Here is a 56,551-nt window from a genome sequence, read left to right as displayed (position 1 = left end):
GCGGTTTCCTCCGCCGACAACCCGACGACCACCCGGAGAAGCAGGATTTCCCGCTGCTTCGCCGGGAGGACGCGAAGTAGTTGCGCCATCCTGCCCGAGAGCTCACCTTGCATCGCCCGCTGCTCCGGACCGGCTTCGGACTCCGGGGTATCCGGAACGTCCGCCACGGGTTCGGAGCGGTTGCGGGCCAACGCCCGGTGCGCATCAGCCACCTTGTGCGCGGCGATGCCGTACACGAACGCCAGGAACGGACGACCCTGGTCCTTGTAGGAGGGCAGCGCGGTCAACACCGCGAGGCACACCTCTTGGGCCACGTCGTCCGCCGAAGCGAACGACCTCTCGTTTCGTCCGACTCTGGCGCGGCAGTACCGCACCACCAAAGGACGGATTTCGGCCAGCAAGCGCTCGATCGACTGGCGATCGCCGTCGACGGCGGCGCTTACAAGAGCGTCCAGCCCGTCCCCCACGTTGGTCATCGCAGACAGCAGCCCTGGTGTTACGCGTTCAAGCGACTCGGATTTGCCCGGCGAACATCGCGTGCACCGCACGCTGCGCCGCGCTCACCGTACCGGCCGTTGGGCGCTCGTTGAACAGGGACTCGGGATCGAGGGCGGGCGTAGTCACGCATCAACATGTACCAGACGCCGAACCGAGCGGCGTTTCACCTGGTCATCGCGATCTTGCCCGGAAAGAGATACCGCGTGCGGAGCGATCGGGAGAGGGGCCGAGGTGGCATTTAGGGGCGTATCGCCGGTTTGCCGCCGAATACCGCTTCGGCCGTTATCCCCCGACTTCCGACAGGACTATGGCTCGCGTCACTCCGCCCGTCCGGGCGCGGTTCCGGACATCCGGGCGGTGACGCGAGCCACACTCACTTTCGTAACGTCAGCTCGCGCAGGGTCGGCGTTCTCGTCGACCGCCGGTGGCGGGTCAAGCGACGAGGCCGCGGCGGAAGCCGTGCGCCACGGCCTGCGCGCGGTCGCGCACGCCGAGCTTGCGGAACAGCCGGCGCGCGTGGGTCTTGACGGTGTCCTCCGAGAGGTAGAGCTCGCGGCCGATCTGGCCGTTGCTCTTGCCCTGGCTCATGCCCCGCAGCACCTGGAGCTCGCGCTCCGTCAGCTGCACACCGGGGTCGGACGGCTGTCGGGGAGCGGGCACCGAGGTGCTCGCGAGGGTGTGCGCCAGCGCCGCGACCAGTTCCGGGCGCGAGGCGTCCCAGCGGAGGTAACCGCGGGCACCACCGGCGATGGCGGCAGCGATGCTGGCCGCGTCGTCGGGGGCGCCGAAGACGATCACGTTCGCTTGCGGGTGGGCGGACACGAGCCGTCTGGTGGCTTCCACGCCGTTCGGGACCGCGCGCTGGGTACCGACCAGCACGACGTCCACGGCTTGCCGCGAGAAGCGGGCCAACAGCTCGTCGCCGTGGGCGACGCAATCGATTCGGCTCACTCCGGGGACAGCTGACATCACACGAGTGAGCCCTTCCCGGACGCTACGCCGGTCATCGCAGATCAGGACCGTCGTCACGGGAACTCCTTTCCTGCAGGCGGGTGACGTTCCACCTCCCCTATCGGACGCAGGGGCCAAAACCTTGACACGATCCGGTGCTTAATCCGTCAAGAAATTTCGCAGCCACCCCATCCGGGCCCCGTTCACCGGAACGGAGCAAGGAGGCGGGCAACTACCCCGTGCAGTCGCCCATCACCCGTCATACCTGCAGTATTCACCCGATTGCGGCCCGTTGTGACCGTGATTTCGCCCGTCCGCAGGAACCCAGCGGCACACCCTGACACGATTGATGTGAATTAGGTCACACTGAGCTCAGGTCAGCCCAGAACCGTCTCCGAAACACGCGTCACAGCGGTCTCCAACGAGCCGAGGAGTTCCGCGTGCGCGGGCAGCGCCTCGGGCGACCACCCAGCACCCGCCGCGAACGCGCGAGCGCGCTGCCGCGTGATCGGGATGTCCTCCAGCACCCGCGGAGCCGCGTAGTGCGGCTGGTCGGCCCACAGCACGACTGCGGCGGGCGCAGAGCGCCGGACGGCGGCGGCGAGGCCCTCACGGGGCAGTGCGGCGCCGAACAGGCGGTGCCCGACGCGGTTGGCGGCCAGCGCGGCGGCGAGCGCCACGAGCTCCAGCTCCTGCGCCTCGCCGGGCACCGGGGCGAGCACCACCGGGCGCGGGTTGAGCGGGGCCGGAGCGGACGCGATCACCGAGCGCAGCGCCGTGGAGGCGCAGTCGACCAGCAGCTGGAGGACCTCGACACCGGAGCCGGACCGCTGGCGGCGTTCGCTCACCGCGCGCAGGACGGGTTGCAGCATGCCCTGCCACACGGCCACGACGCCGTCGGACTCCATCGCCTCGATCAGCAGCCGCTGCACCGACCAGGAGTCCAGCGCGAGCGCGGCCCGCCCCAGCCCGCGCGCCTCGGGACCCGCGCCGGTGAGCTTGAGGCCGCGACCGCCGGTGTTGGAGCCGCTGACGAGCTTGATGTCGCCCTCGCCGTCCAGCACACCGGACAGCAGGACCGGACCGTCACCGCCGTCCTCCGGCTGCTCGGCGACCTCCGGGGAGCGCTGCGGCAGCGGCGCGGCGACGGTGCGCGCGTACCTGGCGGCCTCCATCGGCGAGGCGCCGCGCAGCAGGGCGCGCTGCATCTGCTCGAGGCGCGCGATGTCGGCCGGCCCGTAGCGGCGGTGCCGGCCGCTGGTGTGGTCGCTGGGGCCCAGCCCGTAGCGGCGGTCCCACGTGCGCAGGGTCGCGGGCGCGACGCCGAGCCTGCGGGCCACCGCCGCGACGCTGAGCCGCGGCTCGTCGTCCGGCTCAACACCGTCCGAGGTTCCCGACTCGTCGATCGGGACAGGGGTGTCCTCCCCGGGTGCAGGTTCCGGCCGCGTCGTCACGCGGGACATATTCCGGTTCCCGCCCGCGCAGGGCAAGCCGGTCGCGGAAACGATCACGTCTTCCGAAAAGATCACCCCAATGATGAACAAGTTTTGACGCGATAAGGGTTGAACAAGTTTTGGCGCGGTTCTACGGTTGGATCATGCGAGGCTGCGGCGGGCCCGTCGCAGCAGGGGAGGGGATCCACCGGTGGGAGGTGGTTGTCGCAATGGCAGACACTCGACGTCTTCCAGGACCGAACGCCGATATCTGGGATTGGCAGATACGAGGCTCCTGTCGAGGCATGGACAGCGCGTACTTCTTTCATCCGGACGGCGAGCGGGGCCCGGCGCGAGCTCGGCGCGAGGCGAAGGCAAAAGAGGTGTGCCAGCACTGCCCGGTGATCGCCCAATGCCGCGCCCACGCGCTGGCGGTGCAGGAGCCGTACGGCATCTGGGGCGGGCTGTCGGAGTCGGAGCGAGAAGTGATCATCAAGGCGCGCAAGCGCCAGCAGCTGGCGGTCGCGGCCAGCTGACCCGCTTGCGCTGATCGAGGCCCGCAGCGCCCGGTCCCGCCGGAGTCGAATGGCCACGAGGGGCGTCATTCGGCTCCGGGCAGGCGAGAACGAGATCGGGGCGGCACCCGTGCTGGGTACCGCCCCGATCTCGTCGTGCTCAGTTGTCAGCGGTCAGACCGCCGGGTGGAACGTCAGTGGCCGTGCCCGTGGCCGTGGCCGTGACCGGCGTCAGCGGCCTCTTCCTCGGGCTTCTCGACGACCGCGCTCTCGGTGGTGATCACCATGCGGGCGATGGAGGCCGCGTTGGCGACCGCGGAGCGGGTCACCTTCAGCGGGTCCACGATGCCCGCCTGGACCAGGTCGCCGAACTCGTCGGTGGCGGCGTTGTAGCCCGAGCCCCAGTCCAGGTCGCGGACCTTGGACACCACGACGGCGCCCTCCTGGCCCGCGTTGGCTGCGATCCAGTACAGCGGCGCCTCCAGCGCGCGGCGCACCAGCTGCACGCCGGTGGCCTCGTCACCGGAAAGCCCGAGGTCGTCGGAGAGCACCTTGGCGGCGTGGATCAGGCTCGACCCACCGCCGGGCACGCTGCCCTCCTCGGCCGCGGCCTTCGCAGCGGCGACCGCGTCCTCGATGCGGGACTTGCGCTCCTTGAGCTCGGTCTCGGTGGCCGCGCCGACCTTGATCACCGCGACGCCGCCGCCCAGCTTGGCCAGGCGCTCCTGCAGCTTCTCGCGGTCCCAGTCGGAGTCGGTGGCCTCGATCTCCTTGCGGATCTGGTCCACGCGCTCCTTGAGGGCCTCGGCGGTGCCGCGGCCGTCCACGATGGTCGTGGTGTCCTTGGTCACGGTGACCCGGCGAGCCGAGCCCAGCACCTCCGGACCGGCCTCGGACAGCTTCAGCCCGACCTCCGGCGCGATGACCTGGGCGCCGGTGGCGACCGCCAGGTCGTCCAGGAACGCCTTGCGGCGGTCGCCGAAGAACGGGGCCTTGACCGCGACGACCTTGAGGGTCTTGCGGATCGCGTTGACGGCCAGGGTGGACAGCGCCTCGCCCTCGACGTCCTCGGCGATGATCAGCAGCGGCTTGCCGTTCTGCGCGATCTTCTCCAGCAGCGGCAGCAGGTCCTGCAGGCCGGAGATCTTGTCCCGGTGCAGCAGGATCTGGGCGTCCTCCTGGACGACCTCCTGGCGCTCGGCGTCGGTGACGAAGTGCGGGGAGATGAAGCCCTTGTCGAACTGCAGGCCCTCGGTGATCTCCAGCTCGGTGGCCAGCGTCGAGGACTCCTCGATGCTGATCACGCCGTCCTCGCCGACCTTCTCCATCGCCTCGCCGATCAGCGCGCCGATGGCCTCGTCGCGGGAGGAGACGGTGGCGATCTGGGCGATGTTGTCGCGGCCCTTGACCGGGGTGGCCTTGGCCTTGAGGGCCTCCACCACGGCGTCGGTGGCCGCCTGCACACCATTGTTCAGCGAGGCCGGGTTGGCGCCCGCGGCCAGGTTGCGCAGGCCCTCGCGGACCAGCGACTGGGCCAGCACGGTGGCCGTGGTGGTGCCGTCGCCCGCGACGTCGTTGGTCTTGGTCGCGACGTTCTTGGCGAGCTGGGCGCCCAGGTTCTCGAACGGGTCGCTCAGCTCGATCTCGCGAGCGATGGTCACGCCGTCGTTGGTGACCTGCGGTCCGCCGAACTGCTTGTCCAGCACGACGTGCCGGCCGCGCGGTCCGAGGGTGACCTTGACCGCGTCGGCGAGCTGGTTGACGCCGCTCTCCAGCGCGCGCCGGGCCTGCTCGTCGAAGGTGATCTGCTTAGCCATGGTTGCAACAGCCCTTCACAGGTGCCTGATCTGGTCTTTCCGGTCCCGGGGCACGGCACCCCTGGACATGGGTCCGCCCCGGGGTCCCGCGGTCGGGACCGCCGGGGCGGCAATGCTCCACGCGTGGTGCGTCAGTTGACGACGGCCAGCACGTCGCGGGCGGAGAGGATCAGGTACTCCTCGCCGTTGTACTTGACCTCGGTGCCGCCGTACTTGGAGTAGATGACGACGTCACCCTCCTTGACATCCACCGGGATGCGGTTTCCCTTGTCGTCGACGCGACCCGGGCCGACGGCCAGAACCTTGCCCTCCTGGGGCTTTTCCTTGGCGGTGTCCGGGATCACGATGCCGGACGCAGTCGTCGTCTCGGCCTCGCTCGCCTGGACGACGATCTTGTCCTCAAGCGGCTTGATGCTCGCCACGGTGTGACCTCCACCTTCTGGGGCCTTCGAAGCGTTGTCTGGGTTAAGACGGCTCCGTGGCTCCCCGCCGTCGCGGGTGCCGGGGCGCTGCGGCGCCGTTCTGCTAGCACTCTACCGATGAGAGTGCCAACGCTCAACAACCACCCGCATCCCCCGATCGCAGGAGTGTCGCAAGCGGCCCTCCGCGGCCGGCGGGCCCGGCCACCGAGCGCGCACGACCCGGTTCGCAGCGCGACCGCGGCGGCCCGCGGTGCCGCCCACCTGGGATGTTGTGACAAGTGATCAGCTGTGCGTGATCTTCGCAGGTAGATCGGCATGCGGGATAAGTCACCAATACCGGAGGCAGTGCACGGATGTGGCGTTCGGTGCCCTATGTTGCCTGGCATGCCAGCCCTCTCCAAGCCAGCGAACCGGCCGTGGGAACGACGCCCCCGACCCGCGCGCCCACCCGGCCCGCCTGGTCCGCCGACTCGGGCCGGTTGGCGCCCGAAGTGACCCGGACCACCACCCGACCCCGAGCAAGCACAAGTCCCCGCTGACACCCGTGCCCAGCGCCTCGGCGCTGGGCACAGCGCTATGTCCGCCGAGGTGCCGCGGCGGGCCCGATCGACCACCGAGCCGCCGCACCCGCGACGGCGGGCTCAGCGAGCGTTGAGCCGGGTGGCGGAACCGGTGGCGAGTTCGTCAGGAATTCACCTGAAGCGGCCCTCATTCCGGTAGTTTCCGGCGTTCGACCGGAACGAACTGGAGGGCTTGCGATGACCGAATCCCCCGTCCCGTTATCCAGGCGGGTCAGCCGACGCGCCGTGCTCCTCGGCGGTGCCGCCGCGCTCGGGGCCACCGCGCTCGGTGGATCCGCGCTGGCCAACGCGCTGGCCATGCCCGGCGCAGGCGTCCGGCGACTCGCCGATCCGTTCACCCTCGGCATCGCCTCCGGCGATCCGCTGCCCGACGGCGTCGTGCTGTGGACCCGCCTCGCGCCGGAGCCGACCGCCGACGACGGCCTGGGCGGCATGCCCGACAAGGTCGTGCCGGTGCAGTGGGAAGTCGCCGAGGACGAGCAGTTCAGCAAGATCGTGCAGAGCGGTGAGGCGCAGGCCGCACCGGAGCTCGGGCACAGCGTGCACGTCGAGCTGGAGGGGCTGCGGCCCGGCGCGGAGTACTTCTACCGCTTCCGCGCCGAGGGCGAGATCTCGCCGGTGGGCCGCACCAGGACCGCTCCGGCGCCGGACGCGCTCGACGAGCTGACCATGTGCTTCGCCTCCTGCGCGCACTACGGCGAGGGCTACTTCACCGCCTACCGCCGGATGGCCGAGGACGACCCGCACCTGATCCTGCACCTCGGCGACTACCAGTACGAGTACCCGGCCAAGGCCGAGGACGTGCGCGAGGTGCTGGGGCCGGAGACCCGGACCCTGGCCAACTACCGGCAGCGGCACGGCCAGTACAAGACCGACCCCGACCTGCAGCTGGCGCACGCGACCGCGCCGTGGGTGGTGGTGTGGGACGACCACGAGGTCGAGAACAACTGGGCCGACGAGGTGCCGGAGAAGCCCGACGACGGGTTCCTGGACCGGCGCAAGGTGGCCTTCCAGGCCTACTACGAGAACATGCCGCTGCGCAGCACCGCCAAGCCCTCGGGCGTCGACCTGCAGCTCTACCGGCGCCTGCGGTGGGGATCGCTGGTCAACTTCCACATGCTCGACACCCGCCAGTACCGCGACGACCAGGCCTGCGGCGACGGCTGGCAGTCCGGCTGCACCGACCGGGAGGACCCGAACCGGTCGATCACCGGCGCCGAGCAGGAGAAGTGGCTGCTCGACGGGTTCCGCGACACCACCGCGCGCTGGGACGTGCTGGGCCAGCAGGTGTTCTTCTCCAGGCTCGACCGCGGGATCGGCGACGAGGAGAAGTACAGCATGGACTCCTGGGACGGCTACGTGGCCAACCGCGACCGGATCGCCGACGCGATGGCCGACAGCCCGGTCCGCAACGGCGTGGTGCTCACCGGCGACGTGCACCGGCACTGGGCCGCGGAGATCAAGCGCACCAACGACAAGCCGGACTCCCCCGCCGTCGGCACCGAGTTCGTGACGACCTCGGTGACCAGCGGCGGCGATGGCAACGACGACGGCAGCGAGGACGTGCTCAAGGAGAACCCGCACGTGAAGTTCTACGCCAACCGGCGGGGCTACGTGCGCACCAAGTTCACCGCGGCCGAGCTGCGCGCGGACTACCGCGTGCTGGCCAAGGTGTCCGAGAAGGACGCCCCGGCCGAGACCGCGAAGTCGTTCGTGGTCGAGGACGGCAAGCCGGTCCTGAACCCGGTGTGATCCTCCGCTGGCGGTGCCCCGTGAGTGCTTTGCGGTGCTGCAGCCCCACGAAGCGCTCACGGGCCCGCGCGGTGATCGCGGAGCGGCGACGGGTTCGGCCGCGATGGCACACTTGCCGGGTGCGCGGACTGTGGGTTGGCCTCCTGGGACTGGTCGGGCTCGGTGTGGTGACCGGATTGCCCTCGGCGTGGGCCTTCGCGCGCAGCGCGGGGCGCATCCGGTCGGCGACCGACGTGCCGGAGGCCGAGGTGGGCGTGGTGCTCGGCGCTGGGGTGCGCTGGGACGGCACGCCCAGCCTGATCCTGCAGGGGCGGCTGAACGTGGCCAAAGAGCTCTACGACGCCGGGAAGATCCGGCGGATCATCGTCAGCGGCAGCCCCGAATCGCGCGGCTTCAGCGAACCCGTGGTGATGCGCCACCACCTCGTGTCGCACGGCGTCCCCGCCGATGCGATCGCGCTCGACGAGTCCGGTGTGGACACTTGGCGCTCCTGCGTGCGCGCGGCGGGCGAATTCGGCCTGCGCGAGCTGACCGTGATCAGCACGGACTTCCACCTCCGCCGCGCGGTGGCGATGTGCCGCCGCCTCGGCGTGGACGCCCACGGCGTCGGCCACCACGCGGCGGCGGACTGGCGCCTCCAGCGCGTCGCAGCGCGCGGGGTCCGCCGCGAATTCCTCGCCACGGTCAAGGCCTTCTGGTTCAGCCACTGACCGCCGTCACCCGGGCCCTGGTCAATTTCGCGCGAAATTGACCGGCGTGTGGTGCGCGGGACGGCCTTTGCGCAGGTGGTGGTGGGTTGGGCTCGGATGCGGGGTCGTACCGGAAAGTGTTCGCCCGCGGTGGATCACTGGACGACGATGGTGCTGACCGGGAGGCCCGGGTTGGCAGGCATGTCCAGGGGCGACGGCTTCGCGCCCGAGGCCAGGACGTGCGCTCCCAGGGCCGCGATCATCGCTCCGTTGTCGGTGCACAGGCGCGGGCGCGGGACGCGGAGCGTGATGCCCGCCTCCGCGCAGCGCTGCGCCGCCAGCTCCGACAGCCGGGAGTTCGCCGCCACCCCGCCGGAGATCACCAGGGTGTCCACTTCCAGGTCGCGCGCCGCGCGCACCGCCTTCGCGGTCAGCACGTCGGCCACCGCTTCCTGGAAGGAGGCGCACACGTCCGGGACCGGGATCTCCCGGCCCTCGCGCTGCTCGGTCTCCACCCAGCGGGCGACCGCCGTCTTCAGGCCGGAGAACGAGAAGTCGTACTTCGCGTCGCGCGGTCCGGTGAGGCCGCGCGGGAACGCGATCGCCTTCGGGTCGCCGAGCTTGGCCTGCTCGTCGATCGGCGGACCGCCCGGGTAGGGCAGGTCGAGGATGCGGGCGACCTTGTCGTAGGCCTCGCCCGCCGCGTCGTCGATGGTGGTGCCGACCTCGGTGATCTTCTCGGCGATGCCCTCCACCAGCAGCAGCTGGGAGTGCCCGCCGGAGACCAGCATCGCCAGGCAGCGGTCCGGCAGCGGACCGTGCTCCAGGGTGTCCACGGCGACGTGCCCGCCGAGGTGGTTGACGCCGTACAGCGGCACGCCCAGCGCGGACGCGTAGGCCTTGGCCGCGGCGACGCCGACCATCAGCGCGCCCGCCAGGCCAGGCCCGGCGGTCACCGCGATTGCGTCTACATCGGACAGTTCGAGGCCGGATTCGTCCAGCGCGCGGCGCATCGTCGGCGCCATCGCGGCGAGGTGCGCGCGGCTGGCGATCTCCGGCACCACGCCGCCGAAGCGGGCGTGCTCGTCGACGCTGGAGGCCACCGCGTCGGCCAGCAGCTCGACCGTGCCGTCAGCGGCCAGCCGCACCAGGCCGACGCCGGTCTCGTCGCAGGAGCTCTCGATGCCGAGCACCACCCGGTCCGCAGTCATTCCCCGGTCTCCGTTCCCGCCGCGGGCCGGCGCATGGTGTGCGCGTCGGCCCCGGACGGCTGGTAGTAGCGCTTGCGCAGGCCGACGATCTCGAAGCCGTGCTTGCGGTACATCGCGATCGCGGTTTCGTTGTCGGTGCGCACTTCCAGGAACGTCGTCGCCCGCTGCTCGTCGGCCCGCGCCAGCAGCGCCCGCAGCAGCGCCTTGCCCACACCGGTTCCCTGGTGCCCGGGCTCGACGCCGATGGTGTGCACCTCGGCCTCGGCGTGCGGCGCGCTGCCGACCACGGCCAGCCCGGCGTAGCCGATCAGCCGCCCGTCGAGGTAGGCCCCGACGTAGTAGTGGCCCTGGTCGAGCTCGGAGGCGAACGCCTCCCACGACCACGGGTCGTCGCCGGGGAAGAGCACCCGCTCCAGCTCCGCGCAGCGCTTCAAGTCGGCGCGGCGGAGCTTGAGCACCTCCAGCGCGGTGGTGGTCACTTGGCACCCCTGGTCAGCACGGACTTCCGCTTGCTCGGCAGCTCCGCGTCCGGTCGCCGCAGGTAGAGCGGCACCAGCGGAGCCGGTTCGGCGTCCAGCGTCGCCGCCGCGACCAGCCCCAGCGGCGTGGGGTAGCGCGGCTCGACGACGGGCAGGTCGAACGCCTCGGCCAGCTCACCGGCGGCTGCGGTGCAGCCCTCGGTCGGCACGTCGGCGGGCCGCTGCACGTGCGGGCCGTCGATCCGGGTCCGCCCGGAGTAGGCGGCCCAGTAGGCCTCCTTGCGGCGCGCATCGGTGGCGACCAGCAGCTGCCCGGTGACGTCGGCCTGCGCGGCGATCGCGTCGAGGCTGCACACCGGGTGCACCGGGCGGCCGCACGCCTGGCCGAGCGCCGCGGCGGTGACCATGCCGACGCGCAAGCCGGTGAACGGGCCGGGCCCGGCGCCGACGACGATCGCATCGGCGTCGGCCAGCACGTGTCCGGCTTCGGTCATGACGTCGAGGAGCTGCGGCATCAGCAGCTCTCCGTGGGCGCGCGGGTTGATCGTGACGCGTTCGGCGAGCGTTCGGGGCCCACCGTCGTCCAGCGCGACCAGCCCGGCGGTGACCGCAGGGGTCGAGGTGTCCAGCGCAATGACGAGCACGGTTACTCAGCGTACGTCAGCGCTGGTGAGGTGGGGCTTGCCACCCCGGTGCCCGAACCGCCGACGGGCGGGGCCGCCGCTTGGCATGATCTTCGTTGACGCATATCCGGCGACCAGGGGTTTCAGATGTTCGGCAAGAAGCTAGAGACGCACATCATCGTGCTCAACGACCTCGACGACGGCCGGGAAGCGGTCCGGCGCGCGCTGGAGACGGCCGGTGCCGAGGACGTGCCGGGCCTGCAGAGCGCGCTGCGGATCCTCGACGAGGCGGCCTCCGCGGAGGACCCGAAGATCCGCTGGACCCGCGAGGTCCTGGCGAAGGCCGGGATCGACCCGCTGGAGCGCGAGGTCCACGCGGTCCGCGAGGTCCGCAAGGAGCTCCCGGGGCTGTCCCTGGTGGGCGCCGTGGACATGGTCCGCGCCCTGAACCCGGATGCGAAGGGCCGGTAGCTCCGTTTCCGCTGTTCAGTGCCCGTGAGTGCTTTGGGGTGCTATAGCCCCACAAAGCACTCACGGGTACCTGTGGCAACTCAGGGCAGCAGGGCGCGGAGCCTGCGGGCTTCTTTGGCGAAGCGGCTGGAGCCGCTTCGCGCGGCGGCCTCCGGCAGGCCGGGCACCGGTTCGGCGGAGCCGGTCCGGCCGACCACTTCGACGCCCAGGGCCAGCAGGTCGGCGAGGCCGGGCGCGGGGCGTTCGCCGTCGCTCGGCAGCTTGCGCTCGATCAGCGGCGCGATCAGCTCCCACGCGGGCCCGGCGAGCCCGGCCCGGAGGACGTCCCGCACGGACTGCGCCACCCGCCCCAGGACCACCTCACCGCGCGTTGCCAGGTCGGCGAGCGCACGTCCGACGTCAGCGGCCTGGAGCTCCTCCCGGCCGGTCAGCGTGATCACCGCGTCCACCGCGCAGGCGCGGTCCGCCGCTTCGCGGGCGTTGAGCGCCAGGGCCAGCACGGTGTTCATGCCGTCGCCGATCGGACCGTGGGCGTCGACCAGCGCGCTGAGCACCGCGGCGATGTCGCGCGCACCGTCGTCGAACAGCGCTGCTTGGTGCGCGGCGCTGATGTCGCGGTGATCGGGCAGGAACTCCGGTGCTGCCGTTCGCGCGAGATCAGCTGAGGAGTACGTGCCGGTCGCGGCGCTGTCGAAGGACTCGCGGAGCGGGCCCGCAGCGTCCGGGAAGGTGACCACCACGCGGGTCCGGTCCTCGTAGTCCGCCGCCCACGGGCCGATCCGCACCGGGACCACGGCGCGGCGGATCTCGGGATGTCCGAGGCCGCCGTCGTCGAGCCACTTCGCGACCTCCGCGCCCGCCGCGCCCGAGCCCCGGACCCGGTCCGCGATCGCGGCGTCGCGGGGCAGTCGGAGCAGCGCCAGCGCGAGATCGTGCGGCCACGGCTCGAATCCCAGCTCCGCCGCGCGTTCCAGGCGTTCGGCCAGCGCTTCGGGGTCGATCAGCCCGGAGCCCTCGGTCGGGGTGGACATCAGGAACGGCCGGGGAGCGTGGGCGAGCCCGATCGAGATCTCGTGCAGGCGGAGCATCGGCAACCTGCTGTGCTTCACGCGGCGTTCGAGGCGTTTCGCCCACTCCTGCTCGCCGGGGATCGCGGACGGGATAGGGCTGGTGAGACCGCCCTGGCAGTCGCCGGTCGCAGCGCGCACGACCGCCAGGAACTCCCCGCCCTCCCACGGTGCGTGGACCCGCATGCTGTCCCAGTCCGGGAGGCCCGGCTCGTACCAGGGGTTTCCCGGGTGCAGTGCGGTGAAGGCGGCGCGCAGGGCCGCTCGGTCGGTGAAGGCGAACTCGACGGTCGCGGCGAGGGCGCGCTCGGCCACCATCGGATCCTCCGGCGGCAGGCTGCGCGCGAAGATCGCCATCAGCTCGTCCACCGAGGTGATGGGCGGTGGCATCTCGCGGCGACCGGCGGCCACGGGCACGGGCAGCGGCTCGGGCTCGGCGGTGCCGAACACCTCGGCCGCGCGTTCCCGGAGGTCCGGCGGGAGCTCGACGGCGGCGATGTCGGCGCACGTCTGCGCGTCCAGCCGGCCGGCGTGGTCGAGCAGCCGCGTCAGAGCTCGTTCTTGCACGTCAGGAGCATCGTGGTGGAGAGCGTCGACGAAGGCGGGCAGCACCTCCGGCCGGGTGCCGACGACCTTGCCCAGCCACGCCAGCTGGGCGCGGACCAGCTTCTTCTCCTTGCGGAAGAACACCGCCCGGCTGCCGTCCAGCAGTGCGTCGGTCGTCAACCGGCCCGCACCGTCCAGGCGCTTGAGCTCCCGCTGCGCCAGCGCGGCCACCGTCGAGTAGCTGTCGGGCAGGAGCGCGATGTAGTCCTGGGTGCGGGCCGCCACCTCGTCGAGGCCCGGGGCGAGCTCGTCGTGCACGGTGATCAGCGTTTCCGCGCCGTCCCGCTTGACGCCGAGCTGCAGCGCGGCCAGCACCCCGTCCAGCAGCATCGACCGGTCGAGGACGCCGTCGGCGGCGAGCTTCACGAGCAGGCGCGGCCAGGTGCCCGCCCCTTCCCACAGCTCGTGCGGCATCTCGAACAGCCGCGGGACCAGGGCCAGGAAGCGTGGTTCCGCGACGTGGTTCCGGATGCCGAGCGGCCACCAGAAGACGTAGCCGTCGCTGTCCGGCAGCGTCTCGCCGGCGATCTCGGTGATGAGCCGCCAGAGATCGGTCGGCGGTGAGCCACCGGGACGGAGCCGTTGGGCGAGCTTGTCGGCCAGCTCCGGCAACCACGGCACGCCCCGGCGGCGCAGGACGGTCAGGACGTGGTCGAGTGCCGGGGTGCCGTAGTGCCTCAGCAGCCGGCGGTGGTCGGGGCGCATCGGCCGGTCGAGGCTGTTGCGGGACAGCCACGGCACGAGCGCCGACATCGGGAGCACTGCCGCGCCGACGACCGCGAGCGGTGCGGAATACCTTCGACTGGTGGGGAAATCCGCCTTCCGCACCGTGCGCTCGAACTCCGTCACCGGCTTGACGAGCGCGCGGCGCTCCTCCGGACCGGCGTCGTCGAATGCCGCTTCGATGGCCGCCAAGTCGCCTTGGTCGAGCAGTTCCTTCAGATCGTCCCAGTTCATCCGCGCACTCCGTTCCGCGCCACGTCCACGGCGAGCGCGTGCTTGCACTTCCCCCTGGTACCGCCGAATTCCGCCCACCACCGGCAGGTGCAGCCGCCTGCCCGCACCCGGTGCTCGCGCTCTCCGGCGGTCACCGTCGCGCTGTCGCCGTCGATGCGCACCGCGCCTGCCTCGACGAGCGCTCTCGCGTTGCGGAGGCGGGGGTTCATCGCGTCGACGGCCTTCGCGTCGTAGGGAAGTTCGCGGTGGAAGTGGGCCGCTTCGGCGAGGTCGTAGCCGATCCGGCCCGCGGTGCCGAGCTGGATCAGGGCGTCGCGGACCCGGGCCTGCGGCAGGCCGGAGCGCTCGGCGAGCAGGTCGGTCTCGACCCGCGGTTCGAAGGCCAGCAGCGCGCCGATCAGCTCCGCATCGGCCTCGGCGTCGTCGGAAGCCAGCGCGTCGAGCACCGCGCCTTCGCCGGAGAAGCCGCGGTCGCTGCCCGGTGAGAGGGCCAGCACCAGCCGCATCCCCGGCAGGTCGAGCTCCCAGGCGCTCGCGGTCGGCCGGTTGTCGGGCCGCGGTCCGTACACCCGCAGGGCCTTCGCGAAGCGCAGCAGCGGGACCAGGGATTCCAGCCGTTCCGGGCCCGCGATGCAGACGGCACCGGGAACCGGGGAACCGGTCAGCCGCAACGAGCGCCCGGCGGGCACCGCCCACAGCGCCCGGCGCGATCCGGACGGCAGCGACTTGAGCAGCCGCGCGGCATCGGCGGCGGACAGCTCGGCGCGCGGCTCGAAACCGGCTGTGATCACCTGCACCTCGGCGAACCCGCGCAACCACCGCTGCGGCAGCGGCACCTTCTTCTCCAGCACCGAACCGCCGAGCGCGGTCGCGGTCAGCTCGTCCGGCCCGACCGACAGGTGCAGCGGATCGCGGCCGCCGACCTTCGCCAGCATCCGGCGCAGCGGCTCGTTGACGTCGACGTTGGTGGTGCCCCGGTCGTGCACCTCGCCGTCCAGGCCCGCGGAGAGGACGTCCAGGCGCGCGTAGACCCCGCCGCAGCGCGAGAAGGACTCGAAGCGCAGCCGGCCCCCGTCGCAGGTGACCACCGGATCGCGGAACGCGGCGCGACCGGCCGCGTCCGGGTACTGGGACCGGGCGACCCGTGCGACGGCGAGCAGGCCCGATGCCGCGGGCGCGGCCTCGGTGAGGAACCCGGTGAAGAACCGGGGGTTGGCGCTCTGCCCGGTCCCGCCCGCGGTCTCCAGGCCGAGGTGCCGGTCGGCGAGCGCCGAAGGCCGCCGGTAGGCCAGGACCTGCTGCACGTCGCTCATGCGCAGGACGTTAACCGCTGTTCCCGACAGGCGGGCAGGTCATTTCCGCCGTCAGTCCTCTTCGGACCGACGGGCCGTGAGCGCGCGACTGCTGTGCGCTCACGGCCCCGGTGTCAGCGGGTGAGGAGGTTGCCCTGCGGACCGGTCGCCGCGTCGGGGCCGACGATCTGCGTGCCGCGGAGCCAGGTTTCGCGCACCACGCCCGCCAGCGGGCGACCGTGGTAGGGCGAGACCGGGTTGCGGTGGTGCAGCTGGTCGACGTCCACCACGAAGGCCGCGTCCGGGGCGAAGACGCAGAAGTCCGCGTCGTTGCCGACCGCGATGGAGCCCTTGCGGTGCACGCCGGCGAGCTCGGCGGGCTTGCGGGACATCCACTGCACCACCTCAGCCAGGCTGTGGCCGCGCACTCGCGCCTGCGTCCACACCGCGGGCAGGCCCAGCTGGAGGCTGGACACGCCGCCCCAGGCCACGCCGAAGTCGCCGATGTCGAAGCGCTTGAGCTCCGGGGTGCACGGCGAGTGGTCGCTGACCACGCAGTCGATGATCCCGTCGGCCAGGCCCTGCCAGAGCAGTTCCCGGTTGCGCGCCTCGCGGATCGGCGGGCAGCACTTGAACTGGGTCGCGCCGTCGGGGACCTCCTCGGCGCTGAAGCTCAGGTAGTGCGGGCAGGTCTCGACGGTGACCTTGACGCCGTCGGCGCGCGCCGAGGCGATCATCGGCAGCGCGTCGGAGGAGGACAGGTGCAGGATGTGCACCCGGCCGCCGATCCGCCGGGCCAGCTCGATGACCTGCGCGATCGCCACGTTCTCGGCGCCGCGCGGGCGGGAGTTGAGGAAGTCGCCGTAGGTCTCGCCGTGCGCGGTGGGCGCGTGCTCGATGGCGTCGGAGTCCTCGGCGTGCACGATCATCATCGCGTCGTAGCGGGCCAGTTCGCGCAGCGCCTCGTCGAGCTCGGCCGGGTTCAGCGGCGGGAACTCGTCGACGCCGGAGTGCAGCAGGAAGCACTTGAAGCCGAACACCCCGGCCTCGTGCAGGCCGCGCAGCTCGCCGAGGTTGCCGTGCACCGCGCCGCCCCAGAAGCCGACGTCGATGTGCGCCTTCTCGCGCGCGGTCTTGCGCTTGATCTCCAGCGCGCCGGTGTCGATGGTCGGCGGCAGGCTGTTCAGCGGCATGTCGAGGATGGTGGTGACGCCGCCGGCCGCCGCGGCGCGGGTGGCCGTGTCGAAGCCCTCCCACTCGGTGCGACCCGGGTCGTTGACGTGCACGTGGGTGTCGACCAGCCCCGGCAGCAGCACCTCGTCGGCGGCGAGCTCGATGGTGCGAGCCGCGTCGAGCTGGGCGTCGAAGGGCTCGACGGCGGCGATGCGGCCGTCGCGGACGCCGACGCTGCCGGACGTCTCCCCGTTCGGGCCGATGAGCCGACGTGCGCGGAACACGACGTCGAACGTCGCGGTGGCTGCCTCGGACAACTCGGTACCTCCTGGACTCAACTGTTCAACAAAGTGTTGAACCTTCGGCGGTTCCGGTCAAGCCCCCACGGCCGGAAAGCGCGAGATTCTTCCGCATTGTGAAGTATACTTACCGATTCATGAAATACTCCGGCAGAAGCCGGGCCGCGTCAAGAACCACCGACGGAGCATCGATTCAGCCCGCCCCCAGCATCCACCCAGGTCTTGACAGGTGCTGCGACGGCGCTGTTTGGTATACCGCATCCCGGATCGCGCAGCGCCTCCCGACGCCGGAGCCCGCGCGGGAGGAGTCGCCGTGCCCCGCATCGGAATGCTGACCCCTTCGTCGAACACCGTGCTCGAACCCGTCACCTACCGGCTGCTGTCCGGCGCGGAGGAGGTGACCGCGCACTTCAGCCGGTTGCCGGTCACCGCGATCTCGCTGGCCGACGAGCAGCGCGGCCAGTTCTCGGTGGCCCGGACGTCGGCCGCCGCCGAGCTGCTCCGGGACGCCGCGGTGGACGTCGTGGTGTGGAACGGGACCGCAGGCTCCTGGCTCGGCTTCGACTACGACCGGCAGGTCTGCGATGCGCTGTCGCAGGTGTGCGGCGTTCCGGCGACGACGTCGACGCTGGCGCTGCGCGAGGCCTTCCGCGCCTTCGGCGTGCGGCGGCTGGGCCTGGTCACGCCGTACACCGGCGACGTGACAGCGCGCATCGCGGAGACCTACGCGGCCGAGGGCGTCGAGGTGGTGGCCGACGAACGGCTGGAGATCACCGACAACTTCTCCTTCGGCGAAGTGCCCGAGCAGCGGCTGGTCGAGATGATCCGAGCCGCCGCGCCCGGCGCGCAGGCGGTGGCGCTGGTGTGCACGAACCTGCGCGGCGCCCTCGCGGCGGCCGAGCTGGAGCCGGATCTCGGAATCCCCGTGCTGGACAGCGTTTCCGTGACGTTGTGGCAGGCGCTCGACCTGCTCGGCGGCCGTCCCCTCGACCGCGGGAGCGTGCTGCTGTCCGGCTCGACGCGGGCAGCGCTGCGGGAGATCTGCGCCCTGCTCCGCGCGGCGACCGGCTCGGACCGGACGACGGTGCGCCTGGACCTGCCGTCGCAGCGCCTCGGCGTCGACCTGGCCGCGGCCGAGGACACCGGCCCCGGTGTGGCGGCCATCCAGCACGACGCGGGCCTCGACCAGCGCGCGCTGAACACCGTCCGGTGGCTGGAGGAGCACCGGAAGACGCTGGTGCAGCCGCACTTCCGCACCGGCCCGCGGCCTCCGCAGGCCCTCGTCGACACCTACGGCGTCCGGGCTCAAATGCTCACCCCGGTGGAGGTCGACGGCACGATGGTCGGGTGGCTCTCGGTCCACAGCCTCACCGAGCGCGACTGGTCCCCCACCGACACCCAAGCCGTCGAAGCCGCATCAACCCAGGTCAAGGCCCTCCTCGCGCAGAACGGCGTCAATTTCGCACGAAATTGACGTTCACCCGGGTGACGGTCAATTTCGTACGAAATTGACCGTCCCCTCGCACGACGGAGCCGCCCGGGATGTGCCGCGGCCAGCACCGGTCAGGGCTTCAGGTGGTCGGCGGCGATGCGCTCCGCGAGTTCGGGGAGGAGGGTCGCCGCTTCTCGGATGCAGCGCCGGGCGTCCGGTTCGACGTCGGAGAGGGCGTAGACCGCTTCGATGCCCGCTTCGCGGAGACGCTCCGGGGAGAGCTCCGAGCGACCGGCGATCGCCACCACCGGCACGCCCGCGGCGCGGGCTCGGGCGGCCACTCCGGCCGGGCCCTTGCCGTGCAGGGTCTGCTCGTCGATGGAGCCCTCGCCGATGATCACCAGGCCCGCTCCGGCCAGCTGGCGGTCGAAGTCGATCAGCTCCAGGACGACGTCCACGCCGGGCCGCATGCGGGCTCCGAGCACCGCCAGGGCGCCGTAGCCGACACCACCCGCCGCACCGGCGCCCGGCTGCTCCGCCACGTCGCGGCCGCCCGCCGCCAGCACCGCGCGCGACCAGTTCGCCAGGGCCTCGTCGAGGAAGCGCACCTGATCGGGGTCGGCGCCCTTCTGCGGGCCGTAGACGTGCGCCGCGCCGCGCTCGCCGAGCAGCGGGTTGTCCACATCGGACGCGAGGATCACCTCGGTCTCCGCCAGCCGCGGGTCGAGGCCGGAGAGGTCCACCGACGCCACGCGGGCCAGTGGTCCACCGCCTGGGGGCAACGGGTGCTCCGCAGCATCCAAAACCCGCGCCCCCAGGACGGTGAGCATTCCGGCGCCGCCGTCGGTGCACGCACTGCCACCGACGCCGAGCACCACGGTTCGCGCGCCCGCGTCGAGCGCTGCCAGGATCGCTTCGCCGGTGCCCTCGCTGGACGCCGCCAGCGGGGCGAGCTCGTCCGGGTCCAGCAGCGCCAGCCCGGAGGCCGATGCCAGCTCGACCACCGCCGTGTCGTCGAAGATCGCGATCTCGGTGTCCACCGGCTCGCCCACCGGGCCGGCCACGATGACCGGGACCGGTACGTACCCGGCGGCCACCGCCGCCTGGACGGTGCCGTCGCCGCCGTCGGCGACCGGCGCCGACCGGATCTCCACCTCGGGCCGGACCCGGCGCAGGCCGCTGGCCACCGCTGCGGCCACCTCCGGCGCGGTCAGCGAGCCCTTGAACTTGTCCGGTGCGATCAGGACGGGTCCAGGCAAAGCGAACTCCCGTTGTGCAAAGGGGTAGGTGCTCCCCGCCGTGACGCCCGGCACGTGCACGGCGGGGAACACCGAGGGTCGTCGGACATTCCACCCGACCACCCCGTCTGTGGGAAGTGGGGACGGCGTTCACCGGAACACCACCGCGCGTTCCGGTGAACGCTCCCCTCGCAGGGCTGCCCTGAAGCCCCGCACGGGGTGCGTGAGTGTGTGACAGGACCGTTCGGCCCGGTTCCCAACGGGCCGAACCGCTCCAACGCACCCCGAGTCCAACCGGATCAGGCGTTCGGCACCGGCTCCGGTTCGATCATGGCGTCGATGCGGATGCCTCGCGCCGTGTTCGCCTCGCGCTCGATCATGACCTCGACCAGGACCGGGCGGCTGGTGGCGACGGCCTCCTTGCGGGCCCACTCGATCGTGTCCGCCAGGTCGGCGGGCTCGAACACGCGGCGGCCCGAGCAGCCGTAGGCCTCCATGATCTTGACGTTGTCCGTGCCGTGGTCGTCGTAGTGGATGTCGACCTCGGTCTTCATGCCGAACGCGTCGCCCTCGGCCTGGCGGATCAGGCCCAGGTACTCGTTGTTCAGCATGATGATCACGAACGGGATGTCGTACTGGGCGGCCACCGCCAGCTCCTCGACCAGGAACTGGAAGCCGTAGTCGCCGACCACCGCGACGACCTCGGCGTCCGGCTTCGCCGACTTCACGCCGATCGCCGCCGGGATCTCCCAGCCGAGCGGACCGGCCTGGCCGCACACCTGGTAGTGCCGCGGCAGGTGCGCGGTCTGGAACTGGCCGCCCCAGATCTGGTAGAGCCCGATCGCGGTGACGAAGTACGCCTCCGGCGGGAAGATCTGGTTGATCTCCCGGTACACCCGCGGCGCCTTGATCGGCACCGTGTCGTAGTCGTCCGGGCGGGTCAGGGTCTGCTTGAGCACGCCGACCCTGGCCACCCACGCCGAGAAGTCCTTGCTCGCCTTGCGCTTGCGGGCCGCGTCGATCAGCGCGTCCAGGAACAGCCTGGTGTCCGAGACGATGCCCAGGTCCGGCCCGAAGACCTTGCCGATCTGGGTGGGCTCGATGTCGACGTGGATGAACTTGCGCTCACCGCGGTAGGTGTCCAGCGCACCGGTGTGCCGGTCGCCGAAGCGGGCGCCCAGCGCCAGCACCAGGTCGGCCTCCAGGAACGACTGGTTGCCGTAGCGCTGGCTGGTCTGGATGCCGGTCATGCCCGCGAACAGCTCGTGGTCCTCCGGGAAGGACCCCTTGCCCATCAGGGTGATCTGCACCGGGACGCCGAGCAGCTCGGCCAGTTCGCGCACCTGCTCGTGGGCGTCGCCGAGGATCACGCCGCCACCGGCGAGGATCAGCGGGCGGTCGGCCTCCAGCAGCATGTCCAGCGCGCGCTCGACGCGCGGCAGGTGCGGCTCGACGGGCGCGATCGGCAGCGGGGCGTCCAGCGACGGGTCCCACTCGATCTCCTGCTTCTGCACGTCCAGCGGCAGGTCGATCAGCACCGGGCCGGGGCGGCCGGAGCGCGCGATGCGGAACGCCTCGCGGAAGATCCACGGCGCCTGCGCGGCCTCCTTGACCTGCACCGCCCACTTGGTGACCGGCTTGGCGATGTCGACGATGTCGACCGCCTGGAAGGCCTCCTGGTGCAGCTTGCTGGAGACCGCCTGGCCGGTGATGCACAGCATCGGGATGGAGTCGGCGATCGCGGTGTAGAGGCCGGTGATCATGTTGGTGCCCGCCGGCCCGGAGGTGCCGATGGCCACCCCGACCTTGCCGTTGGTGCGGGCCCAACCGTCGGCCATGTGGGTGGCGCCCTCTTCGTGGCGAACGATCAGGTGCTCGATGCCGCTGTCCTCCATCGCCGCGTACAGCGGGAGGATCGCGGCGCCGGGGCAGCCGAAGGTGATGTCCACGCCCTCGGACTTGAGCACGTCGACGACGGCCTGCATGACAGGGACTTTGGCCATGGTGTAAGACTTCCTCTCGGGTGCTGCGCGCACCTTGTTGGGAACGGGTCGGTGGTTGAAGTTGCTTGGCGGCGCTTGGACCGCCGACCCGTGACCGTCTTGCTGCCGACCGCTGCTGCGCGGCCGTTCTCGCTGCTCGGGCTCCGTGAGTGCTTCGGGGTGCTATAGCCCCTCGAAACGCTCACGTGCGTTTACCTGGTAGGTGGCGGTGCTGCACGGGATCTGCCGCAGGAGACGAGGGATTCTCCGTGCAGCACCGCGGTCTTCGGGCTCAGTCGCGGCCGTTGAGCTGCGTGATCTGCTTGAGCAGACCGGAGTGGTCGAGCTTGCCGTCGCCCTGCGCGACGGCGGCGGCGACCAGCTGGCTCACCAGCGAACCGAGCGGGATCGTCAGGCCCGCGTCGCGAGCCGCGGCCTGCACGATGCCCATGTCCTTGTGGTGCAGTTCGAGGCGGAAGCCGGGGGCGAACTCCCGGCCGCGCATCTTCCCGCCCTTGGCGTCGAGCACGGTGCTGCCCGCGAGGCCACCGCCGAGCACCTTGAGCCCGGCCTCGGTGTCCACGCCGTGCGCCTCCAGGAACACCAGCGCTTCGGCGACCAGCGCGATGTTGCCCGCCACGATGAGCTGGTTGGCGGCCTTCACGGTCTGCCCGGCACCCGACGGTCCAACGTGGACGATCGTGGTGCCGACCGCGCCGAGCACGTCCTGCGCGGCGGCGAAGGTGTCGGCCTCGCCACCGACCATGATGGACAGCGTGCCGTCGATGGCCTTCGGCTCACCGCCGCTGACCGGTGCGTCCAGCGCGCGGACGCCCTTCTCCGCCGCGGCCTCGGCCACCCGGCGCGAGACGTCCGGGCGGATGGTGCTGCAGTCGATGAGCAGCGCGCCCGGCTTGGCGTTGGCCAGCACGCCGTCCTCGCCGAGCACGACGGCTTCGACGTCCGGCGAGTCCGGCAGCATGGTGAAGATGATGTCGGCGTCGCGCACGGCCTCGGCAGCGGTGGCCGCGGCCTTGCCGCCGTCGGCGACCAGCTTGTCGACCTTGGCCTGGCTGCGGTTGTAGCCGACGACCTCGTGACCGGCCTTGACCAGGTTGGCCGCCATCGGGCCACCCATGATCCCCAGCCCGATGAATCCGACCTTGCTCATGGAGTTACCTCCGTTGTCCTTCAGCGCTTGATCCAGCCGAAGCTGTCCGCGCTGGCTCCGCTGGGCTTGTACTCCAGGCCGACGTGTCCGCGGTAGCCCGCGGCGTCGAGCTTGGTGAAGAAGTGGTCGAAGTCGATCTCGCCGGTGCCCGGCTCGTTGCGGCCCGGGGCGTCGGCGATCTGCACGTGGCCGATGGCCGCGCCGTGCGCGTCGAGCGCCGCGTCCGGGTCGTCGCCGTTGACCACCAGGTGGTAGATGTCGAACAGCAGGCGGAGGTTGTCGTCGCCGCCCGCGGCGCGCACCCGGTCGATCACCGCGATGGCGTCGGCGGCCGTCTTCAGCGGGTAGGCGGGCATGCCGCTGACCGGCTCGATCAGCACCGCGCCGTCGATGCGCGACACCGCCTTGGAGGCGCGCAGCAGGCTCTCGGTGGCGACCTGGTCCTGCGCGGCCGGGTCGACGCCGTCGATCCGGTTGCCGTACAGGGCGTTGAAGGCGCGGCAGCCGAGGCGCTCGCCGATGCCGACGACGACGTCGACGTTGTCGGCGAACTCGCCCGCCCGGTCGGGGTTGGACAGCACGCCCCGGTCACCGGCGGGCATGTCGCCCGCGAAGAAGTTCAGGCCCACCAGGGAGACCCCGGCGTTCTCGACGGCCTGCACGAACCGGTCCACGTCGCGGTCGGCGGGCACCGCTTCCGGGAACGGCCACCAGAACTCCACCGCGTCGAAACCGGCGGCCTTGGCCGCCGCGGGCCGGTCGAGCACGTCCAGTTCGGTGAACAGGATCGAGAGGTTGACCTCGTACCGGTTCGGATCCATGGGCACCCCCTCGGGAGAAGTTTCGGAGATTTCGCATCAGATCGAAGATTTCGCGATGCGGAAGTCTTGTTTCGTACAGCGATAGATTAGCGACTGTCGTCAAGCCGGTCAACGGGCCCCCGCCGAGTTACCCGCGAGTCACGAACCACGTGGCGCAGCGCGGAGATCGGCACCGGCTACGGTGCGAGCAGGGAGGTCGCACCATGATCTTGCGAGCTGAGTTCACCACCGAGCCCTTCGAGGGCGAGGGCGAGCCACCGGCGCACGCCGTGGCCGCCCGCGACTGCCTGCGCGCCGCGGGCCTGGAGCCCGACTTCGGCCCGCTGGGCACTTCGATCACCGGCGACCGGGAGACCCTGCTGCCCGCGCTGGCCAGCGTCGTCGAGACCGTGCTGGACACGGGTGCGAACCGGATCACCCTGCAGGTGACCGTCGACGATGCCGACGGCGACCAGGTTTAGGCTGGTCAGCGTGCATCCGCTCGCCAACGCGATCGCCCCGCTGCTGGAGCACATCGGCGGCACCGCCGTGCCTGCGGACCAGCGCAGGCCCGGCGACATCGTCCTGTACTGGGAAGACGCCCCGGCGGTGGCCGTGCGGCTGCCCGGCGAGGAGCTGACCAGCGCCCTGGACCGCATCATCCGCGCGGTCGAGACCGAGCTCGGCGGCCACCTGCCGGACCTGCCGCGCCCGGACAAGCAGCGCGCGGTGCGCCTGCTGGAGGAGCGCGGCGCGTTCAACATGCGCAAGTCCGTCGAGACGGTGGCCAAGGCGCTCGGCGTCAGCCGCTTCACGGTCTACAACTACCTCAACCGCGAGCAGGCCGACCGCAACTGACGCCGCCGGGCCACCCTTCGGCAGGTCGGGCCACCTCGGCAGGTCAGCCGGGTCCACGGCCCGGCGATTTCGCGCGAAATCGCCGGGCCGCACGCGTGCGGAGTGACGCTTTCGCGCGAAATCGCCAGCAGGCCCACCCCGCCCCAGGCCGGGCTCCGCATCCACCCGTTCAGGGCTCGTGAGTGCTTTGAGGGGCTACAGCACCCCAAAACACTCACGGCCCCATCGGACGCACAGCAGGCACCCCCAACTCACCGATCGCGACAAAACGGGTGAAACCGACACCTTCGCGACCTGCTCGAACCGTCCAGGTTGTGCCGTTCGCACAACGCGCCATCAGGATTTTTCAACAAAGTGTTGACACTTGGCGCAGCGCAGTCGTAGCTTTTGCCGCACCGAAGCTCTGACCAGCAGCCGCAGCACAGCCCGGGCATGCTCGGACGTCACGTCCGCCGCCTGGCGCTCCCCCCGGAAAACCTTCCGGGGCCGCCCACATCCTGTGAGAGTTTGCGATGTCAACAACCACCCGACCGGACCGGCTCAACGGCCTGCCCCGCGCGGAACTCGTCGAGCAGCTGCTCGCCTGCCTGGACATCCCGCGCTGGGCCGACGACATCGCCGACCAGCGCCCCTTCGCCGACGACGACGCTGTCTACCGGGCCGCGGACGCCGCGGCCCCGGCGCTGACCCGCGAGGAGCTCGACCAGGCGCTGGCCGCGCACCCGCGCATCGGCGACCGGCCGCAGGGCTCGGGCACCTCGGCGAAGTTCTCCCGCAACGAGCAGGCCGGCGTCGGCGACGACGCCGAGCTGGCCCGCGCGCTGCGCGAGGGCAACGAGGCCTACGAGCGCCGCTTCGGGCACGTCTACCTGGTCTGCGCCAGCGGTCGCAGCGGCGCGGAGCTGCTGGAGGTCCTGCACTCCCGCCTGGACAACGAGCCGGAAACCGAGCTGCGGATCGTCGAGGACGAACTCCGCAAGATCGCACGTCTGAGATTGGCAAAGGTGATCGAAGGATGAGTGCCGTCACCACGCACGTGCTCGACGCCGCACGGGGCAAACCCGCGGTCGGCGTCGCGATCCGGCTGGAGGCCGCCGACGGCGACGGGTGGGCTGCCGTCGCCGACGGGCGCACCGACGACGACGGCCGGATCAAGGACCTGGGACCGGAGCGGCTGGCCGCCGGGGACTACCGGCTCACCTTCGACACCGGCGCGTACTTCGAGGGCCAGGGCACCGAGTCGTTCTACCCGCAGGTGCAGATCACCTTCCGGATCGCCGATCCCGAACAGCACTACCACGTTCCGATTCTGCTGAGCCCGTTCGCCTTTTCCACCTACCGAGGGAGCTGATCACCTCATGGGCATCGTCATGGGCCCCAACCAGTACGGCAAGGCCGAGGTCCGCATCGTCTCGGTCAACCGGGACAACCCGCGGCACACCATCAAGGACCTCAACGTCAGCTCCTCGCTGCGCGGTGACCTCGACGGCGCGCACCTGACCGGCGACAACGGCAACGTGCTGCCGACCGACACGCAGAAGAACACGGTCTACGCCTTCGCCAAGGAAGCGCCGATCGGCGAGATCGAGGAGTTCGCGCTGCGGCTGGGCAGGCACTTCGTCGGCACCGCGGACGGGATCACCGGGGCGCGCATCCTCATCGACGAGTACAGCTGGGAGCGCATCCCCGTCGGCGGCACCGGTCACGACCACTCCTTCGCCCGCTCCACCGACGAGAAGCGCACCACCGCGGTCACCATCGACGGCGACCAGGCGCACGTGGTGTCCGGGCTCAAGGACCTGATCGTGCTCAAGTCCACCGGCTCGGAGTTCTGGGGCTACCCCAAGGACAAGTACACGACGCTGTCGGAGACCAACGACCGCATCCTGGCCACCGCGGTGACCGCTCGCTGGCGCTACCTCCACACCGACGTGGACTTCGGCAAGAGCTTCGAGTCGATCCGGGCCACCATGCTGGAGGCCTTCGCGACCACGCACAGCCTCGCGCTGCAGCAGAGCCTGTACGAGATGGGCAAGGCCGCGATGGAGAAGCACCCGGAGGTGGCCGAGGTCCGGCTCTCGCTGCCGAACAAGCACCACTTCCTGGTCGACCTGGAGTACTGCGGGCTGGAGAACAACAACGAGGTGTTCTTCGCCGCGGACCGTCCGTACGGCCTGATCGAGGGCGTCGTCAAGCGCGACGACGTGGACGAGGCCCCGCAGGCCTGGTACAGCCTCCCGCAGTTCTGATCCACTTCAACAGCTTTTCCAGGCTCGTTCTGCGTAGGTGGTCGCTTAGCGGAACCTCAGACGCCGCCTGGTCTGCGGGATCCCGTTCTCATGTATGTCCAATACACGGCGAACGGGCTGTCCTCGCCAGACGACGTCTGAGAACCCGCGGGTGGTCATCTTGCGAAGGTGGGTTATGCGCCTGCGGCGCATGCGACACCTATCGCAGTACGGCCGGTTGGATGTCGCGGCTGCGGCAACCAGCGAAGACGAAAAGCTCCGTTGAAGTCGCGCAGCACCACTCCGACCTCTCAGCAGCGGGGGTCGTGAAGGATCACCGCCGATCCTGAAGCCTAGGGGCCACCGGGGGTATCACCTGGTGGCCCCTGCTGCTACCCGGACTTCGGGCGCTCAGCCCGGAAGACCCACAGGTCCACTGTGGAACGCAATGTGATTTCCCGGCAACAAGAAGAAAACTCCCGGCATTGATAGTGACCTGATCTGACCCTGCGGCCCAGGAGTCACCATGGCCCTCTTCAAGACCCGTCGCAACCGCGGCACCCGGAACGGAAAACCCAGCGACGTCCACCCGGTGGACGAAGTGATGCCCCCGGTACGCATGATGGCGTACGGCGTCCAGCACATCGCCGCGATGTACGCGGGCGTGGTGGCGCCACCGCTGATCGTCGGCGAGGCGATGGGCCTGCCGCCGATCGAGATGACCTTGTTGATCGGGGCGAGCCTGTTCACCGCGGGTCTGGCCACCATGCTGCAGTCGCTGGGCATCTGGAAGATCGGTGCCCGGTTGCCGTTCGTCAACGGCGTCACGTTCGGATCGGTCGCGCCGATGCTGGCCATCGTCGCGCAGCAGGGGCAGCAGCACTCGCTGTCGGTGATCTACGGTTCGGTGCTGATCGCGGGCCTGCTGGCCTTCCTGATCGCCCCCTACTTCTCCCGCATGGTGCGGTTCTTCCCGCCGGTGGTCAACGGCACCGTGATCACGCTGATCGGGCTGGCCCTGATGCCGGTGGGCATCAAGTGGATCACCGGCACCGATGCCGAGGCCGCCGACTACGCCGCGCCCGAGAAGATCGCGCTCGGCGGCGTCACGTTCGCCCTGGTGCTGCTGTTCAACCGCTTCCTGAAGGGCTTCTGGAACCGCATCGCGCTGCTCATCGGCCTGGTCGTGGGCACTCTGATCGCCTGGCCGATGGGGATGATCAACACCACCACCATCGAGTCGGCGCCGGTGTTCAACCTGCCCACGCCGTTCGCGCTGGGCGCGCCGATGTTCGACCTCACCGCGACCATCTCGATCTGCATCGTGATGCTGGTGGCGATGATGGAGACCACCGCGGACATGGTCGCGCTCGGCGAGATCGTAGACCGGCCCGCGGGCGAGGAGACCATCGCGGCCGGCCTGCGCGCCGATGGTCTGGGCAGCGCGGTCAGCGCCGTGTTCGGCGGTTTCACCTGCAGCGCCTTCGCGCAGAACATCGGCCTGGTGGCGCTGACCCGGGTGCGCAGCCGGTACGTGGTCGCCACCGCGGGTGGTGTGCTGGTGCTGCTGGGCCTGTTCCCGGTCGTCGGCGCGATCGTCTCGCTGGTGCCGCAGCCGGTGCTCGGCGGTGCCGCGCTGGTGCTGTTCGGCTCGGTCGCCGTCAGCGGTATCCGCACGCTGGGCAAGTCCGACCTGGGCGACCCGTTCAACTCGCTGATCGTGGCCGGCGCGCTGGGCATCGGCCTGGTCCCGGTGATCTCGCCGCACTTCTACGAGCACTTCCCGTCCGCGCTGCGCACCGTGCTCGACTCGGGCATCAGCACCGGCTGCATCGCGGCCCTGCTGCTGAACATGCTGTTCAACGCCTGGCGCAAGAAGTCGGCGAGCACCGAGGAGACGGTCGGCGGCGACACGGTCGCGGTCATCGCGGCCACCCCGGGCGAAACCGCCGTCCCCGAACCCCGCAACTCCCCCAAAGACTCCTCGGACTCCGTCCACTGACCCAGATCGCCGCACGGTGAAGGGCACCTTCAGGCAACTAACTTGCCTGAAGGTGCCCTTCACCTACGCCTTGAACGGGTGACGGAGCGAGGTGAAGGGCACCTTTCGCCGAGTTAGTCGGCGAAAGGTGCCCTTCACCTCGTCAGGGCAGCTCCGTCGGGGTGCTCCGGTTGTCCGAAGGCGTTGCGGTGAATGGGGGTTCTTCCAGTTCAGGCGCATCGAGGAAGCGTCGGGATCGTTGATCCGGCGAATGATGCGCTGAAGTTGGGAGACGCGATGCGGATTCGGGCACTGCTGACCGCTGGGCTGGTGGGACTGTCGGTCCTGGCCGCCCAAACGACCGCCACCGCGCAGCAGGCCGGTGATCCGCTCAGCGAGAAGCAGTGGGGGCTCGCGCAGCTGCGGGCACCGGAGGCGTGGGCGACCAGCACCGGTGCGGGCCAGGTCATCGCCGTGGTGGACACCGGTGTCGACCTCGGGCACCCGGAGCTGGCGGGCAAGCTGGTGCCGGGCGCGACCTTCGCGGGCTGCGGTGAAGGCCCGGCGCCGTGCGGCAACGGCGACTGGCGCGGAGCGGACGGCGTCGGCCAGCCGGCCGACGTCCACGGCACGCACGTCGCGGGCATCGCGGCGGCGGCGACGGGCAACGGCATCGGCATCGCCGGGGTCGCGCCGGATGCGCGGATCATGCCGGTCAAGGCGCTGGAGGACGGTTCCGGCAGCTTCGCGGAGATCGGCGCGGGCGTGCGCTGGGCCGCCGACAACGGCGCGAACGTCATCAACCTCAGCCTCGGCGCCTTACCCGGTGCGCAGCTGCTGACGCTGATCGGGCTGACGCCCGAGACCAAGGACGCCATCGCCTACGCCCGGGAGAAGGGCGTGGTCGTGGTGGCCTCCGCGGGCAACGAGACCGCGCCGCTGTGCGGCACCCCGGCGTGGGAGGCGGGCGCGCTGTGCGTCGCCGCCACCGACCCGGCCGAGCTGCACTCGGTGTACTCCAACCTCGGCCTGAAGCTGGACACCAAAGCCGTTGCCGCGCCTGGTGGTTCCTCGCTGCAGGGCTGCGACGGCGATGTCTGGGCGCCGGTTCCGCGCGGTGCGGGCTCGCCGGAGTGCGGCCAGGGCGACTACGACTCGCTCGCCGGAACGTCCATGGCCGCCCCGCAGGTCGCGGGCGTCGCGGCGCTGCTCGGCGCGCAGGGCCGCGACGCCGACGGCATCGAGCGGGCGCTGATGCGCTCGGCCCGCACGCCGCTGGTCGGCGCTCGCGGGCTGTTCACCCCGCTGTACGGCTACGGCATCGTCGACGCCCAGGCCGCCGTCCAGCAGCCGCTGTGACCCCGGACGGCCCGTTCTCGCCGGAGAACGGGCCGTTCGCAGCACTGGCTATCACCACTGGTGATCTTCAGCGCTTCATACCCACGAAACGGCTAAAACTCCTCGACCGCGCGGCGGAATCCCGGAACAATGATCACAGGGCCGCGCACCGGTGCGCGGCCGCAGAGCGATCCGGGAGCGTGGGAGCGATGGACCTCTCCAAGCTGTTCAAGATGGTGTCGCCCGCCAAGCACCACAGCCGCAGCCACTCCAGCAGCGGCCACCGGCGCCGGGACTCCAGCGACGATCACCGCCGCCGTCGTTACGACAGCAGCGATCACCGGCGCCGCCGCCGGGACAGCAGCGACGACTACCGGCGTCGGGACAGCAGCGACGACCACCGCCGCCGTCGCCGGGACAGCAGCCGCGGCCACTACCGGCGTCGCAGCCACAGCTGATCAGCGCGGTGTTGATCGACTCGTTGAGCTCGTACTACTACGGCGAACCGGACCAGGACTGGGGAAGGGCGGAAGCCCCGCTGGCGCCGGGCGATCTGCTCGCACCCGGCTACCGGGTCGTCGACCACCTGCGCCGGGGCAGCCGCCTCGACGTCTACGACGTGTGGAGCGAGGAGCGCTCCTGCCGCTGCGTGGCCAAGACGGTCCGCCCGGAACGCGCCGAGGACCAGCGCGCGGTGGGCTGGCTGCGCAACGAGGGCGTGCTGCTGACCCAGTTCACGCATCCGCACCTGGTGCGCGGCTACGAGATCGTGCAGACCGAGCAGCCGGCCCGGCCGGCGGTGATCACCGAGACGCTGCCCGGCCACACGCTGGCCTACCTGATCGACGAGCACGGCAGGCTGCGGCCGGTCGACGCCGCGGTGCTGGGCATCCAGCTGTGCTCGGTGCTGACCTACCTGCACGGCCGGGGCTGGGTGCACCTGGACGTCAAGCCGTCCAACATCGTGGCGGTGGGCGGCCGCGCGGTGCTGCTCGACCTGAGCCTGAGCTGCCGCATCGGCGAGCGCAGCTCGGCGGGCACCTTCGACTACCTCTCGCCGGAGCAGGCCGCCGGCGAGCGGATGACTCCGGCGGCCGACACGTGGGGCCTGGGGATCACGCTGTACGAGGCGTTGTCCGGCACCACGCCGTGGGCGGAGGTCTCGCACCGCGAGCACAGCGAGAACGGCACCCGCTACTACCCGCAGCGCGACCGGGCAGCAGCGCCGCTGCGCACGCACCGCCGCCTGCCCGCGGCGCTGTCCCGGACCATCGACGCCTGCCTGGCCCCGAGCCCGGAATCCCGCCCGTCGGTGGAAGAAGTCGCAACCGCCCTGATCGCCTGGTCCGGCATCGACCCCCGCACCACCGTCGCCTGAGTCACCCGGTGAGCTCCGCGCAGAGCGCCCAGATCGCTTCGCGGTTGCGCCGGTCCTCGACCGCGGCAGGCCATGGCGCGCGTTGCGCCTTGCTGTTGAAGTAGGCCCCGTGCACCTCGGCGACACCGGGATCGGATGCCAGGTGAACGCTGGAGGAGGCCGCTCGCCCGATCGCCGCGCCGCCGTAGAGCACCGGCATCAACCGTCGCAGCAGCGGGACGATCGGCCGGGCCACGGGTGGATATGCGCTGGTGGGCAGGGCCTTGTTCATGTCGGTGCTGGCGTGCCCGGGGTAGCCGACGTTGATCGTGATGCCGGGCTCCCGCACCTGCTCGGCGAACGCGCGGCTCATCGCCATCAGCGCGAGCTTGGTCTGGTTGTAGTGCGAGAGCCCCACGTAGGACTTCTCGCCCTGCAGGTTCTCCAGCGCTATCCGGCCGCGCGGAACACCGCCCGCGATGTTGATGACCCGGCCGCGCAGCACGGGCATCAGGAGACGGGTGAGCAGATACGGGGCCACGACGTTGGCCGCGAACGCGGTTTCCACGCCGTCCGCGGTCAGCTCCCGCCGCTCCTTGACCACTCCGGCGTTGTTGATCAGCACGTCCACGGCGCCCCGGTCGCGGACCTGCGCGGCCAGCCTGCGGAGATCGTCCTGGCTGGTCACATCGGCGAGCAGCGCTTCGATGCGCGGATTCCCGGTGTCGCGGCGGAGTTCGGCGACCGCCGCGTCCGCCCGGTCGCCGTCGCGCCCGACCAGGATCACCTCGGCCCCGAGCCGCGCCAGTCCGCGCGCGGTCTCCTTGCCGATGCCGCCGGTACCTCCGGTCACGAGGACCGTCTTGCCCCGCATGCCCACCTCCGTGTGTCATCCGATGACAGTCGTGTCACCTGGTGTCACAAAGTAGCCTGAGGTGCGTGACTGGCGCTAGTGATGCGGACGGGCTCCGGGCGCGAACGCGCCGCGCGGTCCGCGCGGAGATCGCCGAAGTGGCCCTGGAGCTGTTCCTCGCGAACGGTTTCGACGACACCACCGTGGACGAGATCGCCCGCGCCGCGGGCATGACCAAGCGCAGCTTCTTCCGGTACTTCCCGGCCAAGGAGGACGTGGTCTTCGGCGGGATCGACGCGGTCGGCGAGCAGGTGGTGGCGGAGCTGCGCGCCCAGCCGGCGGACCGCTCGCCGTGGGAGTGCCTGCACGCGGTGCTGCGGCAGTGGTCGGAGAAGATCCAGTCCTCGCAACGAGAACTGAGCGGATTGCAGCTCATCGAGTCAACGCAGTCGCTGCGCGCCCGGTTCCACCAGAAGCGGGAGCAGTGGCGCCAGGACGTCGCCGACGTGCTGCGCGAGCGCTCCGAGCTCGACGCCTTCACCGCGGACCTGCTGACGAACGCGGCGACGGCGGCCCTGGACACGGCGGCGCGCGAGTCGCAGCGCAACGACGCGGACCGGCTCTCGGCGCTCGACCGCGCCTTCGACCGGCTGCGTCCCGCTTTCGCCGGGTGAGCGGCTCAGCGCTTGCGGCGGAAGGCGATCGCGACGGCGACCAGCACCGCGGCCAGCGCGAGCTGACCGCCCCAGACGATGCGGTTCACGCTCACCGCCGGATGCCAGGCGACCGAACCGTCCGCCGAGACGGCGAAGGCCCCGGCCGGGCGCACCACCACGCCGCGCCCGCCTCCGATGCCGATGCTCGCCACCGGCAGCAGCGTGGTGTCGCCCTGCTGCACGGGATCGCCGAAGACCTGGTTCTTGCCCAGCCGATCGGCGAGCGCGGCGACGATGTCGTTGTCGGCCATGAAGATCCCCCAGAAGCGGTGCGAGTGCGGCTGTTCCGACACTAGCCGGTCCGACCGCCGACCGCCCACGCATTACCTCGCGGGTAATCGACGCACTGACCTCCGGCCGCGAAACTCGGTGCAGTCGTCGCGAATCTGGAGGAACCGATGGACTTCCGCGCTACCACAGAGAACTTCCTGACCACGCTGGCCGGTGGCGATGCGGACGAGATCGCCGCGCTGTTCGCCGAGCGCGTCGACTGGAAGGTCTACGGCTCCCCCGACGTCCCGTGGCTCGGCCACTGCACGACCCGCGAGGACGTGGCGGACTTCTTCCGCACCATGCTCGGCGGTTTCGCACCCGAAGGCCGCTCGGCCGAGATCGACCACATCCTCGTGGACGGCCCGAACTCGGTGGTGCTGGGCGAGATCACGCAGGTCATCAAGGCCAACGGCCAAGCCTTCACCAGCCCGTTCGCCCTCCACCTCAGCGGCGAAGAAGGCCTGATCACCCGCTACCACATCTACGAGGACAGCTTCACCATCGCACAAGCCGCCACAGCGGAAGCGAATCACCCCGAGGAGTCGCTCAGCATCGCGCGATAGCACCCGGCCAAGGACTGGGGCCACCCGGAGAAGTTGATCAGAGCATCATCGGTGTGGGTGAGCTGGTCGATGGCTCCCACCGGGATCAGCGAGCGCAGCGCGGGGTCGGTGATCGAGGCGGTCGTCGCGGTGACGAAGTCCCCGCTGTTGAGCACGGGATGGGGCCGGACGGCACCGTTGATGCCGACGTCGAAGTCCGCCACGACCGGAGTCACCGGATCGGCGATGCCGAGGTCGTTGTGACGTTCGGCCAGCTCGATCAGCGCCACCGGCAACGAGCCCGGTGCTCCTCCGAGCACGTCGTCGATCAGCGGCCCCAAGGTCGCAGCCGCGCGGAGCTCGGCGAACGCCGCGCCGAACCACTTGTCGTACGGCCGGTAGCGCTTCTCCTGCAGGAACGCCATCTCCGTGATCAAGCGGCACAGCCGGTGCTCGATCAGCCGGGTTCCGAGCTCGTCACCGGTCTCCCGCACCCGGCCCAGCAGCGGTTCGGCGTTGCCGATGAGGTGCCACTGAGCGGCCAGCAACCACCGCCACACGTCGTCCGGGTACCACCGCAGCACCTCGCGGAGCCGGGTGAGTTCGCCGCTGTCGTCCCGGAAGACCGCGCCGCTGGTGAGCTGGAGGAGGTGCTGCTGCGGCAGGGCCAGCCAAGCCGCGTGGTCGAGCCCGGCCAGCGGGTTCAGCCCCAGCCGCGCGGTCAGCCAGTCGTCCAGCGCAGCGATCTCGACGTGGTGGGCCACCCGCTGCTCGGCGAGCGAGTACCAGGCCGTCGGGTGACCGCGGTGCTGTGCGGGCAATCCGGCCGAGACCACGGCGCGCGCCCGGTCGACCTGGTCGGCCGCGACGAAGATCTGGGCTCGCGGACCCCACTCGTGATCGGTGGACCGGGGGGTGTCGTACCCGAGCACCTCCGAGCCTTCCCCGATCAAGCAAGCGGAGTGGGGCATGTCGAGCAGCGCGGCCACCACATCGGTGTAGAAGGACCGCGCGAGCGCCAGACCGGGGATGAAGTCAGCCACCTCCGAGACCGTATCGCCACGGCCCGCAGCGTCAACCGGATTTCACCGCGGAGGGATCCCTCCCACCACAACGACGTTCTGCCGCGTGAGCGCCTTGCGCCGGTCCAGCGCGAATTGCGGGCAGGAGAACCGTCTTCCGCCCCCGTGCGTACTAGCTCGACGAATCCCCCTGAAGGAGGAACTCGTTGAAGCGCTTGACCATCGCAGGAGCAGCCGCGACCACGGCGCTCCTGCTGGCACACCCCGCCTCGGCCGCGGGTGACTGGCCGGAAGAACAGCTCCCGCCGCTGCCGGACGCCGGCGTGCTGCACACCGCCGCTGCCGGCGGCGGGTCCGCATGGGCGTTCGGGATCACGCTCGACGCCGACTACCAGCACCACTCGCTGGCGCTCCACCGAGGTCAGCAGGGCTGGGAGCAGGTCCCGACGCCCGACATCGGGCGGATCAACGCCGCCACCGCGATCGGCCCCGACGACGTCTGGGCGGTCGGCGACGGCACTTCGATGCGCTGGAACGGCTCGGAGTGGCGGGAAGTCCCGGTCGTCGCGCGGCCCGGGGACAACACGCAGCTGCACGACGTGACGGCTTTCGGGCCCGCCGAGGTGTGGAGCGCGGGATTCGTCTGGAGCGGCGACCACTCCCGGAACAGCTCCTCGGTCCAGCGCTGGGGCGGCCAGGAGTGGAGCGAGGTCGCGCTGCCGGACCTGGGTGTCCGCTCCGAGCTGTTCGGGATCGGCGGCACCTCGCCGGAAGACCTGTGGGTGGCCGGGTCCAAGCCGACCGATCTCGGACCGGATGGCAGGTTCGGCGGCCTGCTCCTGCACTGGGACGGCGAGCGGTGGGCGGAGCAACCGCTGGTCGAGATCCCCGGCGTGCACGTCGAACTGCGGGACGTGCACGCGCTCGCGCCCGACGACGTCTGGGCCGTCGGCTACCACCACCCGGGCAGCACCGACCGAAGCCCGGTCGCGGTGCACTGGGACGGGACGCGGTGGACGCTCGCGCAGCTTCCCGGCGAACCGGGGCAGCTCAACGAGGTGGTCGCGGGCGAGGACGGGCTCTGGGCGGTCGGCTACGCGCCGGACGGCCCGTACGTCCTGCGGTACGACGGGACGAGCTGGCGGCAGGTGCCTGCCCCGGTGCCGTCGGAGGGCGAGCACCTGACCACGTTCGGCGGGGCCGTCGTGGACGGTCGCCTGCTCGTGGTCGGCGTCGAAGACGCCTCCGCGAACACCCTCCCCTACGCGGCCACTCACATCGGCTGACCAGGCCCTGAGAAGGCTGACGGGCACCTCCGACCCGGAGTCGGAGGTGCCCCGTGCCTGGTCGGTCAGAGGCGGCCGAGCTCGCGGATCTCCGGTTCGGACAAGCCGGTCAGGTCCTTGACCTCGGCGGCGTCGATGCCGCCGTTGTCCAGGGCGCGGACGAAGGACGCCGCCAGCGCGCGGGCCGTCGCGGGCTCGTCCAGGACCGCTCCGCCGCTGGCCGAGGCGTACGCCGACAGGCGGGCCGCCTCCGCGGGCGCCGAGTCGCGGAACGCCGCGAACACCGCCGCGTAGCGGGTCACCAGCTGCGCCGGGTGCAGGTCCCAGCCCTGGTAGAAGCCGTGCTCCAGGGAGCGGCGGGTGAGGTCGTAGTGCGTGCGCCAGCCGTGGCGGACCTGGTCGCCGACCGGCAGCACGTTCGTCGAGCCGTCGGAGAGGAACACGCCGGTGCCCGCGGCGGACACCTGCATCACGTGGCGGGCGAAGTCGCAGGCGCGGTGCGCGAGGTGCTGGTGCGCGGCGGTCAGGCCGCAGCCCGCGGTGTAGTCGTAGGTGCCGAAGTGCAGGCCGGTGACCCGGCCGCCGCCCGCGCGCAGGAAGCGCGGCAGCGCGAGGCGACCCTCGGAGTCCACGATGGACTGGGTGGTCTCGACCTGGATCTCGAAGCCGAGCGAGCGCTCCGGCAGGCCGAGCTGCTGCTCGAGAAGCCCGAGGAACTCGACGAACACCTCCACCTGCGCGACGTCGACCACCTTCGGGAAGGTCAGCACGAAACCTTCGGGCAGGCTGCCGTGCTGCCGCAGCAGCGCGGTGAGGAAGACGTCCAGCGTGCGCACCGACCGGGCGCGCAGCTGCGGGGTGTCGAAGGACTTGACCCGCAGCCCGAAGTTCGCCGGTGCCGCGCCCTCGCGCAGCCAGTCGGCGACCACTCCGGCGGTGCGCTCGGCCTCGGCGTCCTCGGCCTCGTCACCGGGATTGCCGTAGCCGTCCTCGAAGTCGATGCGCAGGTCTTCCAGCGGCGAGTTCTGCAGCTTGGCGCGCAGCCGCGGGTGCACGGAGCGGGCGATCTCCGGGTCCATCCCGAGGATGTCGACCAGGTCCTCCGGCCGGGCCGCGTCCCGGTCGAGCGCGGCCAGCGCTTCCCGCTCCCACAGCCGAACCGTGTCGGCGTCGACCTTGTTCGCCGGCACGTAGCAGGTGTGCACCGGCTGCCGCGCCGCCCGCGCACCCGGGTAGGTGGCGGCGATGTGCTCGTCCACGGCGGAAAGCCGGGCGAGCCGGCGGTTGACCTCGGCGGTCTCCAGCGAGGTTCTGGCCACTTGCGCTCCCTTCGGTCCGGCAGCCGGGAGGCGTCCCCGGCTGCCCAGCTCGGCTGCGGCAAGAGAGCCGTGAGTGTTTTGCGGTGCTATAGGCCCACAAAGCACTCACGGCTCCTGATCACCGCAGTTCGATCAGTCGATCTCTTCGTAGGCGGGCAGCGTCAGGAAGTCGACGAACTCGTCGGCCACCGCCACCTGCTCGAACAGCTCGACCGCCCGGCCCAGGTTCTCGACCGGGAAGCCCTCCTCGGCACGCAGCTGCTTCTCCGTGTCGGCCAGCGTCTCGCGCACCAGGTCGGAGGTGACCTGCTCGCCGCCGGCCAGCACCACGTCGTTGTGCAGCCACTGCCAGATCTGCGACCGGGAGATCTCCGCGGTCGCCGCGTCCTCCATCAGGTTGTGGATCGCCGCCGCACCGTTGCCGCCCAGCCAGGACACGATGTAGCGGACGCCCACGTCGACCGCGGCGCGCAGGCCCTCGATGGTCTTCTCACCGGGCGTCTCGGCCACCGCGAGCAGCTGGTCGGCGGTCACCTGGACCTCGTCGCGGGTGCGGTCGATCTGGTTGGGCTTGTCGCCCAGCACCGCGTCGAACTCCTCGAAGCAGATCGGCACCAGGCCCGGGTGCGCGACCCAGGAGCCGTCGAAGCCGTCGCCCGCCTCGCGCTTCTTGTCCGCGTGCACCTTGTCCATCGCGGCCGCGTTGGAGTCGTCCTTGGTCGGGATGAACGCGGCCATGCCGCCGATCGCGAACGCGCCGCGCTTGTGGCAGGTGCGCACCAGCAGCTCGGTGTAGGCGCGCATGAACGGCGCGGTCATGGTCACCGCGTTGCGGTCCGGCAGGATGTACTTGTCGGAGTCGCGGAAGGTCTTGATGACGCTGAACAGGTAGTCCCAGCGACCGGCGTTGAGGCCCGCGGAGTGGTCGCGCAGCTCGTAGAGGATCTCCTCCATCTCGAACGCGGCCGGGTAGGTCTCGATCAGCACGGTGGCGCGCACCGAGCCGTGCGGGACGCCGAGCTCCTGCTGGGCGTGGGTGAACACGTCGTTCCACAGCCGCGCTTCGAGGTGGCTCTCCATCTTCGGCAGGTAGAAGTACGGCCCGCTGCCGCGGCTGAGGAGTTCCTTGGCGTTGTGGAAGAAGTGCAGGCCGAAGTCGACCAGCGCGGCGACCGCCGGCTTGCCGTCGACCAGGACGTGCTTCTCGTCGAAGTGCCAGCCGCGCGGGCGCACCAGCGGCACCGCGTGCTGGACGTCGTCGCGCAGCTTGTAGGTCTTCTTCTCGGTGACCAGCTCGATCTGCTTGCGCACCAGGTCGTAGAGGTTGACCTGGCCGGAGACGACGTTGCGCCAGTGCGGCGTGTTGGCGTCCTCGAGGTCGGCCAGCCAGACCTTCGCACCGGAGTTCAGCGCGTTGATCGCCATCTTGCGGTCGGTCGGGCCGGTGATCTCGACGCGGCGGTCGGCGATGTCGGCGGGCGGTGCGGCCACCTGCCAGTCGCCCTCGCGGATGTGCCGGGTCTCCTCCAGGAAGTCCAGCCGCCCCTTGGCGGTGGCCTCCGCGCGGCGCTGCTTGCGGCGCTCGAGCAGCTCGTCGCGACGAGCGCCGAAGGCGCGCTGCAGACCGGCCACGAACTCGAGCGCTTCCTTGGTCAGGATCTCGTCCCCGCGCTCGACGGCGCCGCCGATGACCTGCACTCCTGCTGCCGTTTCGGACATGAGAAGTCCACCTCTTTCTGCTGCCGGGTTCCAGACGGTGGCTGATGGCTCACCTTGCCGCGTGGCGGACTGACGCGCACCCGAGGCTGCGCGACGGCCGTTCCGCTTGCGGTACGCCCGTAATGTTTTTCTGCATCGTGGATGTTAGTTTCCATATAGCGTTCGAAGCAACATGAGCTGTAGCACCCATCACGGACTAGACTTCGGCGCAGGCCGAAGGGTGTGAAGAGGGAGTTCTGCGATGACCACTGGCCCGCAGCGGGCAAGCCAGGGCGGAGGGGTGCAGTCGGTCGAACGCACCTTCGAGCTGCTGGAACTCATGGCCGATGCCGGTGGTGAGGTGGCCCTGTCCGAGCTCGCCGAGAAGTCCGGCCTGCCGCTACCGACGATCCACCGCATCATCCGCACCCTGGTGAGCAACGGTTACGCCCGGCAGCAGCCGTCCCGCCGCTACGCGCTCGGCCCCCGGCTGATCCGCCTCGGCGAGACCGCCAGCCGCGCGCTCGGCTCCTGGGCCCGGCCCTACCTCGCCGAGCTCACCGAGGCGACCGGCGAGACCTCGAACATGGCGGTGCTCGACGGCGAGCAGATCGTCTACGTCGCGCAGGTGCCCTCGCAGCACTCGATGCGGATGTTCACCGAGGTCGGCCGCCGCGTCGACGCGCACGCCACGGCGGTCGGCAAGGCGGTGATGGCCACCATGCCGACGGACACCGTCACCCAGCTGCTGTCCCGCACCACGATGCACCCGCAGACGGAGCGCACCATCATCACCGTCGAGTCGATGCAGGAGGAGCTGACCCGCGTCCGCCAGCAGGGCTACGCGATCGACGACGGCGAGCAGGAGGTCGGCGTCCGCTGCTACGCGGTGGCGGTGCCGGGAGCTCCGGCGGGCGCGGCGATCTCGATCAGCGGCCCGGAGGGCCGGATGACCCGCATCTCGACGGACGAGGTCATCCCGCTGATGCAGCGCCTGGCCAAGGACCTCGCCGCGGAGCTCAGCGTCAGCAACAGCGCCTGATCCCACTGGGAATAACGGGAAATCGGGCTGGGAATATTCCACTGTGCACCGGCGCTGGAAGCGGCATGCACAACGAGACCGATGTTCAGCGGTTGGTGGGTTTCAGCAGCGATCCGAACGGCGGGAACCCCGCTGGTGTGGTGCTCGACGCGGTGGGGCTGTCCGATGCGGAGATGCTCCGGATCGCCGCCGACGTCGGGTATTCCGAGACCGCATTCGTGTTCCCGCGCGGTGAGCGCGAGCACGACATCCGCTTCTTCAGCCCGAAGGCGGAGGTCTCGTTCTGCGGTCACGCCACGATCGCGACCGCCGTCGCGCTCGCCGAGCGCGACGGCACCGGCCGGTTCGACCTGCACACGCAGGCCGGGTTCGTCGGCGTGGACACCCAGGTCGACGACTCCGGCCGGCCCACCGCCACGCTCACCAGCGTGCCCACCTCGATCCGCGACGTCGAACCCGCGGTCCTCGACGAGGCGCTGGCGGCGCTGGGCTGGACCGGCGACGACCTCGACCCGGCCCTGCCGCCGCGCATCGCCTTCGGCGGCAACGACCACCTCGTCCTCGCCGTGTCCACGAGGGAGAAGCTGGCGGCGCTGTCCTACGACTTCGACCGCCTCGGCAAGCTGATGGCCGACCAGAACTGGACGACGTTGCAGCTGGTCTGGCGCGAGAGCCCGGAGCTCTTCCACGCCCGCGACCCGTTCCCGCCGGGCGGTGTCGTCGAGGACGCCGCGACCGGCGCGGCCGCGGCGGCGTTCGGCGGCTACCTCAAGCACCTCGGCCTGATCACGCCGCCCACCGGCTTCCGCATCCACCAGGGCTTCGACATGGGCCGCCCCAGCATCCTCGACGTCGAGGTCGCCGCGGACCACGACCAGATCCGCGTCACCGGCACCGCAGCCCGCATCCAGTAGCGGGAGGGTTTGGTCAATTTCGTACGAAATTGACGTTCACCGGGTGACGCAGAGCTCCGGCAAAGTCGTCCCCGGTAGGGCTGTGCGGCAGTTTTGCCTAAAACTGACCGGACGTTCCGGGCGTGGCGGGGCGGCAGTTTCCGGCAAAACTGCCGCCCCGCACCAGCCCGACCGGACTTTGCCGGAGCCTCGCCCGGGTGACGTGACGGTCAATTTCGTACGAAATTGACACCGCCCGGGTGAACGTCAGGCGCGGAGGCGGTTCTTGCGGCGGAGCCACCAGATCGTCACCGCTACCGCTGCGGCCAGCAGGAGGACCGGGAGCCCGGCCAGGCCTGCGATGGTCTCCACCCGGTCGTAGGCGTCGCCGGACCAGGCGCCGAGGAGGACCAGGGTCGTCGCCCAGGTGATGGCGACCGGCAGGTTGCAGAGCGTGAAGCGGAGGTGGGACATCTCCGTGCGGGCCGCCAGCCTGGGCACCAGGGTGCGCACCGCGGCGAAGCACTGCGACACCGCCACCGTCACCTCAGCACGTCCGTCCAATGAGGACTCCAGACGCGAAACCCGCTGCTCGCCCAGCCGTTTCACCAGTTCCCGGCGCAGCAGGCCGCCGCGGCGGCCGCGGTAGAAGCTGTGCTGGCAGCCCAGCGCCGTCGCGGCGGAGGCGCAGATCGCGGCCAGCCACACCTCGACGACACCGCTGCCCGCCAGCAGGCCGATCGCCAGGACGGTGCCCGTGCCGGGCAGGAAAACGCCGATCAGCAGGCCGGATTCGGCGAACAGCACGGTCATCGCGGCGATCAGCGCGAGCGGCCCCGGGATTCCCGCTAAGAACTCGGTCACCGGCCGAGCAGCTCCACCAGCCGCGCGTCCCAGGACTCGCCGTGCGGCTCCAGGGTGATCTCGCGGACGTCGTCGGGGCGACGGCGCAGGCGCAGCATCAGGTGGCTGTCGGCGAGCCGTTCGGCCAGACCCTCGCCCCACTCCACCACGACCGCGGCCTCGGTGAGATCGGTGTCCAGGTCCAGGTCGTCGATGTCGTCCAGCCCGCCGAGGCGGTAGGCGTCGACGTGCACCAGGACCGGGCCGTCACCGGACTCCGGCCGGTGCACCCGCGCGATCACGAACGTCGGCGAGGTCACCCTGCCGGTGACGCCCATGCCCGCCGCGATCCCCCGCGCGAGCACCGTCTTGCCCGCGCCGAGCGGACCGTCCAGCAGGACCAGGTCACCGGCGCGCAGCACCGCGCCCAGTCGCCTGCCGAACTCCAGCGTGTCGGATTCCTTCGGCAACTCCGCAGTCCGCAACGCAGCACTCACTTCCCGACCGCCCTGCGCAGCAGTGCGGTCAACTGCTCGGTGACCAATTCCGGCCGCTCCAGCATCACCGGGTGGCCCGCGCCCTCGACGCGCACCAGCGTCGCGTCGGGCAGCTCGGCGGCCAGCACCTCGGCGTGCGGCGAGAACGGGGTGACCCGGTCGGCGTCACCGCTGAGCACCAGCACCTCGCAGGTCCGCAGCGCGGCGAGCGCGGTCTTGCGGTCGTGCAGGCCGATCGTCTCCAGGAAGTCGGTGACGACCTCGACCGTGGTGGCCCCGATCATCTCCGCCATCAGGTCCACCACCGCGGGCGAGATCGCGCGGTCCCCGAACGCCAGCGAGCGGATCAGGCTCCAGGTGATCTTGTCGCCGACCCGCCGGGTGCGCTCCACCAGGTCGGGCTGGACGCTGGACAGCAGCGCCAGCCCGCGCGGCACCGGGTTGATCCGGGACAGCCAGGTGCGGGGCAGCCCGGCCGCGCCGACCGAATCGGCCGCGGTCCCGATCAGCCCCACCGCGCGCACCCGGTCGCGGAACAGCTCCGGGCGCTGCTCGGCCAGCGCCATGATCGTCATGCCGCCCATCGAATGCCCCACCAGCGCGATCGGCCCCTTCGACGCCGTCGCGCGCAGCACCGCGTCGAGGTCCCGGCCGAGCTGCTCGATCGTGCTGTTGCGCTTGGAGGAGTGCCCGGACCGGCCGTGGCTGCGCTGGTCGAACAGCACCAGCCGAACCCGCGGGTCGGTGAGCTCGGGCAGGTCGCGGCGCTGGAAGTGCCAGCAGCGGGAGTCCAGCGCGAACCCGTGCACCAGCACCGCGGTCAGCTCCGGCGCACCGCCGTCGGCCGGCTCGATCTCCTGCACCGCCAGCGGAACTCCGTCATCGGCGGCCACAGTGGACTGCCGGTCCGGGCGGAGCCTGCCCAGCGGCTCGTCGGCGTGCGGATCGTCCGGGTCGCGCTTCGCGGCAACTCTCGTGCTGTGCGCGACGACGCCGACCGCGGCACCGGTGATCGCGGCACCCAGCACACCGCTCGTCCAGGCCAGCGCCTGCCAGACGGGTTTCACGCCGCCTCCAGCCGCGAACGCCCGGCGCCGGAAGGCACTAGATCGGTCCGCCCGGCGCCGGTTCCGCAGGTGATGGTCCGTGAGTGCTTTGGGGTGCTATAGCCCCCCAAAACGCTCACGGCACCCGTGAGACCGAACCGCTGATGATTCCCTCCGATCACGGCAGGTCGTCCTCGACCGTGCGCGTCACCCGCGGCCGGTACATGCCGGTGACGATCTCGTAGTGGATGGTGCCGATGGTGTCCGCCCACTCCGCCGCAGTCGGCTCGCCGCGGTCGCCCGGACCGAACAGCAGCACCTCGTCGCCCTCGCGGACCTCGTCGTCGCCGCAGTCCACCACCAGCTGGTCCATGCAGACCCGGCCGACGACCGGGCGCCGCTCGCCCGCCAGCCACACCGACATCCGGCCGGACAGGGTGCGCGGCACGCCGTCGGCGTAGCCGACCGGCACCAGCGCGAGCCCGGTCGCGCGGTCCGCGGTCCAGGTGTGCCCGTACGAGACGCTCTCGCCCGCCGCGATCCGCTTGGTCAGCGCCACCGAGGAGCGGAACGTCATGGCAGGGCGCAGGTCGTGGTCGCCGTCCTGCGGCACCGGGTCCAGCCCGTACACCGCGATGCCCGGGCGGACCAGCTCGAAGTGCAGGTCGGGCCGGGTGAGCACGGCAGCGGAGTTGGCCAGGTGGCGGATCGGGTCCAGGCCCGCCGCGCGCGCCTGCTCGTACGCGCGCTGGAGGCGCTCGGCCTGCGCGTCGATGGAGGGGTGGCCGAGCTCGTCGGCGCAGGCCAGGTGCGACCACACCGCCACGACCTCGACGTGCCCGTCGGCCTCGGCCTTCGCGGCGGCTTCCACCAGCGCGGGCCAGAGCTCGGCGGGGCAGCCGCTGCGGGACAACCCGGTGTCGATCTTGAGGTGCACGCGCGCGATGCGGTCCTGGGCCGTCGCCGCCGCCTCGATCCGCTGGAGGGTCTCCAGCGACGACGCGGACAGCTCGACGTCCTCGGCGATCGCGGGCGCGAAGTCCTCGTCCACGACGTAGAGCCAGCAGAACACCGGGGCGGTGATCCCGGCTGCGCGCAGCTGCAGCGCCTCGCCGGGGGAAGCGACGCCGAGGCAGTCGGCGCCGGATTCCAGCGCGGCGCGCGCGACGGTCACCGCGCCGTGGCCGTAGCCGTCGGACTTCACGATGGTCATCGTGCGGGCACCCGACTCGCGGGCACGCGCCGAGAGCACCCTCACGTTGTGGCGGATCGCGCCGACGTCGATGCGCAGGTCGGCGCGGTGCACGGGCTGGTCACTCATGGCACGGTCATCGTCGCACACAGCCGACCACCCCCATCCGCGTACTGCCCGCCGCCGCAGCGGGCGGGGACCGCGTCAATTTCGTACGAAATTGACACCGCCCCCGGGCAGGGCTCCGGCAAGCCCGGTCGGGCTGGCGCGGGGCCGCGGTTCTGCCGGAAACTGCCGCCCCACTGCGCCCGGAATACCCGGTCAGTTTTAGGCAGAACTGCCGCAGGACCCTGCCCAGGGCGACTCTGCCGGAGCCCTGCCTCACCCGGGTGACGGTCAATTTCGTACGAAATTGACACCGGCCCGGGGGACGCGGGCGGTCAGGACAGGGCTGCTCGGCGGACCTTGCGGATCGCCAGCGGGACCGCGGCGAGCAGCGCCGAGGCGCCGATCGGGGCGCCCGGCTCGGTCGGGTCGTCGGTTTCGCCGTGGGCCGCCAGGTCGGCGGCCAGCGAGTGCACGTGGGCCGCGCAGCCGCAGGCCAGCCACGGATCCAGGCCGCTGGCCAGGAGCGCGCCGATCAAACCCGTCAGGACGTCGCCGGATCCCGCGGTGGCGGGCCAGGCGTGCTGGGCGTCGTTGACCAGCACGCGGCCGTCCGGCGCGGCGATGATCGTCGTGTTGCCCTTCAGCAGCACCACGGCGTCGAAGCGCGCGGCGAGCTCGCGGGCCGCCCCGACCCGGTCCGCGCCCAGCTCCTGCCCGGCCAGCCGGGCGAACTCGCCGGCGTGCGGCGTCAGGACCAGCGGCACGTCGGGGTCCCGCGCGTCCCAGAGCGTCGGGTCGTTGGCGAAGAGGGTGATCGAGTCGGCGTCGGCGCACACCGGCCGCCCGGACTCCAGGACGTGCTGCAGGACGTCGCGGCCGCTGGCACCGAGGCCGATCCCCGGCCCGACCGCCCACGCCTGCACCCGCCCGGCATCGCCGACCGATCCCGTCGCCACCACCTCCGGCCAGCGCGAACGCACCACGTCGGCGGCCGGGCCCGCGTAGCGGACCATGCCCGCGGTCGCCTGCACCGCGGCGCCGCTGGCCAGCACGGCGGCTCCGGGGTAGGTGGCCGAACCGGCGGCGACGCCGACCACGCCCTGGCTGTACTTGTCGTCGGCCGGTCCCGGCACCGGCCAGTCGGCACCGATCTCGGCGGGCTGGAGCACGTGGAGCTCGGGCTCCGGCAGGTGGTCGTCGAGCCCGATGTCGACCACCTCGACCTCGCCGGAGCGCACCGCGCCCGCGCCGAGCACGTGGCAGGGCTTCCGGCCGCCGAAGGTCACCGTGAGGTCGGCCTGGACGGCCGGTCCGCCGACCGCGCCGGTCATCGGATCGACACCGCTGGGCAGGTCGACGGCGATCACCGGCACCGACACCCGGCGCACCAGCTCGGCCGCCGTCGGCCGCAGCGGTCCGCGCGCGGAGATCCCGACGATCCCGTCGATCACGACATCGGCCCGCTCGACGGCGTCCGCCGCACCGGCACCGATCCCCGAGGTGTCCGCGCTGGCCCCCTCGGCGGGAACCGCCCGGCCACCCGCGCGCCGCAACGCGGCGAGCCCGGCGGCGTGCGCCTTCTCCGGCGCGAGCAGCACCGCGGTGACGCCGGCTCCGCGTCGGCGCAGGAAGGCTCCGGCCCACAGCGCATCGCCGCCGTTGTTCCCGGCCCCGACGAGCAGCGCGACCCGCCGACCCGACACACCGCCGGTGACCTCGGTGAGCACGCGCGCGGTGTGCACAGCCACCGCATAAGCGGCCCGGCGCATCACAACGGGCTCCGGCGTCCGCGCGAAGAGCTCCTGCTCCGCGGCGCGGATCTGCTCCGGTGTCCACACTCCGAGCACCGCGTCCTCCTTCAACCCAACCGACACGATCCCGAACAGTCTCCCCACCAAAGCCCACCAACCCCGGCACGCCAACCACACGACACGCCGAAGCGCCCACCTCGGACACAGGTGAAGGGCACCTCTCACCCAGTAGCCAAGCGAAAGGTGCCCTTCACCCCACCCCGATCCAGTGACGCAACCGCGCAGAAGCACCCGCCGAAGCCTCGCACCACCGCTGCGGCGGGGGGACTTTTCGGGGTGAAGGGCACCTTTCGCCAACTATGCGGGCGAAAGGTGCCCTTCACTCTCAACCCATCCCCGTTCGCACGGTTCAGCCGCCGCTGGTCACTAGGCCTCGCGCGGGTGGCGTGACTCGACCAGGGGAGGTGTGAAGGGCACCTCTCACCAAGTTAGTAGGCGAAAGGTGCCCTTCACCCCGATCACGTTCGGGGTGAAGGGCGGTGCAGGCGTGTCCGTGCGGTGCACGTGCCACTCGATGGGGGCGAGGTGAAGGGCACCTTTAGGCAAGTAAGTTGCTGAAAGGTGCCCTTCACCCGCAGAAGTTCACTCCACGGTGACGGACTTCGCGAGGTTGCGCGGCTTGTCCACGTCGTAGCCGCGGGCGCGGGCGATCTCCGCCGCCAGGACCTGGAGCGGGATCGTGGAGACCAGCGGCTGGAGCAGGGTCGGCACCGCCGGGATCGTGATCAGCTCGTCGGCGAAGGGCCGCACCGTCTCGTCGCCCTCCTCGGCGATCACGATGGTGCGCGCGCCGCGGGCCTGGATCTCGCGGATGTTGGACACCATCTTCGCGTGCAGCAGCGCGCGGCCGGTCGGCGACGGCATCACCACGACCACCGGCAGGCCCTCCTCGATCAGCGCGATCGGGCCGTGCTTGAGCTCGCCCGCCGCGAAGCCCTCGGCGTGCATGTAGGCGAGCTCCTTGAGCTTGAGCGCACCTTCCAGCGCCACCGGGTACCCGACGTGGCGGCCCAGGAACAGCACCGCCTTGGAGTCGGCCAGCTCCTTGCCGAGCTCCCGCACCTGGTCCACGGTGGACAGCGTGCGGCGCACCGCATCGGGCATCGCGGCCAGCTCGGAGTACTCGCGCGCCACCTCGTCGGAGTACTTCGTGCCGCGCGCCTGCGCCAGGGCCAGCCCGACCAGGTAGTTCGCCGCCACCTGGGCGAGGAACGTCTTGGTGGCCGCGACGCCGATCTCCGGTCCGGCGTGGGTGTAGAGCACCGCGTCGGACTCGCGCGGGATCTGCGCGCCGTTGGTGTTGCAGATCGCCAGCACGCGCGCCCGCTGGGTGCGGGCGTGCCGCACCGCTTCCAGGGTGTCGGCGGTCTCGCCGGACTGGGAGATCGCCACCACCAGCGTGTCGCGGCCCAGCACCGGGTCGCGGTAGCGGAACTCGCTGGCCAGCTCGACCTCGACCGGCACCCGGCACCAGTGCTCGATGGCGTACTTGGCGAGCAGCCCGGAGTGGTAGGCGGTGCCGCAGGCGACCACGAAGACCTTGTCCACGTCGCGCAGGTCCTGCTCGGTCAGGCGCAGCTCGTCGAGCACGATGCTGCCGCCCGCGAAGTGCCCGCGCAGCGTGTTCTCCAGCGCCTCGGGCTGCTCCTCGATCTCCTTGAGCATGAAGTAGTCGTGACCGCCCTTCTCGGCGGCCGACAGGTCCCAGTCCACGCTGAACGGCTTGGTCTCGACCTCGACGTCGTCGAAGTCGGTCACCCGGTAGCCGTCGCGGGTGATGGTGACCACCTGGTCCTGGCCGAGCTCCACCGCGTCGCGGGTGTGCTCGATGAACGCGGCGACGTCGGAGGCGAGGAAGTGCTCGCCGTCGCCGACGCCGACGACCAGCGGCGAGGACCGGCGCGCCGCGACGACCTTGCCCGGTTCCGCGGCGTGCGTGACGACCAGCGTGAAGGCGCCCTCCAGCCGGCGGGCGATCGCGCAGACGCTGGCGCTGAGGTCACCGGCGGTCGGTCCCGCGGTGTAGGCGGCGGCGACCAGGTGCGCGGCCGTCTCGGTGTCGGTGTCGCTGGCCATCTCGATGCCCGCGGCTTCGAGCTCGGCGCGCAGCGCGGCGAAGTTCTCGATGATGCCGTTGTGCACCACGGCCACCTGCCCGGTGGCGTCGCGGTGCGGGTGGGCGTTGCGGTCGGTCGGCGCGCCGTGCGTCGCCCACCGGGTGTGACCCATGCCGCTGTGCCCGGCGAACCGGTCGCCGTCGACCTCGGCGAGCCGCTTCTCCAGGTTCGACAGCGCGCCGGCGGCGCGCTCCACGGCGAGGCCGCCCGCACCGTCGAGCAGTGCCACGCCCGCCGAGTCGTAGCCCCGGTACTCAAGCCGACGGAGGCCGTTGAGCACCACGTCAAGCGCCTGGCGATGTCCTACGTAACCCACGATGCCGCACACTCGAACCAGCGTAGCTACTCCATTTGGTCTGAACCTGTTCGCGGTGGAACCGCCCGCGCAGCGGCTACCGCGCGCGCACGCGCGGGTCCGCTACCGTGCTGACCATGGCGCGCACTGCCAAGAAGGCCCCCTCCGCGAAGAACGCGTTCGAAGAGCTGTCCCGCCGCGGACCGCACGACGTGCTGCACGGTGATCTGGCTCTCGTCGGCCTCCCGGGCATCGTCTGCACCCCGCGCAGCGGGCTGGGACTGCCCGCGATCGCGTTCGGCCACGGCTGGCTTCAGCCGCCGCGCCGCTACCTGAGCCTGCTCCGGCACCTCGCCTCGTGGGGCATCGTGGTCGCCGCGCCCGCCACCCAGCGCGGCGTGTTCGCCTCGCACCGGATGTTCGCCGCCGACCTGCGCACCGCGCTGGACGTCTGCGTCGGGGTCCGGCTCGGCGAGGGCGAGATCAGCGTCGACGAGAAGAAGCTGGGCGTCGCCGGGCACGCCATGGGCGGCGGGTGCGCGGTGCTCGCCGCCGCCGAGGACGAGCGGATCCGGGCGGTGGCCACGCTGGCCGCCGCCGAGACCCACCCGTCGGCGCTGGAAGCCGCGGGCAAGGTCGGCGTTCCCGGCCTGCACATCGCGGCGGGCAACGACCTGCTGGCCCCGCCGGTGGCCAACGCCGAACCGATCGCCCGCGCCTGGGGCGGCGCGGTGCAGCTGCGCACCATCCCCAAGGCCAGCCACCTCGGCTTCACCGAGGGCAGGCACTGGACCCAGCTCGTCCTGCACGGCAAGTCCGAGTACGCGACCCAGCGGGCGACCAAGGCCCTGCTGACCGCCTACTTCCTGAGCGCGCTGACCGGCGACCGCCGAGGTGAGGCCCTGCTGTCCACCGACATCAAGGGCACTCACGTCGACCAGGAGCACACCCGGGGCGTGCTCACCGCAGCGTGACCGTGAGCACTTTGTGGGGCTATAGCACCAGAAAGTGCTCACGGACCATCACGACGCAACTGGCATCAGCACGGCGCGACCTTGAGCCGCCAGGCGAGTTCCTCGGCCGTCGCGCTCGGCGTCGGGCAGGAGCACGCCTGGGCGTGCGCACCGCAGCGCGGCTCAGAGCCCCGCGGCGAATTCCTCGGCCGCGGTCTTGGCAGCGCGTTCGGCGTCGGGGGCCGGCAGGCGCTGGTCCTCGAACCAGTAGGTCTTGTCGTAGCCGTCGTAGCCGACCGAGACCGTCGTGGTGCCCTTGCGGAAGAACACCGTGGCCGCCTTCACCTCGGTCCCGGTGGCCATGAACGCCTCGTCCCACGGGCCTTCCAGGTCGTCGGTCACGCGCGAAGCGCGCTTGCCGTCGGTCTGCCGGTAGTTCTCGAAGGTCTCCTCGGCTTCGGCCTTGGCGTCGGAGGGATCTTCCGCCACCGAAGTGGAAACCGTGATGTCCAGGTAGCGCTCGTTGGTGCCGTCCTGGCCCTTGGTCGCCCGCCACGTGCAGGTCGCCGAACCGGTCTCCTCGTCGGAGTAGCCGTGGATCAGGTTCGTGGTGTGCAGCTTCCGCAGGGTGTCCGCGCTGACGAGGTCGCACGGCGCGATCACCGGCTGCCCGGACGGTTCTTCCCCAGCGGGTTCGGTGACGATGCCGTGCCGCCAGTAGAAGTAGACACCGGCGATCCCGCCGACCACGAGCAGCGCGACGAGGCCGAGGATCAGGAACGTGATGCACCCGGCTCGGCTCTTCTTCTTCGGAACTGGTTGCCACGGCTGGGCTTGCTGCGGAGCTTGCGGGTGCTGCGGACCCCACTGCCCGGGTTGTTGCGGTTGCACCACCGGATCGTAGACGTCCGATGTGGCCGGTGGCGATGGCCGGGCGCGCGACCATCGCCACTCACAGCCCGGAAACGATCTCCCCGGCCACGTCCAGCACCGCCTTCTCCCCTTCGGCCGACGACATCTGGGTGCTGTCGCCGAGGAAGTTCCGGTTCCAGCCGCTGTACCCGACGGTCACGATCTTCTGCCCCTCGCGGAAGTTCAGCTCGCCCGGCGAGTCCGCGCCCCGGGAGACGAGGAAGGCCTCGTCGCCGATCCCGGAGATCTCCCGGATCGCACCCGAGGAATTCTCCTGATATGTCTGGAAAGTGTCCTTCGCGTCGCCGCCGTCGACCTTCGAGAGGTCGCGGACGTCGATCCGCAGCGTCCGCTGGTTGTTGCCGTCCTGCCCGCGCGTCGGACCCCAGCCGCAGGTGGAGCGCCCGCCGGACGGGTCCTCGCCGATGATGATCGGTTCGGGGTTGGTGACGTGCAGGCGCTTCAGCGTCGCGCCGCCGACCAGGTCGCAGTCCTCGGGCAGCGCGGCGTTCGTCGGTGGGTCCCCGGCCGGTTTCGTGTAGTTCAGGTACGCCACCACGAGGAACCCACCGGCGCCGAGCAGGACCAGCGCGCCGAGGCAGATCCCCACGATCAGCCCGATGCGCTTCCCGCGCTTCTTCTGCGGCGGCTGCGGATATCCCTGCGGCGCTTGCGGATACGGCTGCTGGATCGGCTGCTGCTGGGGGTACTGGCCGCCAGGCGGAGGCCCCCAGGAGCCCGGCTGCTGAGGATGCACGCGCAGGAGGCTACGCGAAGCGACCGGGCGCAACCGGCGATTCCACCAAGCCGCACGGGAAGAGGCCGGCCCCGGAGCGGGACCGGCCTCGTCTCGTCACCTCAACCAGTTCTGGTTCTCGTAGTCGTCGTCATCGTCGAAGGCGGGCTGGCGACGCGCCCGCGGCGACGGGGCCGGTGGAGCGGGCGGAGGCGGCGGAGGCGGCGCCGGGCGGGCCGAAACCGGTTGCTGCGGCGGCTCTTCCTCGTAGTCGTCCTCGCCGCCGAAGCCGATCACGTTGTCGTCCTGCTGCGGCTTGTTCGACCAGTCGTTGCGCGGTTTGCCCGCCTGCTCCCGCTCCTTCTCGGCCCGTTCCACGAGCTCCTGCTTGCGGGCGGCGGCCGCCTCCTTGATCTCCTCGCCCTTCTTGGCCGAGGCCGCTTCCGCCGCGCGGACCGCGTCCACGTTGTCCGCGATCCCGTAGCGGTGCCGCGCGGTCAGGGTCGCGATCTCGTCCGCGACCCGCTGGTTGACCACAACCACCTGACTCACCTCTCCCGGTCTTCGCCGAGCACCGACCGGAACGCCACGTTCGACTTGTCCAGGCCGTCATCGAAGAGCTGGCCCTGGGTGCGCCACGGGCTGGAGTTGGAGCGCTCCTGCTCGCCGCCCTGCTGGGCGCCTTGAGCACCGCCCATGCCGCCCATCATCCCGCCCATCATGCCGCCGCCGGCGCTGCCACCGCCGCCGCCGACCGCGGCGCTCGGGTTCTGGCCGCCCTGCTGCTGCGGCGGGCCGGCCGCCGGGTCGGGGCCGAACGAGGACAGGCCGGTGGAGCCCTGCGCGGCGCCGCTGGTGGAGCTGGAGGAGTCGCCGAACGAGGACATCCCGGTCGCACCGGCGGGCTGCGAAGCGGCCGAATCACCGCCGAACAGCTGCCCGGAGCTGCTGCCGAAGGAGTTCTGCACGCCCTCGCCCATCGGGCTGAACGTGCTGGCGCCCGCGGCCTGCGGCGTGGTGGACGCGGGCACGTCCGGCCCACCGTCGGAGTTGAACGCGGGCATCGTGGTGAAGCCGCCCGCCGAGCCGCCGCCGATGTCGGCGGACCCGCCGCCGGGCGCGGGACCGAAGCTGCCGCCCGGAACCGCGCCGACGCCGAGGTCCGGAGCCGGAGCGGGACCGCCGACGAAGCCGGGAGCCGGGGCCGGGCTGCCGATGAAGTCGGGAGCCGGGGCCGGGCTGCCGATGAAGTCGGGAGCCGGGCCCGGGGTCGGCCCACCCACGACGTCCGGAGCACCGATGAAGTCCGGCGCGGGAGCCGGGGCCGGACCGCCCACGACGTCCGGTCCCTGGCCGCCGATGAAGTCCGGCGCCGGGCCCGGAGTCGGCCCGCCGACGATGTCGGGTGCCGGGGCCGGGCCCGCCTGGCCCGGAACGCCGGGGCCGTTGTCCGGCGCGGGCATCGTGGACACGTCGGGGACGCCCGGCATGCCCGGGGTGTTCTTGGCGAACTCGATCGTCTGGTTCAGCGGCGGCTTGCCGTCGCCGTTGTCCACGTTGACCTTGATCTCGCCGTCGGGCGTGCGCTCGAAGGTGAGCGTGCGGCCGCCCTCCTCGATGACGGCCTTGCCGTCCGGGCCGACCTGCACCTGCTCCGGGCCCTGGCCGCCACTGCCGGTCGCGCTGCCGGCACCGCCGCCGGGGCCCTGCGGCACGCCGGGGCCACCGGGCTGCCCGGCGCCGCCCTCGCCGCCGAAGTCGACCTCGTAGGTCTTCGGCTGGCCGTCCGGGCCCATCAGCTCGACCTGCATCTTGCCGTCTTCGCCGGGCTTGTGGACGGTGACCGCGTCGTCGCCCTCGCCGAGGGTCACCTTCTCGCCGTCGCCGCCGGCTCCGCCCTGGCCGGGCATCTCCGGCATCTCCGGGGTTTCCGGCATCTCGGGGGCTTCCGGCATCTCCGGAGCGCCACCGCCACCCGGCGCACCACCGCCGCCACCGGGCGTGCCGCCACCACCGCCGCCGGGGGTGCCACCACCGCCGCCACCGGTACCACCGCCGCCACCACCGGTGCCGCCGCCACCGCCGCCACCGCCGGTGTCGCCGTTGCCGCCCTGGTCGGAGCCCTGCCCCTCCATGGCCTTGAACGGGTCATCGCTGATCGGAGCGCCGTTGATCATCTGGTCGTAGCTCTGCTGCACGGCGTCCTGCGTGCTCTTGCTCTGGTCCTTGAAGGAGCTGTTCTTCTGCTCCATCTCCGGCTTGAACGCCTCGTCGAGCCACTTCTTGGCGTCATCGATCAGGCCCTGGCGGATCTCCTTGGCGGCGTCCTGCCCGCCGACGAACTGGCCGATCAGCCCGCCGATGGGCCCACCGCAGATGAACCCGATGGCGGAGCCCTTCACCGTCGACCAGATGCCGGAGAAGATGTCGTCGATGCCGACGTCGGCGAGGTCGCTGGGCTGGATGTCGCCGCGCGCCTTGCGGATCTCGTCCTTGGTCTCCTCCGGCGTCTTGTCCGCGCACTTCAGGTTCTCGCCGAGCTCCAGCACGAACTTGGCGTAGTCGCGGACGACGTTCTGGATGCCGTCGACGGCGGGCGTGATGGCACCGGCGAACTTCTCGGCCTCGCTGGCGACCGTGCCGCCTGCGGAGCTGAAGTTGCCGACCTTCGCCGAGGCGGCCTCCGAGGCCTCGCCCTGCCAGGTCTGCTTGGCGGTGTTGAACGCCTGCCCCATCGAGCTGCTCTGGTCCTGCAGCTTCCCGGACACGCCGCCGAGCATCTCGGCGTCCTGCCGGAACGCGCCGAAGTCGATTTCGCGGAGCTGGTCGTACTCCTTGACGATCTCGCCCTTGAAGTCCGGGCCGCCGCCGGTCCAGTCCTTGAACAGCGGCAGGAACTTCTCGAAGAAGTCCAGCCCGACCTTGCCGTGGTCGAGCAGCTCGTCGGAGGTGCCGACCGGGCCACCGCTCTCCAGGGCCTTCTTGCCGTCCTCGACCGCGCCCTTGCGCTTCTCGGCTTCCTCGATCTTCTTCTGCAGCTCGGAGAAGCCACCGCCGGTGACCTCCTCGAAGATGGCGCTGCCGATCGGGTTGACGACCTTCATGGCGCCGTCGGCGATGCTGCCCGCGTTGTCGACGAGCCAGCTGGCGCCGTCGTCGATCTTGTCGTCGAGCCACTTCGCGCCCTCGCCGACGGCCTTGGCACCGTCGACGATGCCCTCGCCGACAGCGGAAACCCCGTCGACGATGCCTTCGCCAACAGCGGAAACGCCATCGACGATGCCCTCACCGACAGCCGAGACGCCGTCCACGACGCCTTCACCGACGGCCTTCGCGCCGTCGACGGCCCGGTCGCCGACCCACTCGACGCCGTCGCCGACCGCCTGGGCGCCGTCCACGACCCGGCCGCCGACCCACTCAGCGCCGTCGCCGACAGCCTCGACGCCATCGGACACCGTCTCGCCGACGGCCGACACGCCGTCGGACACCGTCTCGCCGACAGCCGACACGCCGTCGTCGAGCGCCTTGCCCACAGTCTCGAACGGACCCGCCATCAGACCTGGACCTTCCCGACCTCGTTGGCACCCGTCTCATCGCTGGAGGTGTACTCCGCGGCCGACGCCGTGAAGTCCTCGGACAGCTTGGTGCCGTGGGTGGCGAAGGACTCGATGTTCTTCCCCAGCTTTTCCAGCGCTTGCTTGTAGGCCTGGCCCGCTTCCTGGAACTTGCGGCCCGCCTTCTCCGGCGTCGCCTTCGCCTCGCTGACCGTTTTGGCCTGCCCCTTGATCTCCTCGGAGCTGTCGGAGAAGGCGGACGCCGCCTTCCCGATATCGCTGCCCGAGGTTGCCGTCCCGCTCATCAGCGCCCCCTTCAACGGCCCAGACGTCCCAACCGTGGGACGTCGTGATTCGCTCACCGGTTCCCCATCTTGACAGGTCCAGTGGCGCGAAAGACCGAAAACCGGGGAGGTGCTTGCATCCGCGAAGGGAGCAGCATCACCGCTGGTGCGGGGGGCTGGACTGCGACCGCTGCCCCTTCCGCTTCCGGCGACCGGACGTGATCACGACCGTCGCGACCACAACCCCGATGACCAGCAGAAAGAGAACCGGCGCAACGATGATCACGAATTCCCATCCACCTGGCACGGACCGGATGGTGCCAGGCGGTTCAGCCCCGCGTCCGCGGAACGCCGAAGATCACTGCGGCGGCTGGCCGTAGCCCTGCTGGGGCGGGTACGGCTGCTGCGGCGGGTACTGCTGCTGGAACTGCTGCGGGTAGGCCTGCTGCTGCGGGTGGCCGGGCTGAGCCGGGTGGCCGAACTGCTGCGGCGGCTGCACCGGCCGCTTCGAGCCCTTCGCCGCGACGATGATCACCACGACCACCACGCCGACGACCAGCAGCACGCCCAGGACGAGAAGCAGCATCAGAAGCATGCGCAAGATGATGCCAGCCGGGAAGTCCGCGAATCGCGCAGAGCTCCGAAGGTCACTGCGGCGGGTACGGCGGCTGGCCGTAGCCCTGCTGCGGCGGCTGCTGCGGGAACCCCTGCTGCGGCGGGTACGGCTGCTGGAACTGCTGCTGCGGCGGCTGCTGGAATCCCGGCTGCGGCGGCTGCTGGACGTTCAGGCCGCGGAGCTTCACCTTCACCACGACGAAGGCCGCGAGCCCGCCCGCGACCGCGCCGAGGAGCGCCACGACCAGGACCCCCATCCAGAAGTAGCCCACGACTTCCTCCTCAGAGACGTTCACTGCTGGTAGGGGTTTCCGCCGAAGCCCTGCGGCGGGTGCGGCGGCATCGCCTGCGGCTGCGGTTGCGCGGCGATCTTCCTGGTCATCAGGAATGCCACACCGGTACCGGCACCGGCGCCGACCGCCATGGACAGGAGTGCGGGGACGATCCACTCGACCACCGAAGCCTCCCCTCGTCGAGTTCGAGCACCGAACCTATCGGAGAGCGGCCTCGCGGTGTCCCGCTCTCGGCGTACTGGATCGATCCGATTCCGCGCGCGCGAAACCGCCCCGCGCACCGGGGACGGTGGCGGGGCGGATTCGCAGTGGTCAGTGGCCTGCGCCGGGCAGGAGGTTGTGCAGCCCGCCCTGGGCCAGCACGACGGCCAGCAGGCCCGCTACGAGCATGCCCAGCAGCGGGATAATCAGCACCATCAGCAGATCGCCG

At 71.1% G+C, this 56,551-nt stretch carries 55 protein-coding genes (2 of these 55 running past the window's edge); 20 read left to right on the top strand and 35 right to left on the bottom strand.

What is annotated here, in order from left to right; translation table 11 throughout:
* From OU416_RS25165 to OU416_RS25155, 3 genes are all read right to left on the bottom strand, one after another.
* A protein-coding gene (locus OU416_RS25165) for a sigma-70 family RNA polymerase sigma factor (protein ID WP_093155087.1) crosses the window boundary here: on the bottom strand, positions 1-476 show its 5' portion. It extends 97 nt beyond the left edge of the window; only the first 476 of its 573 coding nucleotides appear in the window; it begins with the start codon at positions 474-476; its stop codon lies beyond the left edge, outside the window.
* A 454-nt stretch (positions 477-930) separates the two neighbouring features.
* Positions 931-1,527 (bottom strand): response regulator transcription factor, encoded by a 597-nt coding sequence (locus OU416_RS25160; protein ID WP_029536209.1) that lies wholly within the window; start codon positions 1,525-1,527, stop codon positions 931-933.
* Between the two features lie 299 nt (positions 1,528-1,826).
* On the bottom strand, positions 1,827-2,912 hold the full coding sequence (locus OU416_RS25155; protein ID WP_270929478.1) for a MerR family transcriptional regulator: 1,086 nt from the start codon (positions 2,910-2,912) through the stop codon (positions 1,827-1,829).
* Between the two features lie 200 nt (positions 2,913-3,112).
* Here OU416_RS25155 and OU416_RS25150 point away from each other — a divergent pair, with 200 nt between their 5' ends.
* Positions 3,113-3,418 carry a WhiB family transcriptional regulator gene (locus OU416_RS25150; RefSeq protein WP_093155089.1) on the top strand — a complete coding sequence of 102 codons (306 nt, stop codon included), beginning with the start codon at positions 3,113-3,115 and terminating at the stop codon, positions 3,416-3,418.
* Between the two features lie 173 nt (positions 3,419-3,591).
* Here the strand turns inward: OU416_RS25150 and groL are convergent, their stop codons facing one another.
* Positions 3,592-5,214, bottom strand: a complete 1,623-nt coding sequence (gene groL, locus OU416_RS25145) for a chaperonin GroEL (RefSeq protein ID WP_270929477.1) — start codon at positions 5,212-5,214, stop codon at positions 3,592-3,594.
* Positions 5,215-5,345: 131 nt separating this feature from the next.
* A complete protein-coding gene (groES, locus tag OU416_RS25140) occupies positions 5,346-5,636 on the bottom strand; it encodes a co-chaperone GroES (RefSeq protein ID WP_010316109.1) in 291 nt (96 codons plus the stop codon).
* Between the two features lie 758 nt (positions 5,637-6,394).
* On the opposite strand from groES, the gene OU416_RS25135 reads away from it, so the two are divergent.
* A complete protein-coding gene (locus OU416_RS25135) occupies positions 6,395-7,969 on the top strand; it encodes an alkaline phosphatase D family protein (protein ID WP_270929476.1) in 1,575 nt (524 codons plus the stop codon).
* Positions 7,970-8,088: 119 nt separating this feature from the next.
* On the top strand, positions 8,089-8,679 hold the full coding sequence (locus tag OU416_RS25130; protein ID WP_270929475.1) for a SanA/YdcF family protein: 591 nt from the start codon (positions 8,089-8,091) through the stop codon (positions 8,677-8,679).
* A gap of 134 nt (positions 8,680-8,813) precedes the next feature.
* Here the strand turns inward: OU416_RS25130 and tsaD are convergent, their stop codons facing one another.
* From tsaD to tsaB, 3 genes are read right to left on the bottom strand one after another with little or no spacing between them, the layout of a single operon-like run.
* Positions 8,814-9,869, bottom strand: coding sequence for a tRNA (adenosine(37)-N6)-threonylcarbamoyltransferase complex transferase subunit TsaD (tsaD, locus tag OU416_RS25125; protein WP_270929474.1), 1,056 nt, complete (start codon positions 9,867-9,869; stop codon positions 8,814-8,816).
* Positions 9,866-10,333, bottom strand: coding sequence for a ribosomal protein S18-alanine N-acetyltransferase (gene rimI / locus OU416_RS25120; protein WP_270929540.1), 468 nt, complete (start codon positions 10,331-10,333; stop codon positions 9,866-9,868). Before rimI ends, tsaD begins: the two co-directional genes overlap by 4 nt.
* 11 nt (positions 10,334-10,344) lie before the next feature.
* Positions 10,345-10,992 carry a tRNA (adenosine(37)-N6)-threonylcarbamoyltransferase complex dimerization subunit type 1 TsaB gene (gene tsaB, locus OU416_RS25115; RefSeq protein ID WP_270929473.1) on the bottom strand — a complete coding sequence of 216 codons (648 nt, stop codon included), beginning with the start codon at positions 10,990-10,992 and terminating at the stop codon, positions 10,345-10,347.
* Between the two features lie 126 nt (positions 10,993-11,118).
* On the opposite strand from tsaB, the gene OU416_RS25110 reads away from it, so the two are divergent.
* Positions 11,119-11,442 carry a hypothetical protein gene (locus tag OU416_RS25110; RefSeq protein ID WP_270929472.1) on the top strand — a complete coding sequence of 108 codons (324 nt, stop codon included), beginning with the start codon at positions 11,119-11,121 and terminating at the stop codon, positions 11,440-11,442.
* 80 nt (positions 11,443-11,522) lie between these two features.
* Here the strand turns inward: OU416_RS25110 and OU416_RS25105 are convergent, their stop codons facing one another.
* The 3 genes from OU416_RS25105 to allB form a co-directional block, all read right to left on the bottom strand.
* Positions 11,523-14,072 carry a DUF6493 family protein gene (locus tag OU416_RS25105; protein WP_270929471.1) on the bottom strand — a complete coding sequence of 850 codons (2,550 nt, stop codon included), beginning with the start codon at positions 14,070-14,072 and terminating at the stop codon, positions 11,523-11,525.
* Entirely contained in the window at positions 14,069-15,385 is a 1,317-nt protein-coding gene (locus OU416_RS25100; RefSeq protein ID WP_270929470.1) for an SWIM zinc finger family protein, read from the bottom strand. The genes OU416_RS25105 and OU416_RS25100 overlap by 4 nt, the downstream gene beginning before the upstream one ends.
* 113 nt (positions 15,386-15,498) lie before the next feature.
* Positions 15,499-16,854, bottom strand: coding sequence for an allantoinase AllB (gene allB / locus OU416_RS25095; RefSeq protein ID WP_270929469.1), 1,356 nt, complete (start codon positions 16,852-16,854; stop codon positions 15,499-15,501).
* A gap of 295 nt (positions 16,855-17,149) precedes the next feature.
* Between allB and OU416_RS25090 the strand changes: the two genes are divergently transcribed.
* On the top strand, positions 17,150-18,310 hold the full coding sequence (locus OU416_RS25090) for an aspartate racemase/maleate isomerase family protein (protein WP_270929468.1): 1,161 nt from the start codon (positions 17,150-17,152) through the stop codon (positions 18,308-18,310).
* A gap of 89 nt (positions 18,311-18,399) precedes the next feature.
* Here the strand turns inward: OU416_RS25090 and OU416_RS25085 are convergent, their stop codons facing one another.
* The 4 genes from OU416_RS25085 to OU416_RS25070 form a co-directional block, all read right to left on the bottom strand.
* The gene (locus OU416_RS25085) at positions 18,400-19,527 is read right to left on the bottom strand and encodes a glycerate kinase (RefSeq protein WP_270929467.1); all 1,128 of its coding nucleotides are present in this window, start codon (positions 19,525-19,527) and stop codon (positions 18,400-18,402) included.
* Positions 19,528-19,805: 278 nt separating this feature from the next.
* A complete protein-coding gene (gene gcl / locus OU416_RS25080; RefSeq protein ID WP_270929466.1) occupies positions 19,806-21,509 on the bottom strand; it encodes a glyoxylate carboligase in 1,704 nt (567 codons plus the stop codon).
* Positions 21,510-21,780: 271 nt separating this feature from the next.
* The gene (locus tag OU416_RS25075) at positions 21,781-22,659 is read right to left on the bottom strand and encodes a 2-hydroxy-3-oxopropionate reductase (protein ID WP_270929465.1); all 879 of its coding nucleotides are present in this window, start codon (positions 22,657-22,659) and stop codon (positions 21,781-21,783) included.
* A gap of 20 nt (positions 22,660-22,679) precedes the next feature.
* Positions 22,680-23,480: a hydroxypyruvate isomerase family protein gene (locus tag OU416_RS25070; protein ID WP_270929464.1), complete on the bottom strand. Its 801-nt coding sequence runs from the start codon at positions 23,478-23,480 to the stop codon at positions 22,680-22,682.
* 203 nt (positions 23,481-23,683) lie between these two features.
* Between OU416_RS25070 and OU416_RS25065 the strand changes: the two genes are divergently transcribed.
* The 9 genes from OU416_RS25065 to OU416_RS25025 all read left to right on the top strand — a co-directional run bounded on the left by OU416_RS25065 (position 23,684) and on the right by OU416_RS25025 (position 31,242).
* Complete coding sequence (locus tag OU416_RS25065) at positions 23,684-23,941, top strand: thiamine-binding protein (protein WP_270929463.1); 258 nt, start codon at positions 23,684-23,686, stop codon at positions 23,939-23,941.
* On the top strand, positions 23,919-24,317 hold the full coding sequence (locus OU416_RS25060) for a helix-turn-helix domain-containing protein (protein WP_270929462.1): 399 nt from the start codon (positions 23,919-23,921) through the stop codon (positions 24,315-24,317). The genes OU416_RS25065 and OU416_RS25060 overlap by 23 nt, the downstream gene beginning before the upstream one ends.
* Before the next feature lie 512 nt (positions 24,318-24,829).
* Positions 24,830-25,336, top strand: a complete 507-nt coding sequence (gene uraD / locus OU416_RS25055; protein WP_270929461.1) for a 2-oxo-4-hydroxy-4-carboxy-5-ureidoimidazoline decarboxylase — start codon at positions 24,830-24,832, stop codon at positions 25,334-25,336.
* Complete coding sequence (uraH, locus tag OU416_RS25050) at positions 25,333-25,668, top strand: hydroxyisourate hydrolase (protein WP_270929460.1); 336 nt, start codon at positions 25,333-25,335, stop codon at positions 25,666-25,668. The genes uraD and uraH overlap by 4 nt, the downstream gene beginning before the upstream one ends.
* Before the next feature lie 7 nt (positions 25,669-25,675).
* Complete coding sequence (gene pucL, locus OU416_RS25045; RefSeq protein ID WP_270929459.1) at positions 25,676-26,566, top strand: factor-independent urate hydroxylase; 891 nt, start codon at positions 25,676-25,678, stop codon at positions 26,564-26,566.
* A gap of 505 nt (positions 26,567-27,071) precedes the next feature.
* Positions 27,072-28,547 (top strand): nucleobase:cation symporter-2 family protein, encoded by a 1,476-nt coding sequence (locus OU416_RS25040; protein ID WP_270929458.1) that lies wholly within the window; start codon positions 27,072-27,074, stop codon positions 28,545-28,547.
* Positions 28,548-28,823: 276 nt separating this feature from the next.
* Positions 28,824-29,885: a S8 family serine peptidase gene (locus OU416_RS25035; protein WP_270929457.1), complete on the top strand. Its 1,062-nt coding sequence runs from the start codon at positions 28,824-28,826 to the stop codon at positions 29,883-29,885.
* A 188-nt stretch (positions 29,886-30,073) separates the two neighbouring features.
* A complete protein-coding gene (locus tag OU416_RS25030; RefSeq protein WP_270929456.1) occupies positions 30,074-30,322 on the top strand; it encodes a hypothetical protein in 249 nt (82 codons plus the stop codon).
* 8 nt (positions 30,323-30,330) lie between these two features.
* Complete coding sequence (locus tag OU416_RS25025; protein WP_270929455.1) at positions 30,331-31,242, top strand: serine/threonine-protein kinase; 912 nt, start codon at positions 30,331-30,333, stop codon at positions 31,240-31,242.
* A gap of 1 nt (position 31,243) precedes the next feature.
* Here the strand turns inward: OU416_RS25025 and OU416_RS25020 are convergent, their stop codons facing one another.
* The gene (locus OU416_RS25020) at positions 31,244-32,095 is read right to left on the bottom strand and encodes an SDR family NAD(P)-dependent oxidoreductase (protein WP_270929454.1); all 852 of its coding nucleotides are present in this window, start codon (positions 32,093-32,095) and stop codon (positions 31,244-31,246) included.
* Between the two features lie 65 nt (positions 32,096-32,160).
* Here OU416_RS25020 and OU416_RS25015 point away from each other — a divergent pair, with 65 nt between their 5' ends.
* Positions 32,161-32,748: a TetR family transcriptional regulator gene (locus tag OU416_RS25015; protein ID WP_270929453.1), complete on the top strand. Its 588-nt coding sequence runs from the start codon at positions 32,161-32,163 to the stop codon at positions 32,746-32,748.
* Between the two features lie 5 nt (positions 32,749-32,753).
* On the opposite strand, the gene OU416_RS25010 is transcribed toward OU416_RS25015, so the two are convergent.
* Entirely contained in the window at positions 32,754-33,041 is a 288-nt protein-coding gene (locus OU416_RS25010; protein ID WP_270929452.1) for a hypothetical protein, read from the bottom strand.
* A gap of 147 nt (positions 33,042-33,188) precedes the next feature.
* Between OU416_RS25010 and OU416_RS25005 the strand changes: the two genes are divergently transcribed.
* Positions 33,189-33,626 carry a nuclear transport factor 2 family protein gene (locus tag OU416_RS25005; protein WP_270929451.1) on the top strand — a complete coding sequence of 146 codons (438 nt, stop codon included), beginning with the start codon at positions 33,189-33,191 and terminating at the stop codon, positions 33,624-33,626.
* Here the strand turns inward: OU416_RS25005 and OU416_RS25000 are convergent.
* Positions 33,593-34,648 carry a DUF4037 domain-containing protein gene (locus OU416_RS25000; RefSeq protein ID WP_270929450.1) on the bottom strand — a complete coding sequence of 352 codons (1,056 nt, stop codon included), beginning with the start codon at positions 34,646-34,648 and terminating at the stop codon, positions 33,593-33,595. The two genes, OU416_RS25005 and OU416_RS25000, sit on opposite strands and share 34 nt — an antisense overlap.
* Positions 34,649-34,833: 185 nt before the next feature.
* On the opposite strand from OU416_RS25000, the gene OU416_RS24995 reads away from it, so the two are divergent.
* Entirely contained in the window at positions 34,834-35,913 is a 1,080-nt protein-coding gene (locus tag OU416_RS24995; RefSeq protein WP_270929449.1) for a hypothetical protein, read from the top strand.
* A gap of 65 nt (positions 35,914-35,978) precedes the next feature.
* Here the strand turns inward: OU416_RS24995 and OU416_RS24990 are convergent, their stop codons facing one another.
* Positions 35,979-37,232, bottom strand: a complete 1,254-nt coding sequence (locus OU416_RS24990) for a DUF6986 family protein (protein ID WP_270929448.1) — start codon at positions 37,230-37,232, stop codon at positions 35,979-35,981.
* A 132-nt stretch (positions 37,233-37,364) separates the two neighbouring features.
* A complete protein-coding gene (gene aceB / locus OU416_RS24985; protein ID WP_270929447.1) occupies positions 37,365-38,951 on the bottom strand; it encodes a malate synthase A in 1,587 nt (528 codons plus the stop codon).
* A 241-nt stretch (positions 38,952-39,192) separates the two neighbouring features.
* On the opposite strand from aceB, the gene OU416_RS24980 reads away from it, so the two are divergent.
* Complete coding sequence (locus OU416_RS24980) at positions 39,193-39,972, top strand: IclR family transcriptional regulator (protein ID WP_270929446.1); 780 nt, start codon at positions 39,193-39,195, stop codon at positions 39,970-39,972.
* A gap of 65 nt (positions 39,973-40,037) precedes the next feature.
* Positions 40,038-40,886: a PhzF family phenazine biosynthesis protein gene (locus tag OU416_RS24975; RefSeq protein ID WP_270929445.1), complete on the top strand. Its 849-nt coding sequence runs from the start codon at positions 40,038-40,040 to the stop codon at positions 40,884-40,886.
* Positions 40,887-41,132: 246 nt separating this feature from the next.
* Here OU416_RS24975 and OU416_RS24970 read toward each other — a convergent pair whose 3' ends face one another.
* The 6 genes from OU416_RS24970 to glmS all read right to left on the bottom strand — a co-directional run bounded on the left by OU416_RS24970 (position 41,133) and on the right by glmS (position 48,807).
* Positions 41,133-41,729: a DedA family protein gene (locus tag OU416_RS24970; RefSeq protein WP_270929444.1), complete on the bottom strand. Its 597-nt coding sequence runs from the start codon at positions 41,727-41,729 to the stop codon at positions 41,133-41,135.
* Positions 41,726-42,193 (bottom strand): tRNA (adenosine(37)-N6)-threonylcarbamoyltransferase complex ATPase subunit type 1 TsaE, encoded by a 468-nt coding sequence (tsaE, locus tag OU416_RS24965; protein WP_270929539.1) that lies wholly within the window; start codon positions 42,191-42,193, stop codon positions 41,726-41,728. The genes OU416_RS24970 and tsaE overlap by 4 nt, the downstream gene beginning before the upstream one ends.
* Before the next feature lie 8 nt (positions 42,194-42,201).
* On the bottom strand, positions 42,202-43,272 hold the full coding sequence (locus OU416_RS24960; RefSeq protein ID WP_270929443.1) for an alpha/beta fold hydrolase: 1,071 nt from the start codon (positions 43,270-43,272) through the stop codon (positions 42,202-42,204).
* 157 nt (positions 43,273-43,429) lie between these two features.
* Positions 43,430-44,572, bottom strand: coding sequence for an alanine racemase (alr, locus tag OU416_RS24955; protein ID WP_270929442.1), 1,143 nt, complete (start codon positions 44,570-44,572; stop codon positions 43,430-43,432).
* Between the two features lie 311 nt (positions 44,573-44,883).
* The gene (locus tag OU416_RS24950; protein WP_270929538.1) at positions 44,884-46,398 is read right to left on the bottom strand and encodes an NAD(P)H-hydrate dehydratase; all 1,515 of its coding nucleotides are present in this window, start codon (positions 46,396-46,398) and stop codon (positions 44,884-44,886) included.
* A gap of 546 nt (positions 46,399-46,944) precedes the next feature.
* Entirely contained in the window at positions 46,945-48,807 is a 1,863-nt protein-coding gene (gene glmS / locus OU416_RS24945; RefSeq protein ID WP_270929441.1) for a glutamine--fructose-6-phosphate transaminase (isomerizing), read from the bottom strand.
* 104 nt (positions 48,808-48,911) lie between these two features.
* Here glmS and OU416_RS24940 point away from each other — a divergent pair, with 104 nt between their 5' ends.
* On the top strand, positions 48,912-49,748 hold the full coding sequence (locus OU416_RS24940; protein WP_270929440.1) for a dienelactone hydrolase family protein: 837 nt from the start codon (positions 48,912-48,914) through the stop codon (positions 49,746-49,748).
* A gap of 162 nt (positions 49,749-49,910) precedes the next feature.
* Here the strand turns inward: OU416_RS24940 and OU416_RS24935 are convergent, their stop codons facing one another.
* The 9 genes from OU416_RS24935 to OU416_RS24895 all read right to left on the bottom strand — a co-directional run.
* Positions 49,911-50,618 carry a flagellar basal body-associated FliL family protein gene (locus OU416_RS24935; protein ID WP_270929439.1) on the bottom strand — a complete coding sequence of 236 codons (708 nt, stop codon included), beginning with the start codon at positions 50,616-50,618 and terminating at the stop codon, positions 49,911-49,913.
* Positions 50,619-50,679: 61 nt separating this feature from the next.
* The gene (locus OU416_RS24930; RefSeq protein WP_270929438.1) at positions 50,680-51,396 is read right to left on the bottom strand and encodes a hypothetical protein; all 717 of its coding nucleotides are present in this window, start codon (positions 51,394-51,396) and stop codon (positions 50,680-50,682) included.
* A gap of 96 nt (positions 51,397-51,492) precedes the next feature.
* Complete coding sequence (locus OU416_RS24925; RefSeq protein ID WP_270929437.1) at positions 51,493-51,927, bottom strand: hypothetical protein; 435 nt, start codon at positions 51,925-51,927, stop codon at positions 51,493-51,495.
* Positions 51,924-54,929, bottom strand: a complete 3,006-nt coding sequence (locus OU416_RS24920) for a hypothetical protein (protein ID WP_270929436.1) — start codon at positions 54,927-54,929, stop codon at positions 51,924-51,926. Before OU416_RS24920 ends, OU416_RS24925 begins: the two co-directional genes overlap by 4 nt.
* The gene (locus OU416_RS24915; protein ID WP_270929435.1) at positions 54,929-55,234 is read right to left on the bottom strand and encodes a type VII secretion target; all 306 of its coding nucleotides are present in this window, start codon (positions 55,232-55,234) and stop codon (positions 54,929-54,931) included. Before OU416_RS24915 ends, OU416_RS24920 begins: the two co-directional genes overlap by 1 nt.
* A gap of 337 nt (positions 55,235-55,571) precedes the next feature.
* The gene (locus tag OU416_RS24910) at positions 55,572-55,808 is read right to left on the bottom strand and encodes a hypothetical protein (RefSeq protein ID WP_270929434.1); all 237 of its coding nucleotides are present in this window, start codon (positions 55,806-55,808) and stop codon (positions 55,572-55,574) included.
* A gap of 52 nt (positions 55,809-55,860) precedes the next feature.
* Positions 55,861-56,100 carry a hypothetical protein gene (locus tag OU416_RS24905; protein WP_270929433.1) on the bottom strand — a complete coding sequence of 80 codons (240 nt, stop codon included), beginning with the start codon at positions 56,098-56,100 and terminating at the stop codon, positions 55,861-55,863.
* 20 nt (positions 56,101-56,120) lie between these two features.
* Positions 56,121-56,285, bottom strand: coding sequence for a hypothetical protein (locus tag OU416_RS24900; RefSeq protein ID WP_270929432.1), 165 nt, complete (start codon positions 56,283-56,285; stop codon positions 56,121-56,123).
* A 148-nt stretch (positions 56,286-56,433) separates the two neighbouring features.
* Positions 56,434-56,551 carry the 3' portion of a hypothetical protein gene (locus OU416_RS24895; RefSeq protein ID WP_270929431.1) on the bottom strand. It continues 17 nt past the right edge of the window, so 118 of the gene's 135 nt are visible here — the last part of the coding sequence; its start codon lies off the right edge, out of view; the stop codon is at positions 56,434-56,436.

It is taken from the genome of Saccharopolyspora indica, from assembly GCF_027853965.1.
GTDB classification, from domain to species: Bacteria; Actinomycetota; Actinomycetes; order Mycobacteriales; family Pseudonocardiaceae; genus Saccharopolyspora; species Saccharopolyspora indica.
The sequence above is the reverse complement of the archived record's forward strand: the minus strand, read 5'-3'. Positions and strand labels throughout refer to the sequence as shown.

Excerpts from the sequence above, each read along its gene's own strand:
- OU416_RS25155 (WP_270929478.1), bottom strand. The coding sequence starts at position 2,912 with ATGTCCCGCGTGACGACGCGGCCGGAACCTGCACCCGGGGAGGACACC.
- OU416_RS25150 (WP_093155089.1), top strand. The coding sequence starts at position 3,113 with ATGGCAGACACTCGACGTCTTCCAGGACCGAACGCCGATATCTGGGAT.
- groL (WP_270929477.1), bottom strand. The coding sequence starts at position 5,214 with ATGGCTAAGCAGATCACCTTCGACGAGCAGGCCCGGCGCGCGCTGGAG.
- OU416_RS25135 (WP_270929476.1), top strand. The coding sequence starts at position 6,395 with ATGACCGAATCCCCCGTCCCGTTATCCAGGCGGGTCAGCCGACGCGCC.
- tsaD (WP_270929474.1), bottom strand. The coding sequence starts at position 9,869 with ATGACTGCGGACCGGGTGGTGCTCGGCATCGAGAGCTCCTGCGACGAG.
- OU416_RS25110 (WP_270929472.1), top strand. The coding sequence starts at position 11,119 with ATGTTCGGCAAGAAGCTAGAGACGCACATCATCGTGCTCAACGACCTC.
- OU416_RS25105 (WP_270929471.1), bottom strand. The coding sequence starts at position 14,072 with ATGAACTGGGACGATCTGAAGGAACTGCTCGACCAAGGCGACTTGGCG.
- OU416_RS25100 (WP_270929470.1), bottom strand. The coding sequence starts at position 15,385 with ATGAGCGACGTGCAGCAGGTCCTGGCCTACCGGCGGCCTTCGGCGCTC.
- gcl (WP_270929466.1), bottom strand. The coding sequence starts at position 21,509 with ATGGCCAAAGTCCCTGTCATGCAGGCCGTCGTCGACGTGCTCAAGTCC.
- OU416_RS25075 (WP_270929465.1), bottom strand. The coding sequence starts at position 22,659 with ATGAGCAAGGTCGGATTCATCGGGCTGGGGATCATGGGTGGCCCGATG.
- OU416_RS25070 (WP_270929464.1), bottom strand. The coding sequence starts at position 23,480 with ATGGATCCGAACCGGTACGAGGTCAACCTCTCGATCCTGTTCACCGAA.
- OU416_RS25065 (WP_270929463.1), top strand. The coding sequence starts at position 23,684 with ATGATCTTGCGAGCTGAGTTCACCACCGAGCCCTTCGAGGGCGAGGGC.
- OU416_RS25060 (WP_270929462.1), top strand. The coding sequence starts at position 23,919 with ATGCCGACGGCGACCAGGTTTAGGCTGGTCAGCGTGCATCCGCTCGCC.
- uraD (WP_270929461.1), top strand. The coding sequence starts at position 24,830 with ATGTCAACAACCACCCGACCGGACCGGCTCAACGGCCTGCCCCGCGCG.
- uraH (WP_270929460.1), top strand. The coding sequence starts at position 25,333 with ATGAGTGCCGTCACCACGCACGTGCTCGACGCCGCACGGGGCAAACCC.
- pucL (WP_270929459.1), top strand. The coding sequence starts at position 25,676 with ATGGGCATCGTCATGGGCCCCAACCAGTACGGCAAGGCCGAGGTCCGC.
- OU416_RS25040 (WP_270929458.1), top strand. The coding sequence starts at position 27,072 with ATGGCCCTCTTCAAGACCCGTCGCAACCGCGGCACCCGGAACGGAAAA.
- OU416_RS25035 (WP_270929457.1), top strand. The coding sequence starts at position 28,824 with ATGCGGATTCGGGCACTGCTGACCGCTGGGCTGGTGGGACTGTCGGTC.
- OU416_RS25030 (WP_270929456.1), top strand. The coding sequence starts at position 30,074 with ATGGACCTCTCCAAGCTGTTCAAGATGGTGTCGCCCGCCAAGCACCAC.
- OU416_RS25020 (WP_270929454.1), bottom strand. The coding sequence starts at position 32,095 with ATGCGGGGCAAGACGGTCCTCGTGACCGGAGGTACCGGCGGCATCGGC.
- OU416_RS25010 (WP_270929452.1), bottom strand. The coding sequence starts at position 33,041 with ATGGCCGACAACGACATCGTCGCCGCGCTCGCCGATCGGCTGGGCAAG.
- OU416_RS25005 (WP_270929451.1), top strand. The coding sequence starts at position 33,189 with ATGGACTTCCGCGCTACCACAGAGAACTTCCTGACCACGCTGGCCGGT.
- aceB (WP_270929447.1), bottom strand. The coding sequence starts at position 38,951 with ATGTCCGAAACGGCAGCAGGAGTGCAGGTCATCGGCGGCGCCGTCGAG.
- OU416_RS24980 (WP_270929446.1), top strand. The coding sequence starts at position 39,193 with ATGACCACTGGCCCGCAGCGGGCAAGCCAGGGCGGAGGGGTGCAGTCG.
- OU416_RS24975 (WP_270929445.1), top strand. The coding sequence starts at position 40,038 with ATGCACAACGAGACCGATGTTCAGCGGTTGGTGGGTTTCAGCAGCGAT.
- alr (WP_270929442.1), bottom strand. The coding sequence starts at position 44,572 with ATGAGTGACCAGCCCGTGCACCGCGCCGACCTGCGCATCGACGTCGGC.
- OU416_RS24940 (WP_270929440.1), top strand. The coding sequence starts at position 48,912 with ATGGCGCGCACTGCCAAGAAGGCCCCCTCCGCGAAGAACGCGTTCGAA.
- OU416_RS24920 (WP_270929436.1), bottom strand. The coding sequence starts at position 54,929 with ATGGCGGGTCCGTTCGAGACTGTGGGCAAGGCGCTCGACGACGGCGTG.
- OU416_RS24915 (WP_270929435.1), bottom strand. The coding sequence starts at position 55,234 with ATGAGCGGGACGGCAACCTCGGGCAGCGATATCGGGAAGGCGGCGTCC.
- OU416_RS24910 (WP_270929434.1), bottom strand. The coding sequence starts at position 55,808 with ATGCTTCTGATGCTGCTTCTCGTCCTGGGCGTGCTGCTGGTCGTCGGC.